This is a genomic window from Gardnerella sp. DNF00753, from assembly GCF_049244275.1.
Classification (GTDB): Bacteria; Actinomycetota; Actinomycetes; order Actinomycetales; family Bifidobacteriaceae; genus Bifidobacterium; species Bifidobacterium greenwoodii.
The window spans coordinates 576,367-634,037 of record NZ_CP058393.1; the positions used below are offsets into that span (position 1 = coordinate 576,367).

A 57,671-nucleotide genomic window follows, 5' to 3' on the forward strand; every position below is an offset into this window, starting at 1 on the left:
CCGCTGTTCAGATATTGGATTGGTTGATTTCTTACGGTGTTAGGGAAGTTGTTAGTGCTGGTTCTTGCGGATCGCTAGTTGATTATGCGGAAAACGTTTTTTTGGTTCCGTATAAAGCTTTAAGGGATGAGGGGACTTCTTATCATTATTTGCCTCCAAGTCGTTATGTTGACGTTTCAGAGCGCTCGAGACGTGCTATTTTGCAAACTTTGCAGGCGCATAATTTGCCTTATCATGAAGTTAAAACGTGGACTACGGATGGGTTTTTCCGTGAAACTAAGACGAAAGTTGCAAGTCGTAAGCAGGAGGGGTGCGCGGTTGTGGAGATGGAGTGTTCTGCTTTAGCGGCTTGTGCGCAGATGCGCGAGATTGTTTGGGGTGAGATTCTTTATACTGCAGATACTTTGCACGATGTTGAAAATTATGATGAGCGAAATTGGGGTGGAGATTCTAAAGCGTATGCTCTTGAGCTTTGTATTGAAGCAGTGTTGCGCATTTGACACGTTTACACTGATATTACATATGAAATCAATGTTTTAATTTGATTTTTTTTTTTAACTCTATGCTTATTATTTCTAGCAAGCATTACGTATAAGTGTGTTTAAGCATTTATATGTGTTGTCAAGTAGATAAGCATGACCAATCAGGATAAGTATGCTAGTGTAGCTTTCAATGCTTTGTAGAGAGCGAATCGGTAATTTGGGAACGAAAATGCTAGCTGCGAAAATGCTATTAGATAAAGGAATAATAGAAATACTACGAATAGTATAGATAGCAGTGATAGTAGAAATACTAGAAATAGAAGAGATATATAAAGGAAGTGAGAGGTAGCGAGAATGAGTAAAACTTACAACGCGGCAAATCAGCAATCATCCAAACTACATCCCGACGTAAAAAATTACGTAAAACTATTTTTCAAAGAAAACAAACTTGTAGCTTTTCTTTCGATGATAGTTTTTATTGCCTTGTCTATGATTTTCACTGCTATTTCTTGGATTTTGCAAATTATTTTCGACTATATGTCTGGCAAAGGAGACTTCTCTTTAACTACTATTTTGCTGCTTGTCGTTTCCTTTATGCTGGCAATCTCTTTAATTTTCGCGTTGAAGCGCAGCGCGTACCCTCGCTTTCTTGAAAAAGCAATGAATCAGTATAAAGAGTCTGTTATCAAAAAGCTTTTAAAGAAGAGTTATAGTGATTTCTCGCTTGCGAATTCCGGCACGTATCTTTCTGTACTTACTAATGATTGCGAGCGTATTCAAGAAAAGTATTTGAAGAAGATTTTTGATTTTGTTCAAGACGTTCTTATGCTTGTAAGCTCTCTAGCTCTTATGATTTACTACAGTCCGCTGCTCACTGTTATTGCTCTTATTATTTCCCTGCTTCCAATGGCTTGTTCTATTCTTACAGCTAACGGAATTGCCACTCGCGAAGAGCAGGTTTCTAAGTCGAATGAATCTTATACAGCTTTGACGAAGGATGTTTTGAACGGAGTTTCGGTTATTAAGAGTTTTAAGGCGGAGCAGGAGGTTATTGATCGCTACAAAAATCAGTCTATGGAGCTTGAGCATACTAAGAATCTTCGAGAGAAAACAATGACTACTGTTTCTGCTCTTGGAACAATTTCAAGTCTTGGAACTCAGCTTGGCGTGATGCTTGTTGGCGCTTGGATGGTTAACGCTCACGTTGGTGTTATTACTGCTGGAATGGTTTTAGCTTTCACTAATTTGATGAATGGAGTGCTTCAGCCTATTGCAAGTCTTCCGCAAATGCTTGGCGAGATGAAGGGTGCTAAGAAGCTTATTAGCAAGATGGCTGATTATATGAGTAATGCTAAGGAAGATTCTGGCGAAATTATTGACGATTCTATTAAAAACGTTGTTTTGCGCGATGTTTCGTACGCTTATGACGCGGATCATAAAGTCTTGAAAAACGTAAATCTAACTTTGCAGGCTGGAAAATCTTACGCGATAGTAGGACCTTCTGGTGCTGGTAAGAGTAGTTTGATTAATCTGCTTATGGGTTACTACAAGGATTATGAAGGTAGCGTGCATCTGAATAATCACGAGCTTAGTAAGGTTAGCAAGAGTTCGCTTTACGATAAGACTACTCTTATGCAGCAGTCTGTGTTTATGTTTGATGCTTCGATTTTAGATAATATTACGCTTTTTAAGCCATTCCAGAGCGCGGAGGTAGATCGCGTGATTCACTTGGCTGGTTTGGATGATTTGATTGCTGCTAAAGGCAAGGATTATCAGTGCGGTGAGAATGGTAGTCATCTTTCTGGCGGCGAAAAGCAGCGTATTGCTATTGCGCGAAGCTTACTTAAAAAGTCCGAGATTCTGCTGGTTGATGAGGCAACGAGCGCACTAGATAACGAGACGAGCGCGAACGTAACGCAGTCTATTTTGGATTTGCAAGGAATTCTTCGACTTGTTGTAACTCACCGCTTGGATGCTAATTCACTTAAACAATATGATGAGATTCTTGTGATGAAAAGCGGCGAGCTTATTGAGCGCGGAAGCTTTGAGGAACTTATGGATCAGAAGGCTTACTTCTACTCGCTTTACACTGTGTCTATGTGAGGATGTTGATCTGGCTTGGGCTTGGCTTTCGCTTGGTTTGCGCTGAGCAATTTAGCGCAATAGATCCTGAGCCAGTGCTAGTAGCCATTAAGTGCAAATTTGCAGCAATTGGCTACTTTTTCATCAATGCAACCTGCTTTCGCGTTACATTTTAAGGAATTACTCTGTTACTTGTAGTGCTTTTTATTTTAAAATTTTGCAGAATAAATTTTATTCAGAATCTGTTTTTATTTAATGATTTTGTGTAATTTAGATTGTATAGAGTTAGAGAAAAGGCATGTATGGAACAGTTTAATCAGTATGACTCGAATGAACAGAGTAACTATGATTCAAATAATCAAAATAACTATTACTCTAGTAGTCAGAATCAGCCAATCCCAAACAGCTATACTGTAAATTCAAATCCTACAACGTTGTACATAGTGATTCGCAAAATATGTCAAAAATGACGGGTGATTTATAAAAGGGAGATGACATGAATGTAAAATATGGTAGCGTATTTACAAATCCAGAAGTTTTAGACAAACTAGCGCGAATAGAACAATCTCCCCAAATACAAGGAAAATTAAATGAGTTAAAAGAAGGCATAAAAAATAATTCTTTTGATCCAATTCGTTTAATTCCATTCATACCGGTAGTAATGGTTTTAGGCGTTTTGTATAACTACTTTCCAAATATTGATTACTCTCGTTACAAATATTATTTGCTAATAGTAGGTGTTTTTGTTGTTTGCTTTGCAGGTAAGTTTTTTGTAAATAATAAAGTTGATGTAGATTCTTTATATTCGGATAATGTTCTAATGCCGATTTTGAATGCGATTCTGCCAGGAACGGTATTAGAAAATTCTGAAGGAATTGATAGCAGCATTTTTAATAATCTTTTGCCAATATCTAGTAAGTATTATTCAAGTAAACACATAATTTTTGGCGATGAATTCAGAACAGAATTTTCAAATATGCAAGCAATACACTTTTCTAGAAGTGAAAGTGGAAAAAGTGTTAAAAAAACGGATTTTGTTGGGCAAGTCTTATTAATAAACACAAAAACCAATATAAATGGTCATATTAGAATCGTTCCAGTTACTGGAAAGAACTTTATGGGGAAAAAATTAAATGGATACTATGGTAGAAAAACAAAAGAGGAGAGCGAAGTCCAAACAGAATCCATTGAATTTAACAACTCGTATTCAATCTTTTCCACAGACGATTTTTATACAAAGCTTGTATTAGATCCAAGTTTTATAGAAGCATTGAATAATTTGCAAAAAAGAATGAGAGTTTGCATATATCTAGATAGCGAGCATATTATTGCAGCTTTTGATTCTGGTAGGTATATATTAGGAAATCCTGGAAAATCTGGAATAGAAAACCTATCTTTAACAAGAGAATATGCAAGATTTAGAGATGTTTTGGCTGAATATTACGAAATAATCAGCGTAATTAGAGAAAAATTGAAAAAGTAGAAATTGCAATACTAGTGAATTGCAAAATTAGAAAATACTAGAACTAAAGGAGACGTTATGAGTGACGTTATGGATAAGAACACTGTGCTAATTTGTGTTGCAATAGTGCTTATAGCGCTTATTGCTTGGTTTATTGGCACGTTAAATAGGCTAAGAAAATATAGGGTGATTATAGAAGAGTCGCGGAAAAACGTTGATATTGCGCTCGCTAAAAGATACGATACGATTTGCCAAATGCTTAAAGTTGCGCAGTCGTTTGCAAAGTACGAAAAAACAACCTTAGTGGATTTAGTGAGTTTAAGAGAAGGATTGGGATCAGCGGATTCTAGTTCGGTAATCAAAAATCAGAATCATGCAATAGGGAAGATTTTTGCTTTGGCGGAAGCTTATCCGGAATTAAAGTCTTCTGAGCAGTTTTTGAATTTGCAAGAGGAAATAAACGATGAAAATGAGCAGCTGGCGGCGGCAAAAAGAATCGTAAATAGTAACATTAGTACTCTTAATCAAAATATCGTTACCTTCCCAGTGTCGCTTATTGCAAGCTTAAGTGGAATAAAGCAGATGGCTTTTCTTGACGAAGATGATCTAATCAATAAGAAGAATATTGATAGCATACTGAGCTAGTTAAAATGTTTAGCTAGTGAAAATGTTTAGCTAGACGGTATATCTAATGTAGCCAATCGCCCGCGAATTTGCAGTGATTGGCCGCTTTTCTTCAATGAGACCTGCTTTTGCGTTACATTTTAAGGAATTGCGTTGTTGCTTGCAGTGTTTTCTTTGCTTTAAAATTTTGCAGAATAAATCTTAGAAAAATCTATATTTATTTAATGATTTTGTGTAGTCTAGATTGTATAGAGTTAGAGAAAAGGCATGTATGGAACAGTTTAATCAGTATGATTCGAATTACCAGAGTAACTATGATTCGAGTAATCAGAATCAGCCAATCTCGCACAATGATAATGGCTTATCTAATCAAGGTAAATCGTTTGCTGTAAATAATAGTGCGAATAATAACGTTAATAGTAGCAATGCCAATGACCGGTATCAGCAGAATCAGCCATCTCAGAATCAGCAGTATCAGCAGAACCAGTATCCGCAATATCAGTATGCTCAGAATCAAAACTGGTATGGGCAATATCCTAATCAATATCAAAATTCACAATATTATAATAATCAAGAATATGTGAATAATCAGTATGATCAAAATACCAATAATCTTGCTGCCCAATATCAAGACAACGATACTATAAATTCGAATGCTGAAGGTGCATATTCTGACGATTATGTAAAGCAGTCTGCTCCATATAATGCAATGAACGCGGACAGTTCATATTCATCGGATTCGACTTCAGTTAAAGCAAATTCTTCGAATTTTAATCTTAAAAGTTTATTAACTAAACGAAACAAAATTATTGTAGCAGTAGTTTGTGTAGCAATATTATTGTGCGTAGTAGTGGCTTTATGTGTTCCTAAAAAACATGATAATGGTAAGCAATCTGCTACTGCCAGTTCGCAGTCCGACTCTCATAAGCGTTCAAGTACTGATGCTAAGTCGAAGCCAGAAGAGCATCAAGCGAGCCCCGAAGCGGTCGACGCCGGCGGACCAGCTGATTACTCCGCCTTGCCACTTGACCAGATCTACGACCAGAACTGGTACAAGACGGGCAGTGAGTTGGTTGGTGATCCGGGGCATACTGCTGCTGCTGGTAAGCAAAATGATGTTGGAATGGACGCAAGTGCTCCAGTCAATGACCACGATAGATTTTATAACTTCAATAATGCGCGTTACCAAATCGATTCGGCTGCCAAGAAGGGCCAAATTGGCAAGGTGATTCGCGGTGAAGTTTCTAATAGTGCGACCGACGATGAAAATATGTTGACCTACTACCGTATAACGCGCCAAAAAAATCCCAGCGTCGATCCACCTAAATTAACCGCCGCGCAGCAGCAGTATTTTGACCGGTTGAAGTCTGTTGTTGGCGATTTTAAGACGCACACACATAACGCCTTATATGCTTACCGCATTAGTTATAATGTGAATACTGGTGTTTCTTTTTACAACTCGTATAATTACCGTCATCCGGGCTCTGTGGGGTATGCTGATATGTACCAAAGCAACGCACCGGAACTCAATGTGCCGTATGTAGACGAAAACGGCAACAGCATCGATCTTGATAAATCTGCTCACCACGATAGCTTACTGAGTGTGGCGCGGTGGATGCTATACGATCAGGGGTTTTACGATGTCACCGTAAGCCCAGCTGGTGTTTGGGGTACTTGTCGCTTGGATGATCGTGGTTATACGGAGGCCGTGCAAATTGTCTTGCCGTCGCAAGACGACCCGGATAAGTTTGATGTGTTTGTTGGCGTGTTGGATGACATCTATTTCAATCGAGTATTGACAAGTGACTCAACTTATACTGTGGCGGACTTTAGTGGCACGAATGATTACGCGCTTTACGCCTCAGTGCTCCGCCAAAGCAACAAGGAGACCGGCATTCTGCCGTTCCGCGCTATTTTGCACAATGTCGACCGCCCGTTGCGCGCCAAGGATAATGAGCTAACGCGTGTCGTGCATAAGTTTGGTATTGACGACTATAGGATTAGTAAAATTGTTGGCACCAGCTTTAGTCTTATGGTAAGCAGCAACATGTTCGTTGACAATGAAATCAAGGGCGTGGGATATGGCCCATTTATACACCGTGGTGATGTGAGAATGTTGCCACACTACGATCAATACGTGGGAAGTGGAAGCTTGCCGGTTTATCTTAACGGTATTACTGCTCACGGAGAAAAAAACGGTGACGACGTGGCGCGGTATCGAGCATTTATGCTAAAGGCAGCGCCGACTAGTCGTAAGTGGTATTCTGACCCGAATAAAGGTATTTATTACAATAAAGGAATGTCTAATTACGACGAGTTTGTAAAATTAGACCGTGCAGCGTTTGGTAACTAGCAAAGTGGTTTCAATTGAATACGTGTCGATGTGAAATTCCAATAATTTCAGACTAAGTCAAATCGTGCAAATGCAATTCGTAGCGTGAGCTTGCTTAGAGTTGAAGGTCCAGTGTGCTTTCAACGCGAGCGAGGTATGCTTTCGTTTCGATTGACAAATGTCCGGTAGATTTGCGTGTTTCTGCGTTAGGGTCTCTGTTTGGCTATTTTGGGACATTGGTGCAGTATGGTTTCTGCGCGAGTATCTGATTTTGCCTATTTTGGGGCACTTATGCAGATTGCATACTGCGTGAGTGTCTATGTGTGGCTCAAGTGGCCAATCGTTGTAGATTTGCATTGATTGGCTACTTTGTGATCTTTGCGTACTAATGCGTGTATTTGTATATAGGATTGAGTTGCTTGTAGGATGGAGCTGATCGTATGAAGGAGCTGATTGTATGGCAGAATATGATTTGCCAATTTTAGAGTATGATTCCGATAAAAGTGCGGTTATTATGCCAAATCACGATAATATTTCTGTTCAGCTTCCATCTAAAGCGGTTTTTGCTTTCTTGGGCGATGAAATCGATCAGTATGCTTTAAGTAGAAAAGCTACGATTGTAGCAAATTTTGAGTCTGCGACTAAAAAATATCCGATATATGTTTTGGAAGAAAAAGTAGGAAATGCAGTAAGAGAAAATACAGGCAGCGAAGTAGAAGAAAAAACGCAAAAAATCTGCTTAGTGCAGGCTCCAGTTGGCGCTCCTGCCGCTGTTCAGATCTTAGACTGGCTGATTTCTTACGGTGTTAGAGAAGTTGTTAGTGCTGGTTCTTGCGGATCGCTAGTTGATTATGCGGAAAATGTTTTCCTGGTTCCGTATAAAGCTTTAAGGGATGAGGGGACTTCTTATCATTATTTGCCTCCAAGTCGTTATGTTGACGTTTCAGAGCGCTCGAGACGTGCTATTTTGCAAACTTTGCAGGCGCATAATTTGCCTTATCATGAAGTTAAAACGTGGACTACGGATGGATTTTTCCGTGAAACTAAGACGAAAGTTGCTAATCGTAAGCAGGAGGGATGCGCGGTTGTGGAGATGGAGTGTTCTGCTTTAGCAGCTTGTGCGCAAATGCGTGGGATTGTTTGGGGTGAGATTCTTTATACTGCAGATACTTTGCACGATGTTGAAAATTATGATGAGCGAAATTGGGGTGGAGATTCTAAAGCGTATGCTCTTGAGCTTTGTATTGAAGCAGTGTTGCGCATTTGATACGTTTGTGCTGATATTACATATGAAATCAGCGTAAACGTGTCATTAAGTAGGTGTGTGGCAATCGCAGAATCCTATTAGCGTAAATAGTGATAGTAATCGTGATAGTGAAATTTATATAATTCATCCAATCGTGCTAATATAAATTACAATATATGCACGAAAGGACGGTGAGTGTTATCGCTACAATATTAAACGCTAATGGAAGCAATATGCTTACTTTAAAAGAAGCAAAATCTTGCGGACTGTCAAAATATAAGTTTTATAAATTTGTTAAAGATAATGAACTAGAACAGTTAAGCGGTGGAATATACGCTTCTAAAGACTCGTGGGTAGACGAGTTGCTTCTTATTCATAAGCGTTCGCCATCCGCTGTTTTTTCTCACGACGAAGCTTTCTTTTATCATGGATTAGTTGATATGGAGCCAATTACTCACACTATTACTGTTTATAGTGGTTTTAATGCTCACCGGTTGAAAGCATCGTGCAATGTGAAAGTTTATAGCGTAAAAAAGGAATTGCTTGAAGTTGGAAAGATTTTAGTTACGGATAATCTCGGCAATAAAGTGCCAATGTATGATCTTGAAAGAAGTGTCTGTGATGCGTTTAGAAGCAGAAATTTAATTGAGATTCAGGAATTTAATACAATCTTGAAATCCTATATTGCTAGACCAGACAAAGATCTCAATTTGTTAATGGAATATGCGAAACTTTTTAGAGTAAACAATGTTGTTCGCAAGTATTTTGAGGTGTTACTATAAGTGAATTTAACTGATGCGCAAATAAGGGGTAGAATTAAAAACCTCGCCGAACAAAATAACGCAGATCCTCGTGTGTTAATGCGTCTTTACATGATGGAACGCTACTTAGAGCGTGTGTCAGTTTCAAAATATCACAACAATTTCATTGTAAAAGGCGGTGTTCTAGTAACATCTTTGCTTGGTATTTCTATGCGATCCACTATGGATATAGATACGACTATTCAAAATTATGATTTGTCTCTTGAGAATACGAAAAAAATGATTGAGGATATATCTAGCATAGATATAGACGATGGAGTTGATTTTACTATTAAAAGCGTAATGAAAATTATGGATGATATGGAATATCCAGGTATTCGTTTTGCGCTTGACTCGCGTATTGGAAGAATGGTAACACCAATAAAAATTGATGTTTCTACTGGAGCTACGATTACACCACGCGCAATTGAGTATGACTATAAGTTGATGTTGGAAGATCGTTCTATTTCTATTCTTTCTTACAATATTGAAACAGTGTTTGCGGAAAAGCTACAAACTATTTTATCACGCGGAATTCTTAATACTCGTATGAGAGATTTTTATGATGTTCACGTGCTATTTGTTTCGCATAAAAGAGATGTAAATAGAGAGATTCTTAAGCGTGCTTTTCATTCAACTTGTGAAAATCGTAAAACTGAAAATATTATAGATAATCTTAAATCTATTTATGAAAGTATTGCTTGTGATGAAAAGCTTTCTTTATTGTGGACGTTGTATCAGCGTAAATATTCTTATGCTAAAGATATTGATTTTGGCAGTGCACTACTGAGTTTGGATGCATTATTGAAATTGCTTGAATAGAATTTTGGATTAAAATCCTTTAGGCGAGTGCTGGCTTTTATAAACCATTGGGGGGGGGGGCATGCATTAGCGGCCAATCGCCCGCGAATTTGCAGCGATTGGCTACTTTGCGATTGGTTGATTGGTGGTTAAAAATAAACGCCAGGGAGTTTATTTCAACTCTACTGGCGTTTATTAGTTATTTGCGTTATTCGCTAGTTGCAATTATTCGCTAGTTGCGTTTTTACTTGCCGTGTTTTCGGAAATAATCTGCTAAATAAACTGTGATATTACAATGCCTGCAACCATAAGCGGAATGTTGAAAATAAGGAACGTTGGAACGCAAGTATCCCAAATATGACTGTGTTGTCCGTCCGCATTTAAGCCAGCAGTAGGCCCGAGCGTGGTATCGGAAGCAGGTGAGCCTGCATCTCCAAGAGCTGCAGCGGAAGACATAAGAAGAATCGTTGCAGGAGTGCTAAAACCAATGCTCTGGCAAAGAGGTACGAACAAAACCGCAAGAATAGGAACCGTACCAAACGAAGTACCAATGCCCATAGTTACCAGCAAGCCAATAATCGTAATCACGAACGCAGCAATAATTTTGTTTTGTCCCATAGCTGCAACACCCAAGTGCACAAGCTCATCAACTCCGCCTGTTGCTTGAATAACGTTAGCGTAGCCGCCAGCAATAAGCATAACGAAAGCAATAAGGCCCATAAGCTTAACGCCGCCCATAAGCTGCTTGTCGATGTCGTTCCACTTTATTGCACCAAAAATAATCATGGTTGCAAGACCTGCAAGAGAAGAAAGCGAAAGATCCTTACTAATAACTTGCACTACTACAACAACAATAATTGCAAGAATGGTTACGTAGTGGCGTTTGTTAAGAGGTCCAACAACAGCGTCTGCGGCTTTAGTATCTGCCTCAGTAGTTTCATATTCGCGAGGCTTTCTGTATAGAACAAAAACTGCAAACAGTAGTGCTGCGAGCATTGCAGCGCCCAAATACCAGTTCACTGCGCTAACGTCTGCAACGCTAACTTTCATGCCGTTTTTAGAAAGATTCGTAGCTATAACAGTTTGGAAAATCAAGCCAAATCCAAACGGAATGGCAATGTATGGAACTTCAAGACCAAAAGCTGTGCAGCAGGCGGCCGCTCGACGATCCAACTTGAGCTTATTCATAATCGACAGAATAGGCGGAATAAGAATAGGAATATAAGCAATGTGGACTGGCACAATATTTTGAGACATGCACGCAATTAGAGTTAGTACGGCAAGTAGAGCGTACTTTTTCATGCCAATAATTTTGCTAATTTTTTTAGAAATAATTTGAGCCAAACCGGTTGCTGTAATTGCTTCCGCAAAAGTACCAAGCAAAATGTAGGCGAGCGCAGTTTGCGCATTGGTGGAGAAACCGTCGCAAAGCAACGCCATAATCGTGTGATTTCCATCTCCAAAAAGCGGAAGATGACCGGCAATGCCACCTGCAACGCAAGCTACTATCATTGATAGCAAAACATTAAGTTTTGCAAGACTAAGTGCGCATAGCACTACAACCGACACAATAACCGGATTAAATATAATATTTAAAATTTGCAAACTTAGCATGCCGTTCACCCCTTTAAATGCTTGAATTTAATATATTGCTTGAAGCAACACGTTTTATTTCGTATCGCCTACGTCTGTATTTTTTGCATACGTATTCTTACATATGTATTTCTTACATTTAGTAATTAAAGACAATATAGCATGGAAGTGTTTACAACTTGTTTCTTAAGTGAATATAAAATATAAACAATTAAATAAAAAAATTAGTGTAACTCAACAATTGTTTGCACAAAAGAGTATTCTAAGTGATTAGTGGTGAAGAATTGATAAATCACCAAATGTTCGGTTTTGCACCGTTTTATTGCAGCATTGCAACGTGAGTTTACCGCTGAAAAATAGCGATAAAGCAATGTGAAAATTAAAAATTGTTTTGCTAATTGCGAAAATCCAAAAATAAACAATAAACAAAAAACTGAAAACTAAAAACTGAAAACTGCAAATAAGTTATTTAGAGTATTTAGAGTAAGGAGGAATGCCTGGCGCTCTAAGCAAAAAAGATACTACGCCATATCTTAATTGCAAGCGTCAAACATACAAATTATGAAAGATAGTAAAATGCTTTTAGAAGCTAAAGAATTAGGTTTACAAAGATTTAGAAGAACACCATTTTGGGATGTGTCATTAAAAGTAGAAGCTCATCAAATCGTTGCAATATCAGGCGAACACGGCTCTGGAAAATCAGCTTTGCTACTTGCACTGTCTGGTTATATGAAATTTACGAACGGAACTCTTACTATTGCGGACGCAACTCTTCCTAGCGATTTTAAAGAATCTCGTCAATACGTGGGATTGGGATTATTCAACGGAATTAACGAATTCTACAAAACGCAAACAATAGAAGAAGTTTTGATGAGTGAGCTAAAACTCGCATCATCTTCGCCACTATTTCGCGAACAGTATAAAAATGATGTAAAAAATCGCGAAGCGTTACAGCAGTACGCTTACAACGTGCTAGCGCAGTGGAAAGTATTGTCTCCTCGTAAAACAGCAATAGGAGAGTTGACTCCGTGCGAGCGCATGCGCTTGGCAATTGCGTTGGCTTTGCTAAAAAAGCCGTTGCTGCTATTTGTTGATGGAATTGAAACGGAGCTTACTAGCGAGCAAAGCGAATGCTTACTTTCCGATATTCGCGAATACGTTAGCAAAAACTACTGCTCCTGCCTTGTTGGAGTTTTGCAAAGTGAGTTAGAAAAGCAAGCGGATCAAGTATTAAGACTTATGCCAAATAATGAGAAAACAGAAAATTCTCATACTGATTCTCAGCTTGGTGAACGTAAAGCAAATGGTGGTGAAAATAATGCGCGTTAATACTATTGCTCTTGCATTTCGTGAGCTTAACAACATGATGAAAGGAAAAGCTCGAAAGCTTGTTATTGGAGCCGTAGCTTTGATTCCACTTTTATACGGATCGCTTTACTTATGGGCATTTACAAATCCTTATAAGACTTTGGATACTGTGCCTGTAGCTGTTGTTGTTGAAGACAATGGCGCTATGATTAACGGCAAAATGCGAAACATTGGAAACGAAATCAAAACTCGTTTAAAGAATCAAAAAGACGGTAGTGAAGGTTTCCAATGGAATTTTGTAAATAGTGCCGAAGCGAATAAGGGTCTTAAAAATGGCAACTATTTTATGGTAGCAACTATTCCAGCTTCTTTCAGTAAGTGCATTGCTTCCGCGCAATACGATACTCCTACTAAAGCAAAACTTCACGTAAAGTATGATCAAGCAAGCAATATGCTGGCTTCGCAAATTGGTAAAACTGCTTTCCGCACTATGCGTACTGAGATTAGCGAGGCGATTGCTCAAGAGTATTGGGAGCACATGTTTGCAAAAGTCAACTCGGCTTCGGATTCTCTTGGTGCTGCCGCAAACGGTGCTGGAGCGCTACATGAAGGTTCAAAGTCTTTGCAAGGCGGAATAAATAAGCTTGCAGATGGGTCGAATAAACTTTCGCAATCTTTGCAAAAACTTCAAGGCGGATTAGGGGAGCTTCAAAAAGGCGCGAATACGCTAACTGAAGCCAATGCTCGTAGCAAAGAAGGAGCTCAATATCTTGCACAAAAAACGCAAGATTTAGCAAACGGAGCTCAACAGTTAAGTGAAGGAACGCAAAGGCTATCGGCAGCGACAAGCGAATTCTATGAAGGAGCTCAAAAGCTTGCAGCTTCAAGCAACGAATTAGAAGAACATGTTAAAGCTGGAAACGCTGAAACAAAAGCACAAATTACTGGTCTTCTTATGCAAGCGAAAAACCCAGCAGTAACAAAGGAAGACGTGCTTGCTAATTTGCAAAGTTGGGCAGAAGGATTAGGTGAAAATTCTAATCTTCTAGAAACAAATCTTTCTGCTTTAAGCGCTGGAGCAGACAAGCTTTCTGCAGGAAGCTTGCAAATAAAGGGCGGTGCTGACGCTCTTATGCAAGGCATGGAGAAAGTTAATGTTGGTTCGAATAAGTTAGTTGCTGGCACAAACAAGCTTGCTGACGGTTTGGCTCAAGTAAGTAACGGTAGTGAGAAGCTAAATAGTGGCGTGAATGAAGCTGCACAAGGTTCTGGGAAAATAGTGAACGGTTCTAATCAGCTTAATTCCGGTGTTAAGAAGCTATCTGATAACACTCCAAAGCTTGTTGATGGTGCTAAGAAATTGCATGACGGGCTTAAAGATGCTCAAAAGTCTGGAAAAATCAACAATATTGTTCAAAAAAGTAAAATGATGAGCGCACCAGTTTCCTTGGAGGAGCACGAGTATTCGCACGTTGAAAACTATGGAACTGGTTTTGCTCCTTACTTTATTTCCATCGCCCTTTGGGTTGGTGCTCTTATGGCAACATTCGTTTTGAGAGTTATGGATAGGCGAGCGATACTAAACGGCATGAATCCGCTTAAAAGCGCGCTTATTAGCTTGACGCCGTTTGTGCTTATGGGCGTTGTGCAAGCGATTATTCTTATGGGCGTTGTTCAAGGAGCGTTGAAGTTGCAAATCGATAATGTTTGTGCATTCTACGCGCTGGGGATTATAGCGTCAATAGTCTTTATGGCTATAATGCAAATGATTATGGTGGTGTTCCGCATACCAGGGCGAATAGTTGCGATTGTGCTACTTATGTTGCAAATCACAAGCTCTGCAGGAACGTTCCCAGTACAAATGACGCCGTCATTCTTTAGAGCTGTTCACCCTTACTTGCCAATGACGTACTCGATTATGGGGTTGCGTCAAGCAATGTCTGGAAAGAACAGTGGTGAAATAGTCTCTGGCATTGGAATGCTAGTGCTTTTCGGCGTTATTGCTATTGCTATAACAAGCATTGCCTTCCGCATGAAGCGTACTGTAACAATGTTTGATTTGCATCCTGTAATAACGCTCGAGGCGTAAGCGTCGCTTATCTAATACTAACCTGCGTAAGAGTGAATAGCTTTTGCGCAGGTTTTTTATATTTAAGTAACCTAAATTTATGCAATTTCCAAATATTACAACGTAGTATTAGAATATTTAACTTGCTTGCTTATAATTAGTTAAAGTTTGAGAAGGGGTAGTTATGCCTAATGGAATTGTGTTGAAGCTAAAAAAATTTATTGTGCTAGTACTCTCGCTATTTCTTTTCGTACCATTATGTGCTGGATGCTCGAATCAAAAGGGCGCAAATACAAAAGCTGCTGATAGTGCAAAAAAAGTTAATGTTATTAATGCAAAAGTAGCAGCTTTATATAAAAAAGTTTTAGCAAACGCTGATAAATATGATTTTAATAAATCTGGATATGATTCAGAACTTGATACTAGCCAAAGTAAGTATTCTTACGCGTTAGTCAATATGAGCGATAGGGATATTCCGGAGCTTGTTTTGCGAAAAAATTTTGAATATCTGCCAATGCTGAAGTTTTTTGCTGCGAATAAAGATTACACTGACGTTGTTTCTTCAAATGATTTAATTTGTGATGGAGTGGGATCTGCTGGTTCTAGAGCTTCAGTATCGCAATACGCAGACAGCAATTCATTAAGCTATGTTACTTGGTTGTCCGGAACAGGGTATACTGAAGCCTACAAGGTAACTATGAATATTGAGGATAGCAATCCTGTTAAACAAGAAAAATACTGGTCTGGAATAATCACTGATCTTCCTAAACAAAATACAAAAGATATTAATTTTGTCAGTACAGATGACACTACACTTCTCGATAATTTGGCAAAAACTGAAGATAATACTTATGAGAAGTCTGTAAGCAATAAAGGCGGCGACTCTAATTCAGAAGATAAGGATTCTAAGAAGTCTGGCAAGAAGTCTGGCAAGAAGGCTGACAAGAAGGCTGATAAGAAGTCTAGTAAGAAAGCCGATTCTAAGAAAGCTGCTAGTAGTGAATCTTTAGATAGCAAGATTAAAGCTGAAAAAGCAAGCGGAAGGCAAGTAGTTTCCGGAACTGTGAAGGTTTTGTCGTACAACCAGGTTCTTGAAGCGCAAAATATTCAAGATCCTAATCCGGGATATTCAGATCCTAATCAAACTTTCATGATTCTTATTCTGGATAATAAAACCAGCGTTACTTTGCATCACAGCGGAGATATGGGCAATCCGCCTCATCCTAGCGATGCGACCATGATGGCGATTGAGGATGGCAGTCAAGTCAAACAAATCATGGAGAAGTACATTAATAAGAAAGTTTATGTAAGCTTTACAGTAAACGATGGAGTCTTCCCTTCGGATACTGGATTGCCTTTAGGTGAGCCTCGTTTGAGCAATCTAAAAGTTATTGAATAGCTATTGAATAGTTATTGTTCAATTATAAATAGTTGAAATAGTTGCGATAAATACAATAAATACAACAAATAAAACAAAAGACCCCACAAATAAATGTGGGGTCTTTTGTTATTTTGCTTTTGTTTTATTCTGAAAAACTAGTAAAACGTAATTAAAGTCAACAAATTCCAGAAAGTAAGTTTGCTAGAAATCTGTTTTTAGAAAGTAGATGCGTAAACTTCAGCAATTGCATCTTCGCTCATATGCATGTAGGAATTCTTCAAAAGTCGCTGCTGTTCTTTAACAACGCTTGCAGCCCAGCTTTGAATCATATCCTCGGTCATTCCATACTCGTGAAGCTTATGCTTAGGAAGAATCGTGTTAAGAACTTCGTCAAGCTTGTCTAGTACATCTGCTTTTTGGCATTCAAGAATATTTGCCATGAAGTCAAAAAGCTTAGAAAGCTCAGTGTTTTCAGCGCTAGTGCTGCTTTCAGCATCGTGCTTAGCATAATAGCGCAAAACGCTTGTAAGAAGCGCAGCATTCGTCTCGCCGTGAGCCACGTGGAAAGTACCACCAAGCGGATAAGCCATCGCGTGAACGCAACCGCAACCAGCGTTACCAAACGCAATACCAGCGTAAAGGCTTGCCGAAACCAAGTCGCCCACAACTTGGGCTTTTGCGCTGCTACCTTCCTTCACAACTCGCATATAACTTTGCAAAATAAGACCGCAAGCCTTGTAACTAAACATTTTTGTAAGCTCTGTTGCAATAGGAGAAAGCGCGGACTCAATCGAATGCGTAAGAGCATCAATAGAGCTGGTTGCAAAAACGTAATCCGGAAGGCTCTTCAACAATTCTGGAATAAGAACCGCGTCCGTAGCGTAGCAAGCGTCGTTTGCCAAGCCCTTCTTAGTATTGCGCTTAGTAAGCGAGAATACGGCAACGTTTGTAACTTCGGAACCGGTTCCGCAAGTAGTTGGAACAAGAATAAGATCCGCGCCTTTTTGCGCAGGAATCTTGCCGTCAACCAAATCTTCGAGAGGACTTGTTTGTTTCAATGCGCAAACCTTGGAAATGTCCAAAACAGTGCCGCCGCCAATGCCAATCACGAGATTTGGAGTTGTGTGAATGTCACTAACAATCGCATCAACCATTGCGTCGCTCGGCTCGCCTTTGCCGTACTTTTCTTGGAAAATCACGTCGCAATCAAGATTCAAATCGCCAAAATAAGGCTCCCAAATGTACTGGTTTGTAATAACTAAATCGCCTTTTCCAAGATTAAATTCTTGCGCAAAATCGCGAGCGTTTTCGAACTTGTGAATAGTTGGTTTAATAGAAAGCTGCTTCATCCCAGACTCCTTTGTTTTAATCTGCATGTCTTACGCTAATATGCGCGTTGTGTGCGCTTTTTTGTGCGCGGATGATTAAAAAACCAAGCAACTGCTCCATTATAGAACAAATTGCTTGGTTTAATAAACGCGATTTAAGCTAATAAGAAGCTAATCGCAGAAGCTAATAGTAGAAGCTAATCAGCCCTTAAGTAAAGCCGTGTAAGCAGCCATAGTAATGTAGTTGTACGGCTGGTTGAAGTGAGGCATGAAGAAGATGTCGCACAAAGCAAGCTCCTTAATCGTGACTTTCTTTTGAATAGCCAGCGAGAACAGGTGAATTGCGGCAGACATATCGTAGTTAGAAGCCAACTGGCAGCCAACAATAACCTTCGTATCCTTCTTGTAAACGATGCGAATCTTCACCTTTGGATTCTCAACTTCCATAAACGCAGGCTTTTGAGTATCCTCAAAATCAACGTAGTCAACGTCCATGCCCTCTTTTTGAGCGGCAGACAAGCTCAAGCCGGTGCAAACAAGCTTGTAGTCGTAAATCATCATTGCGCTAGAACCTTGTACGCCCTCAGTTTCTACAGGAGTTCCGCAAACGTTGTGACCTGCAATCAAGCCGCTTCGAACGGCGTTAGTGGCGAGCGCAATGTAGTTTACGCGGTCTCGAGCATTGTCGTAGATTGTAGCGCAGTCGCCGATTGCGTACACGTCTGGATCGGAAGTTTGCTGCTTCTTGTCAACGAGGAAAGCGCCGTTAGCATACTGCTTTAAATGATCCTTGCCAAGCGCAACGTTTGGGTGGAAGCCAATAGCGCAAATCACCATGTCTGCATCGTAAGTGCCTTTGCTTGTTTTAACAGCCTTAACTTCAGTGTCTCCAACAATCTCCTCAACCGCTTGACCAAGCTCAAACTTAATGCCCTTATCTTCCATAATTTTCTTCAAATTGTTAGAAAACTCTGGGTCAAAGTAGCCGTTAAGAATATGGTCTTCCATGTCAATAAGGGTCACGTTCTTGCCAAGACGCTCGAATGCTTCAGCAAGTTCGACGCCAATGTAGCCTCCGCCAAGAACCACAACATTATGGAAATCGCGTTCTTGCAGTTTAGCAATAACAGTTTGCGCATTCTGGAAAAGCTTTACCATTTGCACGTTTTCCAAGTCAATGCCTTTAATGCGAGGCTTGTTTGGAAGGCTGCCGGTAGCGAGAACCAGCTTGTCGTAAGAATCGTGAATAACAGTGCCGTCTTTAAGCTCTACTGTTACTTCTTTCTTTGCGTAATCAATGTCGAGAACTTTACTTTCAAGATTTACTTTAGCGCCTTTTTTAACGAAATCTTCTGGCTTCTGGTAGAACAGTCCGTCGCTGCTTTGAATTTGCTTGCCAATCCACAAAGCCATGCCGCAACCAAGGAAGGAAATATTGCTATTCTGATCGTAGATTGTAAGCTCGTTTCCTGGGTAGCTCAAAATGGTGTTAGCGCAGGCAGTGCCGGCGTGGTTTGCGCCAATCTGAATGATCTTCGTCATCGGTAATCTCTTTTCGTCGTTGAATTCTGTTGAAATTATTGTATGTGCTTCAACTGCTTTGTTTAATTCACGCTGCGGCGCGAATGCACATCCAATGCATAATACTATTACACGAATGCGAGTCTTACCAATTTTGATTTTGTGCGTGTTGTGGGGGAGTTGTGTGGTTATTTCACAATCTGACTATAACTAATCTTTTCGCGAGCGTGAATTACGTAGTAGAATCCTGAAGTTTGTATACTGTTTATATACAGTGACATTCACATATGTACAGTTTTTTGTGATGCGTTTTAATGTTTTAATAAAGTGAAATTCGTGTAAAGGGGTATTGTAATGCGTATTTTGATTACTGGTTTTACGCCGTTTAATAATGAGTCTATAAATCCGTCGTGGGAGATTGCACAATCAGTTCATGCGCCTGAAGGTGTGGAACTTGTTCGTTTGCAGATTCCTACGGAATTTAACAAGGGTGCGCGAAAAGTTATTGAGAAAATAGAGGAAGTTCAGCCTAATGCTGTGCTTTCGTTAGGGCAATTTGGTGGTTCTGCTTGTTTTAACGTTGAGTATGTTGGCATTAACTGTAGGGCTGCGCGCATACCAGATAATAGTGGGTATAAGCCTTGGTATGAGCCTGTTGTGCAGGATGGTGACGTGGCGTATAAAGCGACTTTGCCAGTTGTGAATATAGTTGAGGCTTTGAATAAGGTGAAATTGCCGGCGTCTGTGTCTTTTTCTGCGGGCGCGTACGTGTGCAATGACGTACTTTACAGTGTTTGTCATTATTGCCAGACTAAAAAATTGCCGATTAAGAGCGGTTTTATTCACGTTCCGTATTTGCCTGAGCAAGTTCTTGATAAGCCGAGTACGAGTTCTATGAGTTTAGCTGATATGCTTCGAGGTATTGAAGTTGCATTACAAGTAATTGCGGATGATTGCTAATAATTACAAGTAATTACTAATGAATAGTGTGACATTTTGGGGAATAACCCTAAATTTTATTCTCTACGCTCGCTCAAGCACGCGTTCAATAGCGTTATTTTGCGAAAGAAGATACACGCAATACTGGTTCATGCTTATTCCTTCGGCTTGAGATTGCTCAGCCAACTGCCTGTGTAATTCTTTAGGTAGACGCAGTTTGAACTGACCAGAATAGTCATTCAGCTCATGGTAAGACGGCTCTTTTATGTTGATTTTGCTTTCAAGTGCTGCTTCAATCCAAGCATGTTTAGCGTCCTGCGCATTTGCTGCTGCTTCCTGTTCGGAGTCTCCCGAACTCATGCATCCTGGTAAATCAGGGTAGTAGGACACGAATCCGCCTTCATCTGGGTCCTTTACAATCTCCAGCTTATACGGTAGTGACATGTAGTAGCTGAGTGTTTTATTTGTTAGTGTTTTTACCATATCCAATTTCCTACTTTCCTACTTTTACTGTTTTTCTTCTTCGTCTGCTGCTTCTACTACAGCTTTCACCATTTCTACGTATATCTTTTTTATTGGTTCATGTTTTGGAATTGTTATCGGGTTTGCGTGTTCTTTGCGAAAAGTATAATGGCTACTTCCGCTTCGCGGATTGCACATTTCATATCCGTAGGATTCCAATACTTTTCTCAATTCATCAAATCGCATATCTTTGGATAGGCTAAGTATTCTTCTAAGTAATTTGTCCCATTGTGACATTTAACTCCCCAGTAAAATAGTGTATTTGATGTGTTTATAAAAGTATAAGTGGTGTTACATGTGGTGTCAATGGTTGATAAATGAGTGTTTCTTTACTGTAAAAATGCAGTAAAAGTATAGAAAAAGGAGCTGGGTTTGTGACTCAGCTCCTTTTCTTAATTATTTTCAATTATTAGTTTACTTTTGTTTAATTTTGTAGGTGAACTCTTTACTCGCGATTCTTCTTGCGAGAGAAGAATGCTGCTGCAGCTCCAAGTACACCAATCATTGCGCTGATCAATCCTACTCGTTCCACTTCAGCACCAGTCTTTACTAATTGGGACGAATGCTTTGCAGGAACCTTGTTGCCGGACTTAGTAGATTCGTTGGAACCTGAAGCACCAGTGGATGCATCACCAGCTTTGCCGTTGCCAGCATTACCGGTTTCAGCGTTACCGCCATTGTTAGACGTGGAATCGTCACCCGAATCAGATCCAGAACCATTGCTGTTTCCAGTCTCAGATCCAGAACCAGAATCTCCAGAACCGGAATCAGAACCTGTTCCAGAACCGGAATCAGAACCTGTTCCAGAACCAGAATTTCCGTTGTTGTTTCCGGCTTTACCAGTGGTTTCGCTGGAAGTGTTGTCACCCTTCTTATCTACAGCGGTTACGCTACTACCGTCTTTGACTTCCTTTGCTGGAATAGTGACTTTACCAGTGGTTTCATCAACGGTTACGCCTTCTGGAGTGCCGTCACCCTTCTTCCACTTGCCGTTACCGTCTTTCTTGACAGTGATGGTCTTCGTGGTGGTGTCACCTTCTGGCGTATAAGTGATTTCCAAAGTATCAGTACCGTCTACTGGCGTTACGTTAACGGAACCATCATTTTGAGGCTCGACTTTTGGAGCAGCTGGCTTAGCTTCTGGAGTGGTTGGGTTTTTCCCTGCGTTACCAGTGGCTTTGTCGGAAGAGTTGTCACCCTTCTTATCTACAGCGGTTACGCTACTACCGTCTTTGACTTCCTTTGCTGGAATAGTGACTTTACCAGTGGTTTCATCAACGGTTACGCCTTCTGGAGTGCCGTCACCCTTCTTCCACTTGCCGTTACCGTCTTTCTTGACAGTGATGGTCTTCGTGGTGGTGTCACCTTCTGGCGTATAAGTGATTTCCAAAGTATCAGTACCGTCTACTGGCGTTACGTTAACGGAACCATCATTTTGAGGCTCGACTTTTGGAGCAGCTGGCTTAGCTTCTGGAGTGGTTGGGTTTTTCCCTGCGTTACCAGTGGCTTTGTCGGAAGAGTTGTCACCCTTCTTATCTACAGCGGTTACGCTACTACCGTCTTTGACTTCCTTTGCTGGAATAGTGACTTTACCAGTGGTTTCATCAACGGTTACGCCTTCTGGAGTGCCGTCACCCTTCTTCCACTTGCCGTTACCGTCTTTCTTGACAGTGATGGTCTTCGTGGTGGTGTCACCTTCTGGCGTATAAGTGATTTCCAAAGTATCAGTACCGTCTACTGGCGTTACGTTAACGGAACCATCATTTTGAGGCTCGACTTTTGGAGCAGCTGGCTTAGCTTCTGGAGTGGTTGGGTTTTTCCCTGCGTTACCAGTGGCTTTGTCGGAAGAGTTGTCACCCTTCTTATCTACAGCGGTTACGCTACTACCGTCTTTGACTTCCTTTGCTGGAATAGTGACTTTACCAGTGGTTTCATCAACGGTTACGCCTTCTGGAGTGCCGTCACCCTTCTTCCACTTGCCGTTACCGTCTTTCTTGACAGTGATGGTCTTCGTGGTGGTGTCACCTTCTGGCGTATAAGTGATTTCCAAAGTATCAGTACCGTCTACTGGCGTTACGTTAACGGAACCATCATTTTGAGGCTCGACTTTTGGAGCAGCTGGCTTAGCTTCTGGAGTGGTTGGGTTTTTCCCTGCGTTACCAGTGGCTTTGTCGGAAGAGTTGTCACCCTTCTTATCTACAGCGGTTACGCTACTACCGTCTTTGACTTCCTTTGCTGGAATAGTGACTTTACCAGTGGTTTCATCAACGGTTACGCCTTCTGGAGTGCCGTCACCCTTCTTCCACTTGCCGTTACCGTCTTTCTTGACAGTGATGGTCTTCGTGGTGGTGTCACCTTCTGGCGTATAAGTGATTTCCAAAGTATCAGTACCGTCTACTGGCGTTACGTTAACGGAACCATCATTTTGAGGCTCGACTTTTGGAGCAGCTGGCTTAGCTTCTGGAGTGGTTGGGTTTTTCCCTGCGTTACCAGTGGCTTTGTCGGAAGAGTTGTCACCCTTCTTATCTACAGCGGTTACGCTACTACCGTCTTTGACTTCCTTTGCTGGAATAGTGACTTTACCAGTGGTTTCATCAACGGTTACGCCTTCTGGAGTGCCGTCACCCTTCTTCCACTTGCCGTTACCGTCTTTCTTGACAGTGATGGTCTTCGTGGTGGTGTCACCTTCTGGCGTATAAGTGATTTCCAAAGTATCAGTACCGTCTACTGGCGTTACGTTAACGGAACCATCATTTTGAGGCTCGACTTTTGGAGCAGCTGGCTTAGCTTCTGGAGTGGTTGGGTTTTTCCCTGCGTTACCAGTGGCTTTGTCGGAAGAGTTGTCACCCTTCTTATCTACAGCGGTTACGCTACTACCGTCTTTGACTTCCTTTGCTGGAATAGTGACTTTACCAGTGGTTTCATCAACGGTTACGCCTTCTGGAGTGCCGTCACCCTTCTTCCACTTGCCGTTACCGTCTTTCTTGACAGTGATGGTCTTCGTGGTGGTGTCACCTTCTGGCGTATAAGTGATTTCCAAAGTATCAGTACCGTCTACTGGCGTTACGTTAACGGAACCATCATTTTGAGGCTCGACTTTTGGAGCAGCTGGCTTAGCTTCTGGAGTGGTTGGGTTTTTCCCTGCGTTACCAGTGGCTTTGTCGGAAGAGTTGTCACCCTTCTTATCTACAGCGGTTACGCTACTACCGTCTTTGACTTCCTTTGCTGGAATAGTGACTTTACCAGTGGTTTCATCAACGGTTACGCCTTCTGGAGTGCCGTCACCCTTCTTCCACTTGCCGTTACCGTCTTTCTTGACAGTGATGGTCTTCGTGGTGGTGTCACCTTCTGGCGTATAAGTGATTTCCAAAGTATCAGTACCGTCTACTGGCGTTACGTTAACGGAACCATCATTTTGAGGCTCGACTTTTGGAGCAGCTGGCTTAGCTTCTGGAGTGGTTGGGTTTTTCCCTGCGTTACCAGTGGCTTTGTCGGAAGAGTTGTCACCCTTCTTATCTACAGCGGTTACGCTACTACCGTCTTTGACTTCCTTTGCTGGAATAGTGACTTTACCAGTGGTTTCATCAACGGTTACGCCTTCTGGAGTGCCGTCACCCTTCTTCCACTTGCCGTTACCGTCTTTCTTGACAGTGATGGTCTTCGTGGTGGTGTCACCTTCTGGCGTATAAGTGATTTCCAAAGTATCAGTACCGTCTACTGGCGTTACGTTAACGGAACCATCATTTTGAGGCTCGACTTTTGGAGCAGCTGGCTTAGCTTCTGGAGTGGTTGGGTTTTTCCCTGCGTTACCAGTGGCTTTGTCGGAAGAGTTGTCACCCTTCTTATCTACAGCGGTTACGCTACTACCGTCTTTGACTTCCTTTGCTGGAATAGTGACTTTACCAGTGGTTTCATCAACGGTTACGCCTTCTGGAGTGCCGTCACCCTTCTTCCACTTGCCGTTACCGTCTTTCTTGACAGTGATGGTCTTCGTGGTGGTGTCACCTTCTGGCGTATAAGTGATTTCCAAAGTATCAGTACCGTCTGCTGGAGTGATCGTGGCTGAGCCTTGATCTTTTCCGCTTGCTGGGACAGTGACAGTTGGAGCCTTTGGCTTCACGGTTATGGTTAGAGTTACGGTGCTGGTTTTTCCTGCCGAGTCGGTTACCGTGAGGGTTAGAGTATGTGTACCGACTTCCTTCGGCTGCATGTTCTTAACAGTGAGATCCAACACTTGTTCCTGATCAGTGTCAGTGGTTTTTGAAACACTTGCACGACCACTAAGGATATCAGCTTGTTGAAGCAGATTGGCTTTCATTAGCGCCTGTAAAGTGTCGACGTCTTTAACCTTCACATCATCTTTAGCAACAATGTGAATCTTCAAATCTTGCCCAACTGTTACAGGCGATGAAGTAGCAGTAATTGTTGGTTTTTCATTATCCTTAGGCGCAGTAGCTTTTTTTGTATCACTTTTTTCTGAAGTTAGTTCAAATCCTGGAATTGTTGTTTTAGGACCCTTTTTGTCAGGCTTCTTTACAGTCGTTGTTGCATACACGTTGCCTTCAGGAATTCCATTCTCAACTGTAATCTCCGCTTTATCACCGTTAATCGTTGTAGTAGAGCCGATTTCCTTGCCATTTTTATCAAACAGTTTAACTGTTGTAGTAGTGCCTTCAGGAATGCCGCTTCCAACAGATACTGTTACTTTCTGCCCTTTCTTTCCAGCAAGATTAGCCAGATCAGTGTCGATAACTGGCTTCTTTGGTTTAACATTGATGGTTACAACTGGTTTTGTTATACTCGTGGAATTATCGGAGTATGTTCCCTTAATACTATGGGTAAATACGCCAACTGTATCAAATGCACCATCTGCATTAGTTTTTGGAACAGAAGATTTGCCGTTCCACGTTAATGTTGGCTGCTCTTCAAGCTTGTCTCCGTCTTTAATCTTAACAAGTTCTTTCAATTCCGGTAATTTATCACCAACGGTAACATCAATGGTTTTACCGGTAATAGGATGTTCGTCAGCAAGTGTAGTAACTGTAACTTTAACTTTGCGTTTGGTAACGTTGCCAGAGCCATCCTCGGAAGTAATAGTTACTTGCTTTTTGTTCATGTCTTTAGTAACAGTGATTTCGTCTGATGAAAGCGGTTCGCTTTCGCTTCCAGTGCCTTGCTTGGTTATAGAAGGTTTTGTTAAACCAGAAATGCTGAACTTCTCAATATAATCCTTGTTATCGGTGGTGCTGAATTTTAGTTTATCGTTTGTACGAAGATTAATGGTCTGTTTGTCGTCGGTTATTTCCTTGCCATTGTAATAAATTTTTGGCGCTTCTTTGTCATCCTTGTGACGTTTTAAGTTTTTATCTTGGTCAACTTTTGGATCTCGTCCAGAAATCCACACGTAGGACGAGCTTGTTGTGCGTGCATATGATGCAGAATCTGCCCAAGTCCAAGCATTATGTATATTAGCGTACTTTTCATCATACGTTGTGGCTTTTTCGTTAATTGCTGTATCGTTAAGCTTTACTGCGGCATGCATATGGAATGCAAGATTTACTTCTGAAGTTTGAATACCTATTCCATAATTCCAACCACTATATGGGCTCTCTGGGTAAGTTGCTTTAGTAATAGCGTAATCCTGATAATTTCCATGGAATAGATTCTTCAAATCTGTTTCATATTTTTTCTTGCTTACCAGATTCGGTCCTAAACTATAATGGAATCTTGAATGATTTCCTACACCGAAGTTCTTCTGGTCATCGTTAGGGAAGTTTATAGTTGTTGACTGGTTATCTACTTTTTCAAACTTGGCAAAATCGCGCGAAAGAGTAAAGTTCATCTTACGTTTTAATTTGTCATTTTGTGATGCATCTTTAAGTTTGTAAGCGTCAAAATGTAAGTCGCGGATTGTGTCGCTTGCATACGAACCATTGGAATTTAACTTAGCAATTTGGTACGGTACTTGCCATATATACCACTGCCTCTTTGAATTTTTTATCATCGACTGAGCATCATTGTTGAAGAACACGTCGAATACGAGATATTTAGCACCATTTATTGTTTCGATATGTGCATACATATCCGTTTTTTTAATCAGAGTATTGTGCTCATCGCTACCATACTCGTCGGAATTCATTGTCTTTTTATCTTTATTTTCATCATTAGTAGAACGATAACGCTGGAACTCAAGAATACTAGGAGTTTTAAGCCAATCTGGATTGTTAACAACCACATCAGCTTCACGATCTTGATACTTAGCAACCGCGCTATTCGTAAGACTTCTAGCCGTTGCAGTGTACGTTGGTGTAATAATTGTGTTTGCCGTAACAGCCATGGCAGGCTGGCTGCCTAAGCAGGTTGCTGCTGTCAACAAAGCAGCCATTGTTGCTAACGGAAGAGTGTGTACTTTGTGTGAAGAACGCTTTTTAGAAGATTTTGATGATGTATGTTTTGAAGGATTAGCGGTTGTCATAACAATCTCCTTAATTTTCCCTAATCTTTAACGAATTTTTAAACAAATAAATAGAACGAATTATATGACAAATCTCTCCAATGCCAGTAATAAAACTCTCTATTTAAATGGGTCTATCTAAAAATTCTATCATTTTTTGTTATTTTTCATGATATTTTTCAGTTTTAAATTAGTTTAGACTGTAAAATTTCCTACGGGGGGGGGGGTGCTCTAAAAGAAAATTTTTTGCGAAATGTTATAACAACATATATTTTTCGAAAATTTTTTATTATTTTCGTAATCTGTAATACGTCTTATGGTGTGTCGCAGATTTTGATATAGAATTCTTATTTCTCAAATTATGTTACGTCTATTTCGTGATAACGAGTGTTTTTCTACTTCTGCAACTTATCTCTATCTTTTACAATAATTATTTTTTTAGCTTCAGCCACTTATGTTGAAGGTGTGGTATAAAAGTCTTATGTTTTCTAAACGCGCTACTACTATTTTTGCGACTGCTGTTGTAACTGCTTTAGCGCTGGGTGCGTTGAGTGCTTGCGAACCGCAGGGTAAAGCTGTGGGAGCTACTGGTCGCGCTGGGGACATAATTCACGACGGCGTGGATATTAACGATATTCATTTACTTGTAATTGGTTCTAAATTAGCAGTTCTCGATGCTGATATTATGCAGAAGTGCAAAATGGCAAATTTAAGTGCTTCTTACGTTTCTGTGTCAAATATAAATAATGCGAACGATGCAGCTCAACAAGCTATTCGCGCTGCAAGCGAGCAGCCTGTTTCGCTAATACTTATTAACGCGCTCGACGTAACAAGCGTTGACGATACGCATAATGCTAATGATCAACTAAATAAAAAAGAGAACAAACAGCTCAATAAGATTGCGAGCAATAAACAATCTGAAAGCAAAGAATGGATTTCTGCGTTGCAATACGCGCGTTACGCTGGAGTGCCAGTTGCATTAGTAAATCCTGTAAATGCACCAAAAGACGAAACTTTATATGCTGCAATATTTAGAGTTGGGGATATTTCGCATAATTTAGCTCCTGAGCGTTCGTCTTTGCTAAGCATTGTTCGCGCAATAATTGACAATACGCCACACGGTAGGGAAGTGATTATAAATGACAAGTAATAAACAAAACGCAATAGAGTCTGCAGAAAACGCTAATAATAAAGCTATTGCGGCGCTTCCTAAAGTAGAAGTTTCTGGATTGAGCACCGAGGAGGTTGCAGAGGCAGTCTCTCACGGAGATGTAAATATTACTTCTAAGCAGACTTCGCGCTCTTTAATGGATATTGTGCGCGCGAACGTGTTTACATTGTTTAACGCGATTATTTTCACGGCAATGATAGTTGTTCTTGCCACAGGTTCATGGAAAGATGCTGTTTTTGGTGCGGTAATTCTGGTGAATACTGGAATTGGCATCGTGACTGAATTAAAAGCAAAGCGCACTTTGGATAGGCTTTCTATATTGATTGCTGCTCGCGCAATGGTGCGTAGAGGCGGAGAAAATATTGAGATTGCGCACAAAGATATTGTGCTTGGGGATATTTTGTGGCTTAGGGCTGGCGAGCAAGTTCCTGCAGACGTAGAAGTGCTGGAATCGTGGGGCTTGGAAATGGACGAGTCCATGCTTACGGGCGAGTCTGCTACAGTTCGAAAGACAAAAGGTGACGACGTTTATTCTGGATCTACTGCAGTTTCTGGAATGGCTTTAACGCGTGTTACTGCCGTGGGAGAGCACAGTTACGCGGCAAAATTGGCGGCGCAAGCGAAGGTTTATACCAAAACAATTTCCGACTTAAGCCGTGGAATTAACACGATTTTGAAGTATATGACGATGGTTGTGGTGCCTTTGTGCGTGCTGCTTGTGTGGTCGCAAATGCACAAGGTTGGCGGATTTGTTGAAGCTTGGCAGACTGGTGCCTGGAGGGGAGCTGTTGTTTCTGCTGTTGCAGGCGTTGTTGGCATGATTCCAGAAGGGTTGGTGTTACTTACTTCGCTTAATTTTGCGGTGGCTGCTATGCGACTTGCGCGTAAGCAAACGTTAGTTCAGGAGTTGGAATCTGTAGAAACTTTAGCGCGCGTAGACTGCTTGAATCTAGACAAAACTGGCACTATAACTGACGGTGGTATTGAATTCGTTGGCGTGGAAAATATAGACTTACAAACTAACTTACAAACCAATCAGGCTTTATTCGACTTATCAAACGAAGAAAATCCAAACGCAACAGGCGTTGCGATTATGCAAGGGCTTGCCTCTCAAGGAGTCGAAGCTAGCGCGCATGTAAATAATCGTCTTCCATTCTCTTCTGCTAGAAAATGGAGTGCTGTGCAATATGCGCAAAGTAGTGGAGAATATGAAACTTGGTATATGGGTGCTCCGGAAGTATTGCTAAGCGCTATTAATTATGCAAATTCTAATGAAATTTTAGAGAAAGTTAATTCTTATGCGGAGCTTGGTGAGCGCGTGCTGCTTCTTGCAAAAGTAAGTAGCGTTGAAAGTAACGAAGTAAGTAGCGTCACAGAATCAGATAAAACTTTTGGCGATTCTCCTACTATTTGCGAGAGTGCTCAGCCTGTTGCTTTAGTTCGATGCTCTGAGCGTATTCGTGAAGATGCGCGTAAAACGCTTGAATGGTTCCGTGAGCAGGGTGTGCGCTGCCGTGTAATTTCGGGAGATAATCCTACAACTGTTGCGGCTGTTGCTGCAAAAGTTGGATTGACAGGAGAGCGCAAGCCTGTTGCAATGGATGCTAGAAAATTACCGGAAGATATTAACGAATTGGCTAAATTGCTTGAAAATGTGGATGTTCTTGGGCGTGTGCTTCCTCATCAAAAGAAGGCGATTGTTCAAGCGCTTCACGCTCAAGGTCATGTGGTTGCTATGACTGGTGACGGCGTGAATGATACTTTAGCTCTTAAAGAAGCTGATTTGGGCGTTGCTATGGGCAACGCTGCTCCTGCAGCAAAAGCTGTAGCTCAAGTGGTTCTTGTTGATTCACGATTCTCGCATTTGCCGGATGTTGTGGCTCGCGGCAGGCAAGTGATGGCAAATATGGAACGCGTGGCTGGCTTGTTCCTTGTAAAAACTGTTTATTCTGCGCTTATTTCTGCAGGAGTTGTGCTTCTAGCATTGCACTTCCCGTATTTGCCTCGTCATATTACTTATATTGGTTCTTTAACCATTGGTATTCCAGCATTTTTGCTTGCTCTTGCGCCTAATACTCGTCGATATATTCCGGGATTCTTGAAGCGAGTTGTTCGTTTTGCTGTTCCTAGCGGATTTGCTATAGCGGCTTCTGTGCTCGCTACTGCTGTTATAGCTCCGCGAGTTTTGGGATTAAATATTGACGATGTTGTTGCAAATAATTTAATAGCATCTCGTTTTATTGTTTCAAACGCGCAAGCTTTGGCAACTACTCGCAGTATTTGTTCAGTAATCGTATTTGTTCTCGGCATACTCGTGCTTGCAAGCGTTGCCAAGCCGTTGCGCTCGTGGAGAGGAATTATGGTTGCGCTATTTGCTGCAGCTGGAGTTGCTGGAGCTTTTATACCGTTTACTGCAAAGTTCTTTGAACTTCACGTGCCGACTGCGGGAAGTGCGCTTACTGTAATGCTTATAGCTGTTGTTTTAGCAGTAATCTTATGGTTTGCGTGCGTGAGCTTAGCAAACTTGTTATCTAAACAGAGTAAGAAGTGAACAATCTAACATATTTCTAACGCAATTAGTGTGTCGACGTGAGCCTAATGATGCTTACAATAGATACGTGTTTAGTATTTTAGAGATGTTTTCAGTAGGCGTTGGTCCTAGTTCTTCGCATACGGTAGGTCCTATGCGTGCAGCTTATGCGTTTGTTACGTCGCTTAAAAAAAGTGGTAGTCTTGCAAACGTTGCGCATGTAAGTGTGACTCTTTACGGATCATTGTCTTTAACAGGTCTTGGTCACGGAACTGATCGTGCTTGCGTTGCAGGTCTTGAAGGAAATCTTCCAGATAATGTAGACACTGATCACATGCTTACTATTCGTCAGGAATGCAAAAAAACCGGCACTTTAACGCTTGCAGGGGAGCATACTATTTCTTTTGACTACGATAATGATGTTGTTTTTGAAAAGTGGAAACGCATGGTTATTCATCCTAACGGAATGCGTTTTGTTGCAACTGATTCTGACGGAAACAAAATCGATGAGCAAGTATGGTATTCAATTGGCGGCGGATTTGTGCGTCAAGGTCATGCGGACGATGCAATGGTTGGCTTGCATGAGCGTGTTACTGAGCAGGATGAAAATAATGCCAATGAGAATGGTGTAAGCGAAAGTAATAACGAAAGTAATAATGGAAATACAGAAAAAGTTTCAAATCAAACAAAAGATTCCACCGTTCCGTATCCTTTTACTTCTTGCGATGAGCTTATAAATATTTGCCTAGAAAAGCGTATGTCAATAAGCGATGTTGTGTGGCAAAACGAGCTTGCACTGCATGAAGGCGATGCTGACTACGTGCGCAACTATTTGCTGCATGTTTGGAAAGTTATGAGCAAATGCGTGGAAAATGGCTGTAATTCAAAGCAACCGATTTTGCCAGGTGGTCTTGATGTTCCTCGCAGAGCGCCTCGAATGTATGAGCGGTTAGCTGCAAACTCAGACATGCTTCGCAATAATCGTCGTCGTTCGGATGCTGCTTTAGAAAGTTCAGACTCTGCTTGGGTTAATCTTTTTGCGCTCGCTGTTAGCGAAGAAAATGCTGGTGGTGGGCGTATTGTTACTGCTCCAACGAATGGTTCTGCAGGAATAATTCCTGCAGTATTGCAGTATTATTGGCGATTTGTTGATTCTTCTAATGAAGATGGAGTTGTGCGATTTTTGCTTGCTGCCGGTGCGGTTGGTTATTTGTTTAAGCGCAATGCTTCAATTTCTGGTGCTGAAGTTGGTTGCCAGGGCGAGGTTGGTTCTGCCTGTTCAATGGCTGCAGCTGGATTGTGTGAAGTATTGGGAGGAACGCCGGAACAGGTTGAAAATGCTGCAGAAATCGGCATAGAGCATCATTTAGGATTGACTTGCGATCCGGTTGGTGGCTTAGTTCAAATTCCTTGTATTGAGCGCAATGCTATGGCTGCAAATACTGCAATTAATGCTGTTCGAATGGCAATGCTTGGAGATGGTTCGCATATGGTAAGTCTTGATCAGGCGATTAAGACTATGAAAGAAACTGGCCATGACATGATGTCTAAATATAGAGAAACTTCAAAAGGTGGACTAGCTGTAAACGTTGTTGAGTGCTAATCTAGGACAAGTTAATAAGAGTTGGTCTAAATGCGTTTAGTAATTCTATAAGGCTGTAAAACCAGTCTATGCAGATGTTATACTATTGCAGATTATACTAATTAGAGTTTTTAAAAAGGAGGCAATATGGCACAGGATATGCCGGAAGTAACTGCAGAATTTGGTACTACGCCAACGGTGACGTTCCCTGAATCTGAACCGCCAGCTGGTCTTAAAGTTGTTGAATTGGTTGAAGGTAATGGACCAGTTGTTCGCGCTGGTGATACTGTAACTGTGAATTATCATGGTGTTGTTTGGGGCGGTGAAAAGCCGTTTGATTCCAGCTTTGCTCGCCACACTCCAGCCAGCTTCGGTATTGGTGTTGGTCAAGTAATTCAGGGTTGGGATCGCACTGTTCCTGGGCACAATGTTGGATCTCGTTTGCTGATTTCGATTCCACCTGAGTATGGTTATGGTTCTCGCGGTGTTCCACAAGCTGGTATCGACGGTGGAGCAACTTTAGTATTTGTTGTTGATATTATTTCAACTCGTTGAGTTAAAAGTATGTGCGTTGTTTTATTTAAGCGCGCAATGTCTTTAACTCTGTAAGAGATTGTTGGATAGGGAGGTATAAATGGCTGAGGAAAAAACTATTTTGCTTACGCAGGAAGCGTACGACAAATTGAAGGAAGAGTTGGCGCATCGCGAAGGTGAATATCGTGAAGAAATCACTGAACGTATTGCTGCAGCTCGAGCTGAAGGTGACTTGTCGGAAAACGGTGGCTATCAGGCTGCTCGAGAAGAGCAGGGCAAGAATGAGGGTCGTATTAACGAGCTTATTGTAAAGCTTCGTAATGCTAAGATTCTTGAAGCTCCGAAAGCTGGAACTGTTGGAAATGGTTCATTGGTTGTTTTGGAACTTGCTGGTCGCGAAATGACTTATGTTCTTGGATCTCGAGATATTGCTGTAGCTACAGATTACGACGTTATTAGCCCTGAATCTCCTATTGGTGCAGCGATTATGGGTGCTCATGCGGGAGATACTGTCAGCTATGCTGCTCCTAATGGCCGTGAGATTTCTGTGACTGTTAAGGAATCTAATCCTCTTGCATAAGTAGGTTGTTTTAATAAAACAATTCTCCCCATCTGGTTATTTATGTATCAGATGGGGAGATTTTTTTTGGGGGTTTGGGTTTTAGGATTAATTAAATTTTTCTTAGAACTGTAACAACTTTGCCCATAATAGTTGCGTGTGAGCCGTCTATAGGAGAGTATGCAGGATTGTGAGGAATAAGCCAAACGTGGCCATTGTCGTTTCTGAAAGTTTTAACTGTTGCCTCATTGTCAAGTAAAGCGGCAACAATATCTCCATTTACTGCCTCGTGTTGTTCGCGTACAACAACATAGTCTCCGTCGCAAATGGCGGCATCGATCATAGAGTCGCCATGAACTTCAAGCATAAAAAGATTTCCTGTGCCAGTTAATCGTTCTGGTAGGCGCATAACATCTTCAACATGTTGCTCTGCGGTAATTGGTATTCCAGCAGCAATGCGTCCAACTAAAGGTACATCTCTAGAATTAATTACAGAATCTGAATCATAAGCAGCAATATCAACAGATTTTGAATAACTTTTATTGATTATGGTATTTATTTTGCTATCAGATACAGAATCGTCAAGAATTTCAATTGCGCGCCCTTTATTTGCGCTAATTCGCAAAACTCCTTTTTCTTCTAGAGCGCGTAGCTGGTGTTTTACGGAAGATGGGCTTCTAAGTCCAACTGCTTCGCCTATTTCTCTAAAGGAAGGTGGAAAACCATGAATTTTGAGACTGTTTTGAATAGCGTTAACAATTGCACGCTGACGTTCGGTAAGTGATAATTCGTCAACATTGCTGAGGTCAATGCTGTCATTATTGTTGGCGGCATTGCTGTTTGTTTTCTCGTTATTCATGGTGCTCCTTTCGATGTATTAATAATAACTCACTTCTTCAAAAAAATCAAACATCTGTTCGACACGCCGTTGCAACTGTCGAACAAATGTGTCATTATTGATACACCTGTTCGATAGAACAAATGTTCAATTGATTGATGGCGACGGAAAGGATAGTTATGAATACGGCATTGAGGAACAATAATCGCATTAGTGTTCGTTCAAAAAGAATCGCAACTAAGGCTGTTTCAAGTAGTAAACGAGCTTCTGCAATGCGCCTTAGAAGGAATAGGGTGTTAAGAATCATTGTACTTTTTATGGCAATAGCTGTATTCTGTGCTGTGTTCATGCCAAAAACTGCTGTTTCGGCTGTTCCTGAAAAGTTTATTACATATACTGTGCGTCCAGGTGACACATTGTGGAGTTACGCTTCAACAATTACTCCAAAAAACGGCGATATTGCAGATAGTGTAGAACGACTTATTTCCTTAAATCATCTTTCATCTGCCGATTTGGAAGTTGGACAGTCTATTAATGTGCCAATTGTTAGTTCAAATCAGTGATATTAGAAAATAAAGTGAACATTATTATGTCGTGTTTCCTTAATTTCTAGTATGCTGAATATATGCATTGTCCTTTTTGTAAAAATTCAGATACGAAAGTTATTGATACTCGTATTAGCGAAGATGGTTATTCTATTCGCCGTAGGCGTGAATGTCAGGTGTGCGGAAATCGTTTTACAACAGTAGAAACGACGCAATTACTTGTAATGAAGCGTTCAGGATCTGTTGAGCCTTTTGATCGTGCAAAAGTTGTAGCTGGTGCTGGTAAAGCATGCCAGGGCCGTCCTATTAATGCAGAAGAGTTAAAGACATTGGGTATGCGAGTAGAAGCTGATTTGCGTGCACGTGGTTTAGCTCAAGTAACTTCTGAAGAAGTTGGTAAAGCTATTCTTAAGCCATTGCGTGAATTAGATGAGGTTGCGTATCTTCGTTTCGCAAGTGTATATCAGAACTTTACTGGTCTTGAAGATTTTGAGCGTGCGATTGAAGATTTGAAGCGCAGTAAAGAAGAAGAGTAGTACTCTTACTAAGAGCTTAATTAATTAATTAACTACCTAACTGTTCGTCTATTTAGCAAATTATCCTGTTATTAAATTAATAACAGGATAATTTTTTAAGTTTTCTGCGTTTTAGATTTTATTATTCAAAATTTGCATCATTTCTGGTGCGAATAATATGCAATCTTTGAGTTGGTCTCGTCATAGCCACATACAGGTTTGCTGCTGCCGCCAACCTAGAAGCCGCTTCTTGCTCAATTTTAGAAGGCTGTAGAACAATCACAGCATCATATTCAAGACCTTTTACCTCTTCTGCAGTAGAAACACTGCATTGGCGATCGTCGGCACTCTGCTGACTAATGTTATTCCAAATTTTTTCTGGTAAAGCATTCTTTAATGCTCGATTTACTATTTCCTGAGTATGTTCCACCATGTCACAAGGAGCAATAATAGCTATGCGACCGCTACCATCTTCAGATATAAACTTTTTGAACAATTGAACGCATGAATTAGCAAGAGTTGTATCAAGCTCATCATTAGATTCAACAATATCTGACATTAGAGAATCTGGCACGGATCTTACAGCATTAACTGTGGAAATATATAATCCAGAATTGGTTGCAATTTTGCTTGCAGCTTCGGAAACTTCTCGAGGATTACGATAATTAATCGTAAGTTCATAAAGATCCCAATTTGGTTCGCCAAACATTGGATTCATATTTTTTTGCCAACGGTGTGTGCCGCCTAAAGCAGAAGTTTGCGCAACATCTCCAACAATAGTAAATGAGCGCGAAGGGCAGCGTCGTATAAGCATACGCCAGTCCATTGCGGTAAGCTCTTGAGCTTCATCTACAACTATGTGACCATAAGTCCACTCGCGGTCGGATGCGGCTTTACGCGCAAGCATGCCAGCGTCATCTCCCTGCAAATTATCAAGAAGCATATCTGCAGTTACAATGCCATTTCCTATTCCTGCCTGAGCCAAAGTATCTGCAGCAAACTGCTGTTCCTCAAGCTTCTTAGCCTGTAAAGCTGCTCTCTGAGCATCAAGTTTTGGATCTGCTCCAAGCAATTCCATTGCTTCATCCAAAAGTGGAATATCAGATTTAGTAAGAGGGCTGTCTTTTTTACGAGTAAGAGCATTAATATCTTCTTCACTAAGCCAAGGAGCATATTTGCGCAACTGATCAGGTTTTGAAAAAAGCTGATCAATAAGCCATTGCCCGGTCATTGGAAGCCATGCAAGATTTAGCGTAATTCGAAGCTTGTCGTCCAAGCGAAGTTGAGAAGTTATATCGTTTAATTCAGCTTGATCTGGAACATAATCAAGTTTCTCCAAATAACGATTTTTCAATATGCTAAGCACTGTTTTAACAAACGTGGTTCTCGCTTGATTATGCGGTTGATGAGTATGTTGCGCGTCTGCTTGAGCAATCTCAATATCTTCTTTTAGAAGAGGGACGCTTAAGCCTCCAATATGTAATGTTGGAAGATTTTTAGGTACGCGAATACGAGCTGAAATAGCGTTTGCAATAACCGATCGCATACGGTACATGCCTTTTAATTTTGCAGCATACGCAGAATCTTCACAAGTTGCGTGAATTCCAGGAATTAAATCCGCAATAGTGCGGCTTACTACGCCAGTTTCGCCAAGAGATGGAAGAACTTGATCAATATATCGCAAAAATGCGGAGCTTGGTCCAACAATAAGAACTCCAGAACGCTCAAGTTTGCGTCTGTGAGTGTACAACAAGTATGCTGCTCTATGCAAAGCAACAGCTGTTTTTCCTGTACCAGGTCCTCCTTGAACAACAATCGTGCGATCTAGAGGAGCTCGAATAATCCGGTCTTGTTCAGCCTGAATAGTTGCAACAATATCAGTCATTTTTCCGGTTCTGCGAGAACCTAATGAAGCTAGCAGTGCGCCTTCGCCGGTTAAAGTTCCTTGTTCAGAAGCTTTTCCTACTTCCTCAGAATGAATATCGAGAATTTCATCCTCAATTCCAACAACGTCTCTAAAACGAAGGGTAATGTGACGACGCATAACAATGTCGCCGTGATGCGAAGGAGTAGCTTCATAGAATGGTCGTGCTGCTTCAGCTCGCCAATCTGTAAGAATAGGATCGTGGTTTTCGCTGAGCAAACCAATGCGGCCAATGTATCGTCTAATACCTTCTGTGTTATCAAGTCGCCCAAAAACAAGCCTATCTTCAACGGCACGCAACTGTGTTAAGCGATCCTCGTACATGGTTGCGAAAGAATCACGTTCTGTACGTTGAGTAGGAGATCCGTGTGAACCTGCTGCGCGTACAGCATCCAAGCGTGTGCGAATAGTGTTACGCAAATCATCAAGTCGACTATAAGCACTGTCAACAGCCTGCTGTTCTTCGCTAAGTTGTGAGGAATAGGTAGACATACGCTTCCATTCTTCGTAAAATCTGCAACCAAATAAAAGCCAATTTTTAGGCATTTAAGTATACCTCGATGCATATACCATTGATTTATTTCGTGTTGTAATCTAAATTAAAACAGACTAAAAGCTTAGCGAATAATTGCGTTTTATTTTTCTGTAAAAATATAATCTAAACATATGTTTATAAGGGTTGATTTTGAATTATAAAGAGATAGAATTTTTGAGTTGTGAAGCATAAAACGATGAGGTTGACGCCTACTAGTTTGTTGCAACTTAAAAATAAACAGAATGGCTTACTGCATCACTGTTGATGTAGCGAGTTTGTGATCAGAAAGGTAGTTCACATGAAGAAGCTTATTCTTGATTTGGACACTGGTGTTGATGATACCTTAGCAATTTCTTATGCTCTTGGTAGCCCTGAGGTTGAGCTGATTGGTATTACTGGTACGTATGGAAACGTTTTAATGGAGCAGGGCGTTCGTAATGCTCTTGCTATAACAGATTTATTCGGGCATCCAGAAGTTAAAGTGTATCGTGGTTTGCCGCATGCTAGCACGAAAGATTCGTTTGAAGTTCTGCCTATTTCTGCATTTATTCACGGTGATAATGGTATTGGAGATGTTGTTATTCCAGATTCCAAGCGTGAAGCTGAGTCTGAGCCAGCTGTGGATTTCATAATTGATGCGGTTAAGACTTATGGCAAGGATCTTATTTATGTTCCAACTGGTCCTATGACCAACATTGCTGCAGCGTTGAAGAAAGCTCCGGAAATTAAGGATGAAATCGGTAAGATTGTGCTTATGGGCGGCGCCCTTACAATTCATGGCAACGTGAACGCGTGGACTGAGGCAAATATTTCTCAAGATCCAGATGCTGCTAATGAGCTATTCCGTTCTGGTGCACCGGTAACAATGGTTGGTTTGGATGTGACTTTGCAAACATTGCTTACCTACAAAGAAACGCAGCAATGGCGTGATCTTGGCACGAAAGCTGGTAAGTTCCTTGCGGATATGACCGACTTTTACATTAAGGCTTACGAAACTACTGCTCCTCACCTTGGTGGCTGCGGCTTACATGATCCGTTGGCTGTTGCGGTTGCTGTTGACCCAACGCTTGTTACAACGCTGCCAATCAACATGCGATGTGAAGGCCCAACTCGTGGACGCACTATTGGTGATGTAACACGTTTGAATGACCCTGTTAAAACAATGCAAGTAGCTTTGGGTGTAGATGTTAAGCGCTTCTTGAACGAATTCATGACGCGCATTTCTAACTTGGCAAAAATTGCTGGCTGATTAAAAGTTAATAACAAAATTTATACGTAATAAATGATTGGATTATTATGAATGAAAATGCAGCTGCTATTGCAGCAGACCCATATGAGGATCCAAAAACCCGCGATAAAGTGGCAATTTATTCTCTTATTTTGCTGCTTATTACATTTATTCTTGGCACTTTGTGTTTGCAAGGATTCAACTTGGTATTTAACCAGATTGGTAAAGCTGTTGGAGCGCCTGATCAGGCTTCTCTTATTACAAGCTTACCGATTATTGTGCTAGGTATAGTTTGCTTTATTTATGGATCTTTAGGTGACTTTGTGTCGCTTCGTAGGCTTATAACAATCGGTCTCGTAACACTGTTTGTTGGATCTTTATTTGGTTTTATTGCAAACTTCTATTTCACTCCAAACTTGTGGACAGTTATTATTGCACGTATTATGCAAACCGCTGGTGAGCAGGTTGCAGGATCTTCCTTCCTTGTTATTGCAACTAAGTATTTGCGCAATGATTTGAAGGTTATTTTCTTCGGACTCTTTACTGCAGCGTATCAGCTTTCTGCTTCTATCGGTGTGTTTGCAGCAGGTATTTTAAGCTCTATTGCTTGGCAATATTTGTTCCTTATTCCTGCAATAACAATCGTGTTCTTGCCGGTTCTTGTTAAGTGCTTGCCTACAAAGAATGGTATTGGTGGAAAGATTGATAAGCTCGGCTTCACCGTATTCGGTATTGCCGTAACGCTTCTTACGCTGTTCTTCTCCTACAAGGCCTGGGGATTGTTGCTTGGTTCTATTGTGCTTTTCGTTTTGTTCGCTTTCTACATTATGAAGGCAAAGAACCCGTTCGTAACTCCTGCATTCTTTAAGAATAAGCGTTGGCTTTCTGGCATTATTCTTATTTTCATCTTCTACTTCACTAATTACTGCATGCCTCCAATTTATAACGTTATTGGCGGCGCTCTGTACCATATGGACACTAATCAGGTTTCTTCTTACCTTGTTTGGGCTTTCGTATGTGCTGCAGTATTTGGCGTGTTCTCCGGTACGATTATTAGTCATATTGGTCGCAAAGCAGGTATTATTACAGCAGCATTCTTGATGATTGTTGGCTGGGTTGGTGCAGCTTTGCTTATCAACACTGATTTTATGTCGCTTACTATTTGCGCATGCATATACTACGCTGGTTGCGGTTTGATGTATTCTCCAATTGTTTCAACAGTTCTTTCTTCTCTTCCAGTTGAAGAATCCGGCCGTGGTTGCGGTATGAATGATTTGATTATGAACGTTACTGCTTCTATTGGTATTTCTATTTTCAGCGGTTTCTTTGGAGGAGATTTATTCAAAGGATTCTCCTTCAATGGTCTTAGCGGACAGGCGGCAGGTTATTCCAATTTGCTTATGATGGGTGCTGCAGTAGCCATCATTGGTTTAGTGGTTTACTTGGTTCGCAGCTGCTTTATTTCTGAAAAGAAGGAAATTACTGAAGAATAGTCTAAATAGGCTAATAAGTAAGTAAAAATAAGAGTAGGCGGTCGTACAAAATACGTGCGACCGCCTACTTTTTGTTAATTAGTTTATGCGTTCATTTTTCGCATTCGCTGTATGCTAATTGGGTTGGCTGTACCAAGCTCTTGCGCCCAAAGTGACACATAAAACTCTTCGCACATCCAACGCAATCTTTCCGCAATATTTTCCGCTTCATCGTGCGATGGTCCTAAAGGTAAAGATTTTGCTTTATCTTTAGCTTTTTCAACAATCTTGTGCGCTTCTTCAGCTTCCCAAGCCCAACGAACGTCACGGTTTTTATCTGACTTAGCTTTATTAAGACGAATCACATCAGCATGCAAATATTTTTCTATTCTAGGAAGCGAATCCGACGGAGTTTTAGCAATAAAACCTTCATAAACTAGGCTTGCAACATGCTCTCGAATGGACTGCAAAACTGATAGCATCGGCAAATCAGCCTTTCCAGAAACAGCTTTACTAACTTCCGCATCACGCTTTAATATAGCAATCACATCGTGAGCTACATCGTATACCGTATCCTCGTATATTTCGGAAATATTGGCAACAGTTTCGCGTAATAAATTGTCATTAGTAATATTGTCTGTGTTTGGAATAAGTCGTTTTACTGCTGCCATTTGTAAGTCTTCTGCTAAATCTTTAGAAGTTGAGTAAGGTGCGGCTGCAAGAAGTAAAGCTTCTGAACTAAGCCATCTAGAAGTAATACGCTTGTTGTCTAAATGCAACATGTTTAGCGCACCCTGCCATACCATTTGCGAGCGAGAAATATTAGTAGCGCCTGATTTGTGCAATAAATCAGCTCTTTCTACAACGTTTCCAGCTTGAGCTGCTTTACTTGCTTTACGATTTACAACCGCTCGCGCAGATTCTTGAGCTTCTTTTGCAAAGCGTTTTTGCAATGCAATTAATGACTTATCTGTTCCAAGGATTGTAGGTTTTACGCGATTAGCATAGTTGTTTTTTGCAGCAGCTTTATTGCGATTTGCGTTAGTTTTTCTTTCTTCAACGCTAAACGTTACGCGCAAATATGGCGAAAGCCTTCCTATTTGCTCATCGTTAAACACTTCCGGGTGAATCTGCGCGCCAATAACAGCAATAGCAGCTTTGGTAAAAACTTCGCGAAAATCAGGCCAAGAAAGACCATTTGTATCTTTATTAGTTTCTTCAATTCCAGGAAGAGTATCGTAATGCTCGTCAATCCAAGAACGAATTTTTTGCGCAGTATTAGGTGCTGGAACAAATTGCACTCGTAAAGATTTTGGCAAAGACTTAATCATTCCAATAATAAGCTCGTCCAACAAGCCTGGAACATTCCAAGTAAACTCTTCAGACGTTAACCTGGAAAGCGCGTGAAGTGGCACATGTACTGTTACGCCGTCCAAAGGATTGCTCGGATCATAAATATAGCTTAAGCGAAGTCTAAACGGTTGGCCGTCGGTTCCAACAGTATTCCAATGATCAGGATAATCCGCTAAATCGGTGCTTTGTGTAGTTTGCAAACGTTCAACTTCATCAGGATCAAAGTTGAGCATATTAGGATTTTCTTCCCAATTATCCTTCCACCATTTTGCAAGAGTTGCAATAGTGGTAGCTTCTTGAGGAATGCGAGTGTCGTAAAAAGTAAATAAATCTTCGTCGTTTACAGTTTCGCTTATTTGACGAGTGCGATTTGCTTGATTATCTGCATCGTCAAGCACATTGCGATTATTTAAAATAAATTCGTCGTGCTGGAAACGCTGCTGAATATATCCTTCAACTAATCCTTGACGAATCATAATCATACGAGCTTCGTAAGGATTAACTCTAGCCCATTGAACCGTGCGATCTTTAACAATAGGTAATCCGTATAGCAATACTTTAGATTTTGCTACGGCAGCGCCTTTAGAAGCGCTCCAATGAGCGTCAGAATATGTGACTCTCGTAAGATTTTTAGCAAGAGGTTCAGCCCAAGCAGGATCAATTTGTGCGCAATATCTTGCCCAGAGTCTTGAAGTTTCAACTAATTCAGTGCAAATAATCCATGAGGGAGTCGTTTTAGAAACTGCAGAAGCTGGAAAGATTGCAAATCTTGTGCCTCGAGAGCCTTGATAATCGTTTTTAGACATTTTTTGAGCGCGTTTCATAGCTCGAATTTTTGCAGTTCCACTTAATCCCGCAAAATCAGAAGCTTTAGGTTCGCGCACTACTTGCATTCCCATCATAGAAAGCAATCCTGCAAGCATTGACGAGTGTATTCCTTGCGAATCCCAAGAGCAGCACAAGCTGTGAGAAGCCTGCTGATTATTAGGAAGTTGACGAATTTCCAAAGACGGTCTTCTAACTGGGGTAGGATCGCCAACTTTATAATGCAACTCTTTACACAAGTCTTGAAGTTGATTAACTAAATCTTTCCACTGTTTTAAACGCAAAAAGTGGAAAAATTCCGCTTTGCAAATCCTGCGAAGAGCATTATTGCTCATATCTCCATCCGCTTGGAATAAGCGATCCCACATGTTAAGAGCAGTCAAAAAATCACTTGTTTCGTCTGCATAACGATTATGAAGCCTATCTGCTTCCTCGCGCTGTTCTTCAGGACGTTCGCGAGGATCTTGCAGACTTAAGAATGCAACAATTACAAGCACTGCAGCAAGAGTATTTGGAGTAGTTTTTCGCGCTGCTTCAACAATCATTCGTCCTAGTCGAATATCAATAGGCAGCTTAGAAAGCTCACGGCCAACTTTAGTTAAAGTAATTACACCTGATTTTCTGCTTATTGCTCCAAGCTCAGTAAGTTCGTTAAAGCCGTCGCTTACAGCTTTTATGTCTGGAGGATCAATAAAACCAAAATTAGTAATATCTTCTCCAGTTTTAGCAACACCAACTGAAAGCATATGCAAAACTACTGCACCAAGAGAAGTGCGCAAAATTTCAGGATCGGTAAAACGTGGGCGAGTTTCGTAATCTTCGCGCGAGTATAAGCGAATCGCAATACCATCCGCGATTCGTCCGCAACGTCCAGAACGCTGATCTGCGCTCGCTTGAGAAATCGGCTCTATTGGAAGTCTTTGCACTTTAGCAGACTTAGAATACCTGGAAATCCTAGCAAAACCAGGATCAACAACGTATCGAATACCAGGCACAGTAAGAGAAGTTTCAGCAACATTCGTAGCAATAACAATGCGCTGATGAGAGTGCGATTCAAAAACTCGATGCTGATCTTTTGCAGAAAGACGGGCAAAAAGAGGAACAATTTCAATAGCATCCGCTCGCTTCATATCGCTTGCTCGCGTGCCAAAATATGAACGTAAGCCATCTTCAAACTCTCGAATATCGCGCTCGCCGGAAGCAAAAACCATAATGTCGCGCGCGCCTCGATCGTGACTCGAATGAATTACCAACTGTGCGCATGCGCGAGTTACTGCAGAAGTCATATCTTCATCCGCAATATCATCACGATTACTTTCGCTGGATCGACTTTCTGCAACAGTTTCCTCATCCATTGTTATATCTGCAAAGCCAGGAACATGTTTCATAAGTGAAGGAGCGGAGCCAAGAGGTTCGTAAAGTACTTTCACAGGATATGTGCGTCCTGAAACTTCAATAACAGGAACTTTTATATGTAGAGCTTCTTCAAAATGATTGCGGAATTTAGCTGAATCAATAGTTGCAGACGTAATAATTAGTTTTAAATCTTGACGCTTTGGGAGCAAAGTCGTTAAGTATCCTAAAAGAAAATCAATATTAAGACTGCGTTCGTGAGCTTCATCAATAATAATTGTGTCGTATCTAGTAAGAAGAGGATCTCGCTGAATTTGCGCAAGTAAAATACCGTCAGTAACAATTCGAAGCTTTGTTTTAGTTGAGCTTTCGTCAGTAAAACGCACCTGATAACCGATTTCTTCGCCCAGTTTTACTCCCATTTCGCTGGCAATACGCTCGGCTACCGTGCGTGCAGCTAAACGTCGAGGCTGAGTATGCACGATTTGCTTACCTCTGCCGCCTCTTCCAAGCTCAAGCGCCATTTTTGGGATTTGCGTAGTCTTACCAGAGCCGGTTTGTCCGGAAACAATCACAACTTGCGAAGATTTTATCGCTTCAATAATTTCGTCGTGTGCTGCGCAAATAGGAAGTTCAGTAGGGTAGTCAAATTTCATAATATGCGAGTTCTTTTCTTAAATTTTAATTTCTTTTCACTTCAATAACTCGGTACCCTTTGGAACTTGCATATTTTTCAACGCTGTAGCTTTCGCCAAGATTTTCTGCAAGCCAAGTAATAAGTGAATCTGATCCAAGATTTTTTTGCACAACAAGGTAAGCTTTTCCTCCCACTTTTAAGCGAGGAATCCAAGTAAGCAAAATATCGTGCAATATTTCTTTTCCAACGCGAATTGGCGGATTAGACCATATAATATCAAAATTATTAAATTCTAAAGTATTGTTTTCTTTAGAATTATTTTCTTCTTTTAAAGCGTCATCTACTAAAGAAGTGTGAATATGCTTTAATCCAGCGTTTTTTGCGTTTAATTCAGTAAGTTCTAGCGCGCGCTCGTTAACATCAATTGCAAAAACTTCCGCTTCTGGAGATTCCAATCCAAAAGCGAGGCTAATAGGACCCCATCCGCAACCAATATCGAGGAATTTACCTGATTTCGGCAACTCCGGAGCATGTTTCAGCAGCACAGAAGTTCCTAAATCAAGCCTAGAAGCACTAAATACTCCGTTAGAAACTTGCACGGTTACGTCATTGTCTCGTAAAGTTACGTGTAAAGTGCGACGCTCGTCAATCGATGAAGGCTCGGCTGAAAAGTATTGTTCACCACTAATTTTTTGTTGCTTTTGTTTATTTTGTTGCTTTTGTGTATTTTGTGGCTGTGCTTTTTTAGATTGGTTTGATTCTTGTAACTGCTTTGCTTTTTTCGATTGCTGCTTACTCATAATTCGCTATTTATTTGCTTTCGCATCGTTTTGTATTGTCGGCTCAATTCACCATAATAAAACAAACGTTGTAAAACGTCATTCACAATGGAATACAGGAGGACATAATGGTAGATAGCGAGGGGACTGCTACTCATGATGTGCTTTTGAGTCATTCCGACGTGCTTCTTGACAACACGTCATCAAGAGAACAGCACGATGAGACTTGGCAGGAGCGCGAATCACGAAACGCTTTAAAGCGTGTTGCAGGTCTTGGCGAATTACAAGATGTTACTGAAGTTGAATACAGAAAGCTTCGCCTTGAACGCGTTGTTTTAGTAGGCGTATGGTCGAGTGCAAAAGTAACTCTTGCACAAGCGGAAGAATCTTTGCGAGAGCTTGCAGCATTAGCTCAAACAGCTGGCGCTGTTGTGTGCGACGGAATATTGCAACAGCGTTATAGGCCAGATGCTGCAACTTATGTTGGTTCTGGAAAAGCTCGTGAGATTGCAGCAGTTGTTGCGCAACATGATGCAGATACGATTATTGTTGACGACGATTTACCTCCAAGCCAAAGACGCGCTTTAGAAGATACAACTAAAGTTAAGGTTGTTGATAGAACTGCTGTGATTCTAGACATTTTCGCTCAGCATGCTACGAGCCGCGAAGGTAAAGCTCAAGTGGAGCTTGCACAATTGCAATACATGCTTCCTAGACTTAGAGGCTGGGGTGCTGCTCTTTCTAGGCAGGCTGGCGGACGAGCTGCAGGAGAAGCTGGTATTGGTTCTAGAGGGCCTGGTGAAACAAAAATAGAAATGGATCGTCGAGCTATTCGCAATCGTATTTCTAAACTTCGCCACGATATTGCACATATGGCACCTGCACGTGACGTAAAACGTGAATCTCGCAGACGTAAAGATATTCCAACAGTTGCAGTAGTTGGCTATACGAACGCTGGTAAATCTTCTATTATTAATTGCTTAACTGGTTCGCAAGAATTAGTAGAAAATGCGTTATTCGCAACTCTTGATACAGCAGTTCGTCGAGCGCAAACTCAAGACGGCAGAAACTATACTTTAGTTGACACTGTTGGTTTTGTGCGCAGGCTACCAACTCAACTTGTGGAAGCTTTTAAATCTACTTTGGAAGAAGTTAGCCAAGCTGATGTTATTTTGCACGTAGTTGACGGTTCGCACCCGGATCCTATTTCGCAAATTGATGCAGTAAACGAAGTTCTTTCAAAAATTGATGGCGTAGAAGATATTCCACAAATTATTGCATTTAATAAGTCAGATATGATGAGTGATGCTACGCGAGAACATCTTAACGCTATTTACTCGAATGCAATTATTGTTTCGGCAGCAAGTGGCGAAAATGTGCAAATACTTCGCGATTCTATAGAAGAATTGTTGCCATCTCCACGCGTTCATATAGATGCGATTATTCCGTATAGTGAAGGTTCGCTTCTTTCAAAAATTCGCGAAAATGGCATAGTTGAAAAGGTTGATTACTTAGATACCGGTATTAGTATTACAGCTTTAGTTGGTCCTTCTTTAGCTGCAAAACTAAAGCAAGTCGCATTGTAATAAAAAATTCCGGTGGTGCGATTAGAGTAAAGGTGTTCATACCAATAAGCTCTTAATGTGAGAGCAGCCCTTAATAATGCATAAATTAAGTATTTTTATGCGAGTAGGGTTTAATAGGTTGCCGAAAAGAGGTTTTTGCTCATGGTGAGTTCGCAGGTTAAGCCAACGAAGCTTGCAATTATTGGTGCTGGTGCAGTCGGTTCTACTCTCGCTTTCGCTGCTGCGCAGCGCGGTGTTGCTCGCGAGATTGTGCTTGAAGATATTGCTAAGGAACGTGTTGAAGCTGAAGTTTTGGATATGCAGCATGGTTCTAGCTTCTATCCTGCAGTTTCTATCGCCGGTTCTGATGATGTTGAGATTTGCCGTGACGCTGACATGGTTGTTATTACCGCTGGCGCTCGCCAGAAGCCAGGTCAAACTCGTTTGGAGCTTGCAGGCGCAACTATCAACATTATGAAGTCAATTATTCCAAACGTGGTCAAGGTTGCTCCTAACGCAATCTACATGTTAATCACCAACCCTGTTGATGTTGTAACCCACGTTTCTATGAAGCTTTCTGGTCTTCCAGCAAACCAAATGTTCGGTTCTGGAACCAACCTTGATTCCGCTCGTCTTCGCTTCCTTATTGCTCAGCACACTGGCGTAAACGTTAAGAATGTTCACGCTTATATTGCTGGCGAGCACGGTGATTCTGAAGTTCCACTGTGGGCTTCTGCAACCATCGGTGGTGTTCCAATGTGCGATTGGAACGCTCTTCCAGGTCATGAGCCACTTGATGCCGCAAAGCGTGAAGAGATCCACCAGGAAGTTGTTAACGCTGCTTACAAGATTATCAACGGTAAGGGTGCTACAAACTACGCTATTGCAATGTCTGGCGTAGATATTGTTGAGGCTGTTCTTCGTGACACCAACCGCATTTTGCCAGTTTCTTCTTTGCTTGATGACTTCCACGGCATTTCCGACGTGTGCATGTCCGTGCCAACCTTGCTTAATCGCAATGGTGTAAACTCTCGTCTAAACACTCCAGTTTCTGATCGTGAGTTGGCTGCGTTGAAGCGTTCTGCAGAGACTTTGCGCGAAACAGCTGCTAAGTTTGGCTTCTAGTTTTTAGAATCTTAAAACTAATATTAAAATAAACCGCTTCTTTGCTTAAACTGTGAAGAAGCGGTTTTTGTATTGCTTCTATCAACATACCGAGCAATATTTTCTGTGAGTACGATATATGATTATCTCATGGCTGATTTTTCTCATATTCTCGCTACTCGTCCTGATTTTAACGACAGTGATCGCGAATGGTTACATCATTTAGTTGCTGATTGGCAAGTTATAGCTGACTTAAGTTTTGCTGATTTACTGCTTATTATTCAAAATGGAGACGGAGAATATGTTGTTGCCGAGCAATGCCGCCCTTCAACAGCTATTACATTGCGAACGGATGATTTACTTGGCAAAAAAATGGACGATTCGCTTGTTCCAGAACTTGATGAAGCAATGAAATCAGAAACAAGTTTCCATTCGTCAACATTGCGCTCAATTGGTCGAGCAACAGTATGCTATGTTTATGCTCCTGTTCGTCACCGTGGAAAAACTCTTGGATTAGTTATGCGCGAAACTAATTTAGCAACTAGAGAATCTAATGGCCGCTACGAAATGGAAAGTATTAATGCTGGCAAAACTTTATTCGATATGATTGCGCGCGAACAATTCCCATATCATGAATCTGTTCTAAACCAACGTCATAATGCTCGTGTTTCTGACGGCTTTATTGTTTTAGAGGCCGATGGTGTGGTCCGTTACGCTTCTCCTAATGCTATTAGCTGCTTCCGTAGGCTTGGTGGCTTAGACACAATGCAAGGCGAGTTTTTGAGCGAATTTGGCACGCGTCTGCTGCATACAAACGATAATGTTCCTGAAAGCTTGCCTCTTGTTTTAAGTGGTAAAGCAGATGTTGATTGTGAGCTTGAAGCTAACCGTTCCATAGTTTCTATGCGCTCTTTGCCTTTATTTGGGCCGAATAATCGCGTAGGTGCGGTTGTTTTATGCCGTGATGTTACGGAAGTTTTGCGCCGTGAACAAGAGTTACGTACTAAAAATGCTACTATTTCGGAAATTCATCATCGTGTGAAAAATAATTTGCAGGCTGTTTCTGCTTTGCTTCGTTTGCAAGCTCGTAAAACAAAATCTGCTGAAGTAAGAAAAGAGCTTGAGGAAGCTCAAAGACGAGTTCAAACTATAGCTTTAGTTCATGAAGGTTTAAGTCAGACTGCTGACGAAATTGTTGACTTTGATAAAGTTATTTCAAGTTTGCTAAAGATGTCTATTGAACTTGCATCGCAGAATCAAAATATTGATATTGATTTTGTTGGTAAGTTTGGACGTCTTGCAGCACAGGATGCAACTCCATTGTCTCTTGTGCTTACTGAGCTTGTAACGAATGCTGTTGAACATGGATTTGAAGGTCGTGAAAAGGGTCATATTCGTATTGCTGTTGGCCGCGGAGGAGACAATCTTAATATTGTTGTTGAAGATGATGGTGATGGCATTGATAGTGAGGCATCTCACGGAATGGCGAAACCTTCTGGATCTGGATTGGGAACTCAGCTTATCAATACTTTTGTTACCAATGATTTTGGCGGTACGGTGCGCTGGTCTGCAAGAAGAGAAGGCGGCACTCGCGTAGTCCTGGATATTAAATTGCGCGTATCTGGTATTGAGTAGAAAAAGCTACAACTCTGATTCTTGATGCCTGCGTGCTCTCAAAGCGCGACGTTTTAGCGTTCTGCGCTCATCTTCGCTTAAACCGCCCCAAACGCCGTAATCTTGGTTCGTCTCCAACGCGCATTTTAAGCATTCTGTTGCAACATTGCACGAACGACATACAGCTTTTGCTTCTTCAAGCTGTTGTAATGCCATACCAGCATTGCCAAGAGGGAAGAACAGTTCAGGATCTTTATCACGGCATGCAGCTGCCAAACGCCAATCAAACAAATTGCTCATGACTAATCCTCATTTCTTAACCAAAGCGGTAAGTCTTAGAAGTACCCCTGAATGTAAGGAAATCATGAATAAGAAGTTTTTTCAAGGTATTTTGCGTCTTTATTAAAAATTTTTATTTTTTCTTTTAGTTGGGGAGTGCTATTTGGGTTAAATTTGCGGTTCCTGGAGTAACAAGAACGCATCTTCCGGGAAGCTGATAATCTTCAATGCTAAAGGTTTTAGACAATGCAGAAGGTATGCCAAGCAATGCGTCCGTACCAATATCTCCAGTTGGAAAAATTATTCTAACTGGAGCCTGTTCAGGCAACCGCAAATAGCGTGCGCTTTGAGTGCTTAGAATTACAGGCGCACCCAAGCTGTGCAATCTGTCTTGCAATGAAATAGCAGCTATTTTAGTATTAAGCGGATCCAGTAGTTCGTCTGCATCATCTATTAGCACAGGCTTAGTAGTGTCTCGAATATAATCAGATTCTTTGGCTGTTATTTCGTTTGCTGAATATACTTGCGTCTGTAATTTTTGCGCTATTATGCGTAATATTGTGCTTTTGCCCTGCTGTCTGCCGCCGATAATAGCAATATTTCCAAGGTTCAAAGGTATTTTTGCTTCAAATAGGTTAATACTGTCATCCTGCAATCCAACAACAACTGATTCTTCGCTCGCTGAAGAATCTACATATTCTTTATTAATTTCTTTAGAAAAATATTTATTTTCGTAATTTTCATACTTGTAGTTTTCAAGTTGTTTTGAAGAAAGTACTGGTGGTAGTGGAGCGCTGAATAATGTTTTCGAGTGTTCTAAATAGCAGAATTTACCGGCAAATTGTATTGCTTTAACTAAACGTTTTGCGTTACTGCTTTGCGCACATCGTAAAGCTTCTACTCCTTCTCCAATATTGTAATATGCGCTTCCGGGAGTATTTGGGCTAATTTTTGCAGCGTGAGAAGTTCCTAATAATTCTTGAGATTGAAGCGAGTCTCTAACTCTTAAACAAATATTAATAGAAATATTAGCTTTCATATCTGCGCTTACTTGTCCAAGAGGATTTTGAGTTCCGGCAATAATATGCATCCCAAGAGACCTGCCTACCGATGCTATGCGAATAAGTCGTGGCATGTAGTCTGGAAGCTGATCTTTTAATGCGTGAAATTCGTCAATAACAATAAGTAGTGAAGGTTCAGACGGAGTAACTTGCGAAATATTATGGCATCCTTGCATGGACACAAGACGCTCTCGACGGTCTAATTCCAACTCAAGACCTCGTAAAGCTCTTGTTGCGTGGCGCAAATTTAAGTCACCAACATTTCCCATAGAGTGAGGAAGTTTAGATAGTATGTCGAAAGTTGCTCCTCCTTTGAAATCCAGGAAAACGAAACGTAATTGTTGTGGAGAATATTGAAACGCTAAAGCTAAACACCATGTTGTTAGCAATACGGATTTTCCAGATCCTGTAGTTCCTGCTACTAGAGCATGCGGACCGTTACTTATTAAATCTATGTAGCAGTAACCGTTGTAGCCAACTCCTAATGGAGCAATAAGCTGGTTTTTTGTTGATTTAGCTTGTGTAAGTTTTCGCACATAAGAGTTTGATTTATAATCAAAATTTAATAAATCAGTATCTGAATGTTTTAACCATTCATGCAAAACAGTTTTCCATGGCAGTTGAGCGCTTGAGATATCTGATCTCGTCATAAGAAGCGTTTCCAAACTAACTGGAGTAAGCGTATCTGGCAAGTTTTCTACATATTTTTGCCCGTAAATAACATTACTGTCATGAATGTTCGAAAGTTGTGATTCGCTATTAGATTGTTGAGTATTCTGAATTTTCTGCTCGTATTGTTTCTGATTTATGTATTGCAATATTTGCGGAACTAGGCTTGCAATATACATCATGATGCTAGGTATAATCATCGCTAGCATCATCCAATTATTCTGAATCCAAGCCATTATTAGCAATGCAATATGAGCGAATATTGGTACTATGCTTGCTGCCATTTGCACGTATAGCAGAACTTTACTTGTAGTCATTGATGTGTTAGTTTCGCTAATCATAAAAGTATGATGTCAGCATTTAGTAACAGCTTTCAAGACTTGTTTAATATTGTGGTTAAAAGCTTTGTAATTAAATTATGCAAATTTTACTGCTGTAATTCTGCAAAAGTTCCAACAGCTCCAGGTTTATGCGTGCCTTCTGCCAGCTGATTAAATAATTCAAGATTTTTAGCATCGTCTAGCAGAACGCAAGATCCAACTCCTGGAACTTGATAATCAGGATTAGTCCAATAAACTGTGCCGGTTATGCCTTTTGAACCTGTTGCTTCCTTGAAAGCTTGAGCCATCTGCCATAAGCTACCAGGGTTTGATTTTTCATCGAAAATAACGGATGAAAGACCGGTTTCTGCCAGCTTTTTTACCTTACCAAAATTAGTGATGGTCTTTTTATCTAAAGCTTTTTTCATGATAGCGGCAATAACCATGCGCTGGCGGGCAGCGCGACCAAAATCAGACTCAGGGTCAGCGTATCGCATACGCGAAAAAGCAAGAGCTGTTTTTCCATCAGCATGATGACATCCAGCAGTCCAATTTAATCCGCTAAATCTATCGTTTACAGTTCTGTTGTAGCATAAGTCAATGCCGTCAATAGCATCAACAACATTAGTTAAGCCTCCAAAACGTACTTCGGCAACATGGTCAATACGGTGTCCTGTAATCTTTTCAACAATCGAAGTAAGCGCTTTGTTTCCAGCAAATTGTGCAACGCTATTGATTTTAACTTTTTCTCCATTAACAGACACTAATGAATCTCTAGGAATAGAAATTAGTGAGCTGTTTCCATTAGATGGTTTAGTTAATACAAGAATAGTGTCAGTTCTAAAACCGGTGATTTCTTTGGCTTCTTCGCCTTCTCGCTGATCAGAACCAAGTATAAGCCATGAAGTTCCTTGAGTGCTTGGAGTATTGGTAAGCCAAGTAGTGCGATTTATGTGAGAATCAACCCAATTCCATGAGTATGCTCCTAAACCGACGCAAGATATTGCAATAATCGCAATAAGCGCAATAAACACTTTCAAAAAGATGTGTGGCTTGTGTTCTAGGGCTTTTGCTGCTGCAGAAATATTTTCGTTAACGTTTTGCGCAGAGTCAAATTTTGCACGTTGATATAAAGATTGGCTTATTTTCTGCGGGCGAATTTCGTTTTTAGATTGTGCATATGCTGTTGTTCTGTTTGCTCGCCTAGTTGAAGCTTGTGCTACGCGCTTCCTAGAACCTGCCGGAGTAAAAGATGGTGCAAATGATGGTGCAGATTCTGGGGTAAAAGATGGTGCAAAGGATTGAGCAGATGACTTAGATTTAGATATTGTTGCATCAGGAGATTTTTTTGCTTTTCTTCCTCGTTTTGGTGTAAAACTTGGTGGAATATTCGCATGTGATGAGTCGTTATTGTGCGAAGGGGTGAAGCTAGGCGGATTATCTCCGCTTTCTGAATAATCCCTGTGCAGTTGCGAATCCATGCATCCTCCAAATGCTTTAATCTATTCTATTAAAACCATATTGTGAAGCCAACATGTGCTTTCAGAAATATTTATTTTCTAAAAACTTAACTATTTTCCACGAGGAACAGCACATAAAACGTTATTAACATACTTGTCTGCAATACCAACATACTGTCCAGTTTGAGCATCGTGAATAGTACCATTTTCAGGATTTACTATTCCTCCAGTATTTGGATCTATAAGCTGTCCTTGCTCGTTCTTTACTAATCCAGTCTTTGGATTAATCTTTCCGTAAGGCTTCTTATGTTCAGGAGAGTTATTTAACTTATCGTTTTCGCTTATATCTTCGTTGCTATTAGAATCCTTTGACGAATTCTTAGTATGCTTTTTATCATTTTTTGCATACTGCTGTTTTAGTGTCAAAGGTTTATTCTCGCGCATCTTTTCCCAAATATCATCCGCTTCGTCAGACCACACAACTCTATTCGGGTCGTAAGAATCAGGAACAACAGGAATAGTTCGAGCATAAATATGAGAAGTATCTAATTTACGCATACTTAAAGCAAGCCCAACAAGCGTGCTTGGATTAGCTAATCCTTCGCTAATATTTAATGCACCTAAAGCGGATTTAGCTAGCTGATACAATTCGCCACTTTGAGTTAATAGATTCTTAGATAAAGCTTGATGCATAAGCTGCTTGATTAAATACTGCTGCCTTGTTGTGCGCATAATATCCGAACCGTCGCTTGCAGTATCGTGCCTCATTCGAGCATATTGTGTAGCAAGCCTGCCGTTTAAATGCTGCATACCCTGCTTAAAGTTCACTCCCGTATAAGCGTCACGAGTGTCGCTTGGAATGCACAATGAAACTCCGCCAATAGCGTCAATCATATTACTTAATCCGCTAAAGTCAGCAACAATAAAGTGATGAATATTTAGTCCAGTTAAAGAATTTACTGCTTTTAGCGAGCAGGATGCTGCCGAAGCTAAATCTCCACCCTGCGCGTATCCAATAGCAAAAATAGAGTTGAACATTACGTGCTTGCGTGCAGGAATTTTTCCATTAGTAGTATCGCAAGCGGGAGCGTTTACCATAGAATCGCGCGGAATAGAAACAATATTCATATAAGATCTATCTGCACTAATCTGAACTACCATTGTTGTGTCAGATTGATGATCTCCTGTTTCACCATCGTGCGTAAAACTCTGATTATTCCCATCTCGTGAATCTTGGCCAAGAACTAGGAATGTTACAGGCTTCCCAGCATTTGCGTCAATAACTTGGTGTGCTTGACTATCTTCACTAATGATGTTTATAACTCGATTGCTAACAGTTGAAGAAAAATCTAACCAGGTAGCTGCAAGAATAGTTGAGAAGAAAGTAAGTATAAAAACAATAATCATGCACAGTATTGTGCGAGCGTGGTTTACAACTTTGTAGCCAAGACTATGATGTGGAACTGCGCGATTCCAATCATAGTTGCGCTGGTACCGCATGCCTTCAGGATATCTTGAAGTCACCATGGTACCTTCTTTCACAATAATAAAGCCTTTTATATTACGTAATTTTTAGCTGTGTTCGCTCAGAAATAAAGTGGTACATGAAAGAACACATATAAAATCTAACTATAGTACAAAGCATTGAGATTTAACCTGCATATTGTGTCTATATATTTATGGCGTGTTTTGCTGGATACCTACCCCTTGCGTAAACTGGTAACTATGGATTTACTAACCGCTCATACATGTACATTTGAAGACGAAGTTTTGCGAGTTCTTTCTGCAGCAAAATCATCGCGTCCTACTGATGTAGATTCTTCAATAATGGCGATGATGTGTGTTGAGCGTGACACAAGATTTTATGAAGATACTTTAAAAGCTGTATTAAATCAGTCAGTTCTTCCAGGAACTCTTGTTATTGTTGATTGCGCTAGTAGAGTTAAGCAGGTTATGCAAACAACAATGGAAGTACAAATTGACTCAAACGTGCTTTCAGGAAATGTTCTTCCAACTTCTAATAAATCTAATAGATATTTACTTGATCCTAATAGTAAATTCAAAGCCAATAATAGAGACGCTAAATATAGGGCAAATATTCAACACAATAACGATTTAGAATTAAAAACAGTTCGAGTAGTTATTATTCCTGTTTCCTCTGCCCACTCTTTTGGTGATGCTATTGAGAAATCATTGCGTAAGCTTATGCCATGCAAAGGAATTTCGGCATTGTGGCTTCTTCATGACGATTCTCGCCCGGCTGATTCGCACTGTTTAGAAGCGTTAAGAGAAACTTGGAGAAATAATCCTACTGCTTCTGTATTAGGTGCAAAACAGATTGATTGGCAAGGAAATATTCTTCACAATGTTGGAATGTATGCTTGGCATCACAGCGTTCACACTCTTACCGTTGACGGTGAGCCGGATCAAGAACAGTATGACGGTCGTGGAGATGTATACGCAGTATCTTTAGCTGGAGCTTTAGTTACATTGACAGCGTGGCAGACTTTGCGTGGCACGCAACCATGGATGACAACTTTTGGTGAATCTAGAGATTTTTGCCGTCGAGTATCTTTATCTGGTGGGCGAGTAGTTGTAGTTCCTTCTGCTCGTATTGCTCACAGACGAGCTCGTTTAGAGGGTTTGCGTACTCGCGGCGGCGAGGCTAGGACGGAAGAAAAATCCGGACTTAGACATAGTGTAGCTCCTTCTCTTATTGCCAAGCAGCGTTACAAATACACTGATGTCCGTATGATTTTATGGCCATTTATGTGGATTTTTAGCTTACCGGTGGCGTTAGTCGGTGCTTTACGCTCCTTGCTTGCTAAACATCCTTATGCTGCTTGGGTGCGTCTTATTTTGCCATGGCTTGCTCTTATTCAGTTCCCGCGTGCCATGTTTGCTCGTAGGAGAGTAGCTCGAAACACTCGTGTTCCTCTTAAAAAACTTACACAACTAATCGCAGACCGGCGTCAAGTTGCACGATGGAAAGATCGTAGTGCAGCGTTCAAAGCGCAGCAGCATTGTGTGTTATTAAGTCCTTTAGCAAGACGTCATTTGCATGATCGTGTATTAAGACGTTGGAGTGCTGTTATTCTTGCGTCGCTTTTGCTTTTTGCAGTTATATTGCATTTATATGGTTCTCCTTGGCGTGAGATTCTAGGTGGAGCATCCTGGTATTCTCAGCAATGGCTTCCTACAGGCGCTGATTTTAATCAATTATGGAATGCTGCAATTGGATCATGGGTTCCTGATGATGGCTTTGGTCCTGCTATTCCTCCTTCTCCGTGGCTTAGTATTTGGCTATTCTCTTCAGTATTAGTTGGTGCAAACCCGCTACTTGCTATTACACTAATGTTCTTCTTAGCCGCTCCAGCGATGTGCTTGAGCTTCTGGGCATTAGCAGGCGTGTTTACGCGTTCCGACACTGTGCGTGTTTGTGCTGGAATTTGCTGGACTATGATTGCAATGGCCTTTGGTTTATTTGCTCGCGGCGATCTGCCAATGCTAATGACTATGGTATTTTTGCCTGCAGCATTTGCGTTTGCTTTCCATGCTGTTGGAATGTACGTAACAGAAGATCCTGTTCGCCCTGTGCCTTCTGTTCAATGCGCTGCATTTGCTGCACTAAGCTTTATGATTCCTGTTGCTGCAGAACCTCAACTTGTTTTGCCTCTTGTTGTTATTTTCATTGCGTCATTTATTATGGTGCGCTCGCATAGGATTATGTTTTTACTTATGCCAATTCCGTCGATTATGATACTGCTTCCAACAATAGGCAGTGCTATTCGATACGGAGAATCGGGCATGTGGCGTCAATTGTTCTCTAGCATGTCTGTTCCGTTAAGGAGCGTACAGGGTGCTCCTCGCGCTCAAGGCTATGTTGATGTTCTTCTTCAAGCTTTCAATATGACTTCTGCGCATTTTGCTATTAACACTCCATTGCTTAGCTTGAGAACAATAATTATGCTGATTTTTGCTGTTCTTGCAGTATTTATGGCTGTGGCATCTTTGGTTCTTCCGTTTGCTTTGCGCGTTTCTAGAATGATGTGGGTTGTGATTATTAGCGGAATGGCGTTGGCTCTAGTTGCTGAGCGTATTGCTGTTGCGTCTGATATTAATGGTCCTGTTGCTGCAAGTGTTTTGCCAGGAGTCGCATTATCTACTATTGGTGTTTTGGCATGCATGTGTATGGTTGCTGGCCAAGCTGTTAGACGTTTTGAGCCTTTGCGTGCTTCTAAGAATAAAGATTATAAATCTACTGAAAAATATAAGA

At 41.0% G+C, this 57,671-nt stretch carries 39 protein-coding genes (2 of these 39 only partly in view); 25 read left to right on the plus strand and 14 right to left on the minus strand.

The annotated features are described in order from the left end of the window. The 8 genes from HXT33_RS02590 to HXT33_RS02625 form a co-directional block, all read left to right on the plus strand. Positions 1-500, plus strand: the 3' portion of a protein-coding gene (locus HXT33_RS02590; protein ID WP_421787445.1) for a nucleoside phosphorylase. 310 nt of this gene lie to the left of the window's left edge; the window shows 500 of its 810 coding nt (coding positions 311-810); its start codon lies beyond the left edge, outside the window; its stop codon occupies positions 498-500. Between the two features lie 336 nt (positions 501-836). Continuing rightward, positions 837-2,585 (plus strand): ABC transporter ATP-binding protein, encoded by a 1,749-nt coding sequence (locus tag HXT33_RS02595; RefSeq protein ID WP_421787447.1) that lies wholly within the window; start codon positions 837-839, stop codon positions 2,583-2,585. A 475-nt stretch (positions 2,586-3,060) separates the two neighbouring features. Beyond that, positions 3,061-4,047, plus strand: coding sequence for a DUF3137 domain-containing protein (locus tag HXT33_RS02600; protein WP_004136397.1), 987 nt, complete (start codon positions 3,061-3,063; stop codon positions 4,045-4,047). A 57-nt stretch (positions 4,048-4,104) separates the two neighbouring features. Further along, on the plus strand, positions 4,105-4,671 hold the full coding sequence (locus HXT33_RS02605; protein WP_116793912.1) for a LemA family protein: 567 nt from the start codon (positions 4,105-4,107) through the stop codon (positions 4,669-4,671). A 250-nt stretch (positions 4,672-4,921) separates the two neighbouring features. Then, on the plus strand, positions 4,922-7,003 hold the full coding sequence (locus tag HXT33_RS02610; protein WP_421787450.1) for a hypothetical protein: 2,082 nt from the start codon (positions 4,922-4,924) through the stop codon (positions 7,001-7,003). A gap of 436 nt (positions 7,004-7,439) precedes the next feature. Next, positions 7,440-8,249 (plus strand): nucleoside phosphorylase, encoded by an 810-nt coding sequence (locus HXT33_RS02615; RefSeq protein ID WP_421787452.1) that lies wholly within the window; start codon positions 7,440-7,442, stop codon positions 8,247-8,249. Between the two features lie 155 nt (positions 8,250-8,404). Beyond that, positions 8,405-9,010, plus strand: a complete 606-nt coding sequence (locus HXT33_RS02620; protein ID WP_421775733.1) for a type IV toxin-antitoxin system AbiEi family antitoxin domain-containing protein — start codon at positions 8,405-8,407, stop codon at positions 9,008-9,010. Next, positions 9,011-9,850, plus strand: a complete 840-nt coding sequence (locus HXT33_RS02625; protein ID WP_421787454.1) for a nucleotidyl transferase AbiEii/AbiGii toxin family protein — start codon at positions 9,011-9,013, stop codon at positions 9,848-9,850. Between the two features lie 252 nt (positions 9,851-10,102). Here HXT33_RS02625 and HXT33_RS02630 read toward each other — a convergent pair whose 3' ends face one another. Continuing rightward, positions 10,103-11,443 carry a Na+/H+ antiporter NhaC family protein gene (locus HXT33_RS02630; protein WP_421787456.1) on the minus strand — a complete coding sequence of 447 codons (1,341 nt, stop codon included), beginning with the start codon at positions 11,441-11,443 and terminating at the stop codon, positions 10,103-10,105. Positions 11,444-11,983: 540 nt separating this feature from the next. On the opposite strand from HXT33_RS02630, the gene HXT33_RS02635 reads away from it, so the two are divergent. The 3 genes from HXT33_RS02635 to HXT33_RS02645 all read left to right on the plus strand — a co-directional run bounded on the left by HXT33_RS02635 (position 11,984) and on the right by HXT33_RS02645 (position 16,197). After that, on the plus strand, positions 11,984-12,751 hold the full coding sequence (locus HXT33_RS02635) for an ATP-binding cassette domain-containing protein (protein WP_375168960.1): 768 nt from the start codon (positions 11,984-11,986) through the stop codon (positions 12,749-12,751). Then, complete coding sequence (locus HXT33_RS02640) at positions 12,741-14,819, plus strand: YhgE/Pip family protein (RefSeq protein ID WP_375168959.1); 2,079 nt, start codon at positions 12,741-12,743, stop codon at positions 14,817-14,819. The genes HXT33_RS02635 and HXT33_RS02640 overlap by 11 nt, the downstream gene beginning before the upstream one ends. Positions 14,820-14,982: 163 nt before the next feature. After that, complete coding sequence (locus HXT33_RS02645; RefSeq protein ID WP_421787458.1) at positions 14,983-16,197, plus strand: hypothetical protein; 1,215 nt, start codon at positions 14,983-14,985, stop codon at positions 16,195-16,197. A 197-nt stretch (positions 16,198-16,394) separates the two neighbouring features. Here the strand turns inward: HXT33_RS02645 and HXT33_RS02650 are convergent, their stop codons facing one another. Continuing rightward, complete coding sequence (locus tag HXT33_RS02650) at positions 16,395-17,528, minus strand: 4-hydroxybutyrate dehydrogenase (RefSeq protein WP_421787460.1); 1,134 nt, start codon at positions 17,526-17,528, stop codon at positions 16,395-16,397. Between the two features lie 180 nt (positions 17,529-17,708). Beyond that, the gene (nox, locus tag HXT33_RS02655) at positions 17,709-19,049 is read right to left on the minus strand and encodes a H2O-forming NADH oxidase (RefSeq protein ID WP_375168956.1); all 1,341 of its coding nucleotides are present in this window, start codon (positions 19,047-19,049) and stop codon (positions 17,709-17,711) included. Between the two features lie 333 nt (positions 19,050-19,382). On the opposite strand from nox, the gene HXT33_RS02660 reads away from it, so the two are divergent. Then, positions 19,383-19,988 (plus strand): pyroglutamyl-peptidase I, encoded by a 606-nt coding sequence (locus HXT33_RS02660; protein WP_421787462.1) that lies wholly within the window; start codon positions 19,383-19,385, stop codon positions 19,986-19,988. A 63-nt stretch (positions 19,989-20,051) separates the two neighbouring features. On the opposite strand, the gene HXT33_RS02665 is transcribed toward HXT33_RS02660, so the two are convergent. The 3 genes from HXT33_RS02665 to HXT33_RS02675 form a co-directional block, all read right to left on the minus strand. Further along, complete coding sequence (locus tag HXT33_RS02665; protein WP_421787464.1) at positions 20,052-20,450, minus strand: toxin-antitoxin system HicB family antitoxin; 399 nt, start codon at positions 20,448-20,450, stop codon at positions 20,052-20,054. Between the two features lie 24 nt (positions 20,451-20,474). Then, positions 20,475-20,726, minus strand: coding sequence for a type II toxin-antitoxin system HicA family toxin (locus tag HXT33_RS02670; RefSeq protein ID WP_119520418.1), 252 nt, complete (start codon positions 20,724-20,726; stop codon positions 20,475-20,477). A gap of 208 nt (positions 20,727-20,934) precedes the next feature. Then, positions 20,935-26,964 carry a hypothetical protein gene (locus HXT33_RS02675; protein WP_421787466.1) on the minus strand — a complete coding sequence of 2,010 codons (6,030 nt, stop codon included), beginning with the start codon at positions 26,962-26,964 and terminating at the stop codon, positions 20,935-20,937. Between the two features lie 460 nt (positions 26,965-27,424). Here HXT33_RS02675 and HXT33_RS02680 point away from each other — a divergent pair, with 460 nt between their 5' ends. From HXT33_RS02680 to HXT33_RS02700, 5 genes are all read left to right on the plus strand, one after another. Beyond that, the gene (locus tag HXT33_RS02680; RefSeq protein ID WP_421787468.1) at positions 27,425-28,093 is read left to right on the plus strand and encodes a hypothetical protein; all 669 of its coding nucleotides are present in this window, start codon (positions 27,425-27,427) and stop codon (positions 28,091-28,093) included. Next, a complete protein-coding gene (locus tag HXT33_RS02685; RefSeq protein ID WP_421787470.1) occupies positions 28,083-30,665 on the plus strand; it encodes an HAD-IC family P-type ATPase in 2,583 nt (860 codons plus the stop codon). The genes HXT33_RS02680 and HXT33_RS02685 overlap by 11 nt, the downstream gene beginning before the upstream one ends. Before the next feature lie 85 nt (positions 30,666-30,750). Next, positions 30,751-32,247 carry an L-serine ammonia-lyase gene (locus HXT33_RS02690; protein ID WP_421787472.1) on the plus strand — a complete coding sequence of 499 codons (1,497 nt, stop codon included), beginning with the start codon at positions 30,751-30,753 and terminating at the stop codon, positions 32,245-32,247. Positions 32,248-32,373: 126 nt separating this feature from the next. After that, complete coding sequence (locus HXT33_RS02695) at positions 32,374-32,781, plus strand: FKBP-type peptidyl-prolyl cis-trans isomerase (protein ID WP_004128295.1); 408 nt, start codon at positions 32,374-32,376, stop codon at positions 32,779-32,781. A gap of 79 nt (positions 32,782-32,860) precedes the next feature. Then, the gene (locus HXT33_RS02700; protein ID WP_004135915.1) at positions 32,861-33,340 is read left to right on the plus strand and encodes a GreA/GreB family elongation factor; all 480 of its coding nucleotides are present in this window, start codon (positions 32,861-32,863) and stop codon (positions 33,338-33,340) included. A gap of 91 nt (positions 33,341-33,431) precedes the next feature. Here the strand turns inward: HXT33_RS02700 and lexA are convergent, their stop codons facing one another. Then, the gene (lexA, locus tag HXT33_RS02705) at positions 33,432-34,178 is read right to left on the minus strand and encodes a transcriptional repressor LexA (RefSeq protein WP_004135918.1); all 747 of its coding nucleotides are present in this window, start codon (positions 34,176-34,178) and stop codon (positions 33,432-33,434) included. Between the two features lie 158 nt (positions 34,179-34,336). On the opposite strand from lexA, the gene HXT33_RS02710 reads away from it, so the two are divergent. Both HXT33_RS02710 and nrdR read left to right on the plus strand, forming a co-directional pair. Further along, positions 34,337-34,720, plus strand: a complete 384-nt coding sequence (locus tag HXT33_RS02710; RefSeq protein ID WP_421775724.1) for a LysM peptidoglycan-binding domain-containing protein — start codon at positions 34,337-34,339, stop codon at positions 34,718-34,720. Between the two features lie 62 nt (positions 34,721-34,782). Further along, the gene (gene nrdR / locus HXT33_RS02715) at positions 34,783-35,238 is read left to right on the plus strand and encodes a transcriptional regulator NrdR (RefSeq protein WP_421775723.1); all 456 of its coding nucleotides are present in this window, start codon (positions 34,783-34,785) and stop codon (positions 35,236-35,238) included. A 121-nt stretch (positions 35,239-35,359) separates the two neighbouring features. Here nrdR and HXT33_RS02720 read toward each other — a convergent pair whose 3' ends face one another. Next, positions 35,360-37,633: a HelD family protein gene (locus HXT33_RS02720; protein WP_421787474.1), complete on the minus strand. Its 2,274-nt coding sequence runs from the start codon at positions 37,631-37,633 to the stop codon at positions 35,360-35,362. A gap of 341 nt (positions 37,634-37,974) precedes the next feature. Between HXT33_RS02720 and HXT33_RS02725 the strand changes: the two genes are divergently transcribed. Beyond that, positions 37,975-38,925: a nucleoside hydrolase gene (locus HXT33_RS02725; protein WP_421787476.1), complete on the plus strand. Its 951-nt coding sequence runs from the start codon at positions 37,975-37,977 to the stop codon at positions 38,923-38,925. A gap of 47 nt (positions 38,926-38,972) precedes the next feature. Next, complete coding sequence (locus tag HXT33_RS02730) at positions 38,973-40,397, plus strand: MFS transporter (RefSeq protein ID WP_004135926.1); 1,425 nt, start codon at positions 38,973-38,975, stop codon at positions 40,395-40,397. Between the two features lie 83 nt (positions 40,398-40,480). Here HXT33_RS02730 and hrpA read toward each other — a convergent pair whose 3' ends face one another. Both hrpA and HXT33_RS02740 read right to left on the minus strand, forming a co-directional pair. Next, a complete protein-coding gene (hrpA, locus tag HXT33_RS02735; protein WP_421787478.1) occupies positions 40,481-44,563 on the minus strand; it encodes an ATP-dependent RNA helicase HrpA in 4,083 nt (1,360 codons plus the stop codon). 25 nt (positions 44,564-44,588) lie between these two features. After that, entirely contained in the window at positions 44,589-45,344 is a 756-nt protein-coding gene (locus HXT33_RS02740; protein ID WP_421787480.1) for a class I SAM-dependent methyltransferase, read from the minus strand. Positions 45,345-45,451: 107 nt separating this feature from the next. On the opposite strand from HXT33_RS02740, the gene hflX reads away from it, so the two are divergent. The 3 genes from hflX (at position 45,452) to HXT33_RS02755 (ending at position 49,627) form a co-directional block, all read left to right on the plus strand. Continuing rightward, positions 45,452-46,909, plus strand: a complete 1,458-nt coding sequence (hflX, locus tag HXT33_RS02745; protein ID WP_419388704.1) for a GTPase HflX — start codon at positions 45,452-45,454, stop codon at positions 46,907-46,909. A 141-nt stretch (positions 46,910-47,050) separates the two neighbouring features. After that, positions 47,051-48,013, plus strand: a complete 963-nt coding sequence (locus HXT33_RS02750; protein WP_004107125.1) for an L-lactate dehydrogenase — start codon at positions 47,051-47,053, stop codon at positions 48,011-48,013. A 129-nt stretch (positions 48,014-48,142) separates the two neighbouring features. Continuing rightward, complete coding sequence (locus tag HXT33_RS02755; protein WP_004135932.1) at positions 48,143-49,627, plus strand: sensor histidine kinase; 1,485 nt, start codon at positions 48,143-48,145, stop codon at positions 49,625-49,627. 6 nt (positions 49,628-49,633) lie between these two features. Here HXT33_RS02755 and HXT33_RS02760 read toward each other — a convergent pair whose 3' ends face one another. The 4 genes from HXT33_RS02760 to HXT33_RS02775 form a co-directional block, all read right to left on the minus strand. After that, on the minus strand, positions 49,634-49,906 hold the full coding sequence (locus HXT33_RS02760; RefSeq protein WP_004135935.1) for a WhiB family transcriptional regulator: 273 nt from the start codon (positions 49,904-49,906) through the stop codon (positions 49,634-49,636). 124 nt (positions 49,907-50,030) lie between these two features. Continuing rightward, positions 50,031-51,932, minus strand: coding sequence for an FtsK/SpoIIIE domain-containing protein (locus HXT33_RS02765; protein WP_421787482.1), 1,902 nt, complete (start codon positions 51,930-51,932; stop codon positions 50,031-50,033). Positions 51,933-52,042: 110 nt separating this feature from the next. Then, positions 52,043-53,416: an LCP family protein gene (locus tag HXT33_RS02770; protein WP_421787484.1), complete on the minus strand. Its 1,374-nt coding sequence runs from the start codon at positions 53,414-53,416 to the stop codon at positions 52,043-52,045. A 90-nt stretch (positions 53,417-53,506) separates the two neighbouring features. Beyond that, complete coding sequence (locus HXT33_RS02775; protein ID WP_116793932.1) at positions 53,507-54,922, minus strand: LCP family protein; 1,416 nt, start codon at positions 54,920-54,922, stop codon at positions 53,507-53,509. A 198-nt stretch (positions 54,923-55,120) separates the two neighbouring features. On the opposite strand from HXT33_RS02775, the gene HXT33_RS02780 reads away from it, so the two are divergent. Beyond that, positions 55,121-57,671 carry the 5' portion of a glycosyltransferase family 2 protein gene (locus HXT33_RS02780; RefSeq protein WP_421787486.1) on the plus strand. 845 nt of this gene lie beyond the right edge of the window, so the window shows 2,551 of its 3,396 coding nt (coding positions 1-2,551); its start codon is at positions 55,121-55,123; its stop codon lies beyond the right edge, outside the window.

What these genes read in the sequence shown, in the direction of transcription:
- HXT33_RS02680 (WP_421787468.1), top strand. Translation starts at nt 27,425, where the DNA reads ATGTTTTCTAAACGCGCTACTACTATTTTTGCGACTGCTGTTGTAACT.
- HXT33_RS02650 (WP_421787460.1), bottom strand. Translation starts at nt 17,528, where the DNA reads ATGAAGCAGCTTTCTATTAAACCAACTATTCACAAGTTCGAAAACGCT.
- HXT33_RS02660 (WP_421787462.1), top strand. Translation starts at nt 19,383, where the DNA reads ATGCGTATTTTGATTACTGGTTTTACGCCGTTTAATAATGAGTCTATA.
- nox (WP_375168956.1), bottom strand. Translation starts at nt 19,049, where the DNA reads ATGACGAAGATCATTCAGATTGGCGCAAACCACGCCGGCACTGCCTGC.
- HXT33_RS02685 (WP_421787470.1), top strand. Translation starts at nt 28,083, where the DNA reads ATGACAAGTAATAAACAAAACGCAATAGAGTCTGCAGAAAACGCTAAT.
- HXT33_RS02605 (WP_116793912.1), top strand. Translation starts at nt 4,105, where the DNA reads ATGAGTGACGTTATGGATAAGAACACTGTGCTAATTTGTGTTGCAATA.
- HXT33_RS02675 (WP_421787466.1), bottom strand. Translation starts at nt 26,964, where the DNA reads ATGACAACCGCTAATCCTTCAAAACATACATCATCAAAATCTTCTAAA.
- HXT33_RS02725 (WP_421787476.1), top strand. Translation starts at nt 37,975, where the DNA reads ATGAAGAAGCTTATTCTTGATTTGGACACTGGTGTTGATGATACCTTA.
- HXT33_RS02775 (WP_116793932.1), bottom strand. Translation starts at nt 54,922, where the DNA reads ATGGTGACTTCAAGATATCCTGAAGGCATGCGGTACCAGCGCAACTAT.
- hflX (WP_419388704.1), top strand. Translation starts at nt 45,452, where the DNA reads ATGGTAGATAGCGAGGGGACTGCTACTCATGATGTGCTTTTGAGTCAT.
- HXT33_RS02710 (WP_421775724.1), top strand. Translation starts at nt 34,337, where the DNA reads ATGAATACGGCATTGAGGAACAATAATCGCATTAGTGTTCGTTCAAAA.
- HXT33_RS02610 (WP_421787450.1), top strand. Translation starts at nt 4,922, where the DNA reads ATGGAACAGTTTAATCAGTATGATTCGAATTACCAGAGTAACTATGAT.
- HXT33_RS02755 (WP_004135932.1), top strand. Translation starts at nt 48,143, where the DNA reads ATGGCTGATTTTTCTCATATTCTCGCTACTCGTCCTGATTTTAACGAC.
- HXT33_RS02615 (WP_421787452.1), top strand. Translation starts at nt 7,440, where the DNA reads ATGGCAGAATATGATTTGCCAATTTTAGAGTATGATTCCGATAAAAGT.
- HXT33_RS02730 (WP_004135926.1), top strand. Translation starts at nt 38,973, where the DNA reads ATGAATGAAAATGCAGCTGCTATTGCAGCAGACCCATATGAGGATCCA.
- nrdR (WP_421775723.1), top strand. Translation starts at nt 34,783, where the DNA reads ATGCATTGTCCTTTTTGTAAAAATTCAGATACGAAAGTTATTGATACT.
- HXT33_RS02645 (WP_421787458.1), top strand. Translation starts at nt 14,983, where the DNA reads ATGCCTAATGGAATTGTGTTGAAGCTAAAAAAATTTATTGTGCTAGTA.
- HXT33_RS02690 (WP_421787472.1), top strand. Translation starts at nt 30,751, where the DNA reads ATGTTTTCAGTAGGCGTTGGTCCTAGTTCTTCGCATACGGTAGGTCCT.
- HXT33_RS02750 (WP_004107125.1), top strand. Translation starts at nt 47,051, where the DNA reads ATGGTGAGTTCGCAGGTTAAGCCAACGAAGCTTGCAATTATTGGTGCT.
- HXT33_RS02760 (WP_004135935.1), bottom strand. Translation starts at nt 49,906, where the DNA reads ATGAGCAATTTGTTTGATTGGCGTTTGGCAGCTGCATGCCGTGATAAA.
- HXT33_RS02720 (WP_421787474.1), bottom strand. Translation starts at nt 37,633, where the DNA reads ATGTCTACCTATTCCTCACAACTTAGCGAAGAACAGCAGGCTGTTGAC.
- HXT33_RS02595 (WP_421787447.1), top strand. Translation starts at nt 837, where the DNA reads ATGAGTAAAACTTACAACGCGGCAAATCAGCAATCATCCAAACTACAT.
- HXT33_RS02770 (WP_421787484.1), bottom strand. Translation starts at nt 53,416, where the DNA reads ATGGATTCGCAACTGCACAGGGATTATTCAGAAAGCGGAGATAATCCG.
- hrpA (WP_421787478.1), bottom strand. Translation starts at nt 44,563, where the DNA reads ATGAAATTTGACTACCCTACTGAACTTCCTATTTGCGCAGCACACGAC.
- HXT33_RS02630 (WP_421787456.1), bottom strand. Translation starts at nt 11,443, where the DNA reads ATGCTAAGTTTGCAAATTTTAAATATTATATTTAATCCGGTTATTGTG.
- HXT33_RS02600 (WP_004136397.1), top strand. Translation starts at nt 3,061, where the DNA reads ATGAATGTAAAATATGGTAGCGTATTTACAAATCCAGAAGTTTTAGAC.
- HXT33_RS02640 (WP_375168959.1), top strand. Translation starts at nt 12,741, where the DNA reads ATGCGCGTTAATACTATTGCTCTTGCATTTCGTGAGCTTAACAACATG.
- HXT33_RS02620 (WP_421775733.1), top strand. Translation starts at nt 8,405, where the DNA reads ATGCACGAAAGGACGGTGAGTGTTATCGCTACAATATTAAACGCTAAT.
- HXT33_RS02700 (WP_004135915.1), top strand. Translation starts at nt 32,861, where the DNA reads ATGGCTGAGGAAAAAACTATTTTGCTTACGCAGGAAGCGTACGACAAA.
- HXT33_RS02665 (WP_421787464.1), bottom strand. Translation starts at nt 20,450, where the DNA reads ATGGTAAAAACACTAACAAATAAAACACTCAGCTACTACATGTCACTA.
- HXT33_RS02695 (WP_004128295.1), top strand. Translation starts at nt 32,374, where the DNA reads ATGGCACAGGATATGCCGGAAGTAACTGCAGAATTTGGTACTACGCCA.
- HXT33_RS02765 (WP_421787482.1), bottom strand. Translation starts at nt 51,932, where the DNA reads ATGACTACAAGTAAAGTTCTGCTATACGTGCAAATGGCAGCAAGCATA.
- lexA (WP_004135918.1), bottom strand. Translation starts at nt 34,178, where the DNA reads ATGAATAACGAGAAAACAAACAGCAATGCCGCCAACAATAATGACAGC.
- HXT33_RS02635 (WP_375168960.1), top strand. Translation starts at nt 11,984, where the DNA reads ATGAAAGATAGTAAAATGCTTTTAGAAGCTAAAGAATTAGGTTTACAA.
- HXT33_RS02670 (WP_119520418.1), bottom strand. Translation starts at nt 20,726, where the DNA reads ATGTCACAATGGGACAAATTACTTAGAAGAATACTTAGCCTATCCAAA.
- HXT33_RS02740 (WP_421787480.1), bottom strand. Translation starts at nt 45,344, where the DNA reads ATGAGTAAGCAGCAATCGAAAAAAGCAAAGCAGTTACAAGAATCAAAC.